We start from the raw sequence: 57,671 nt of genomic DNA, 5'->3' as shown, positions 1-57,671 counted from the left end.
GGCGTGAAGTGGCGCGCGACGACACCACCGAGTCCATTATGGCCGCGTTCCGGCAGGGGTCGCTCAAGACGTTCGATCCCGTGCTGCTGCAGCGTTTTCCTCGCAACGCCATGGGCAACTGGGTGGTGCTGCAGCCGCAAACAACTGGCTTGGATGGGGAAAACGTCGTGTCGATCTACCCTGCCCCCCTGGGCTCAGTCACGATCTATGGAGAGCAAGGTTTCACCCAGACCTATGCCATGGGCGATTTCAACGCTTCGCTCCACGGGCACGGCCGGCTGGCGTTTCGTCTGGCGCCCGGCCAGGCCCCATCGGCACCGATCCTGCTGAAGCTCGAACCCGGCAGCAGCATGGCCGCTCCCGCGCGCTTCGCCGTGCAGGGCATGGATGAATTCCTGCTGGAGGACTCCACCTGGCTCAGTTTTGCCACGGCGAGTTTCGCCGTGATGGCGACCATGGCGCTGATGGCCTTGTGTTTCGCCATCATGCTGCGCGACGTGACCTTCGCCTGGTACACCGGCTACATGCTTTGCTACGTGGTGGTGCAAGGCGTGCAGACCGGCTTCCTGTTGCATCCGCTCGGACTGAGCTGGCTGGTCGGGTCGGAAGTGCTGGTGGGCGCGTCAGCGGTGGCACTGTCGGTATCGTTTGCAGCGCTGTTCGTCAGCCGGTTCTGCGACGTCCAGCGTTATGCGCCGGCTCTGCGGGTACCGGTGATCGCACTGGGCTTTGCGATGCCGCTGATCGTGGTGCTGCGCTGTACCGACATCGATGCGCTGGTGGTGATGGCGCAGACGCTGGTGAATCCGGTGCTGATTCTCGGCGCCTTGCTGCTGCTGGTCACCGCCCTGTTGGCTGGTGTACGAGGCTCGCGCCAGGCCTGGTTCTTCCTGGCCGGCTGGACTCCCTTGCTCGTGCTCACCGCCATGACCAGCGCCCAGGCCACCGGCGCCCTGCCGAACCTGGACTGGCTGAATGACGCGAGCATCGGCATGGGCGCATTCGAAGCTATCGTGCTGTCGCTAGGTCTGGCCGATCGCGCACTCACCATGCGGCGCGACCGCGACAGCGTGCGCGTGCTGGCTGATCGCGACGCCCTCACCAATATCCTCAATCGCCGCGCCTGGACCGAGGCAGCCAACCGCCTGCTGACCGAAACCGCAGACACGGAGCGCCCCATTGCCCTGCTGTTTCTCGACCTGGACCACTTCAAGATGCTCAACGACCTGCAAGGCCACGCCGCCGGTGATCGCGCGCTGGTCGCCGTGGCCCAAATGTTGGGCCATGAACTGCGCCCCACCGATCTGCTTGGCCGCTACGGCGGCGAGGAGTTCGTCGCCATGCTGCACGATGTAAACCAGGAGCAAGCCCTGCAAGTGGCGACACGGCTACGCCGGCGCGTACACCGGCTGGAAATTCCGGTGATCTGTGAAGACCTGCGCCTGAGCGTGAGCATCGGCCTGGCAATGCGCAGCATGGGCGATACCCTGGACACGTTGGTCGAGCGCGCGGATCAGGCGATGTATTACGTGAAGCTGCATGGACGCAACCAGGTGCATGCCTATGAGCGGCGAACGGAGATGTATGGCACGCAGCGGTCGAAGACGCATTCCACGCTAGATCCCCCTGAAGCGTAGGTTGGGGTGCAAACCCCAACCTCTAGATGGATGGACATGGCAGGGTTGGAGTTTGCACCCCAACCTGCGTCATGCGCGGGCAGCCAGCTTCTTCGCCGCCGCCACCACTTCCGCATCGCCCGGCAAGACCAGGAATGCCGCGCCGGCCAATGGCGTATAAGTATCCGCCCCCACTACGCGTTCCAGTGGCGTGCTGCCAAAGCCGGCTTCCACCACCGCGGTGATGATGCCCTCGCCTACGCCCGCGCTCTTACGCCCTTCATCCAGCACGAGGATGTGTTTGGCGCTTTTCGCCTGGGCGGCAATGAAGGCATCGTTGAGCGGGGCCAGCCAACGCAGGTCGACAACGCGCACTTTCCAGCCCAGTTCCTGCTCGATGCCGCGCGCCGCGCGCAAAGCCATCGGCACGCCGTTGCCGAAGGTGAAGACCACCAGGTCATTGGCGTCCGCCTGGTAGACGCGGCCTTCGCCCAGCGGCATCGCTTCGCCTGGCGCAGGATAGGCGAACTGCCACTTGCCATCGCCCGCCTCGTAAAGGTCCTTGGTCATGTACAGCGCGATCGGCTCCAGGTACGCGCAGACCCGACCATCCACTTTCGCCAGCGCCATCATCGTGCGCAGCATGGTGGCCGCGTCATCGCCGCGACTCGGGCAACCAACGACCAGACCCGGAATATCGCGCAATGCCGCGATCGAATTGTCGTTGTGGAAATGACCGCCGAAACCGCGCTGGTAACCCAGCGACGCGACGCGCATCAGCAGCGGATTGCGGTACTGGTTATTGGAGAAGAACTGCAGCGACGCCGCTTCGCCACGGATCTGATCGCAGGCGTTATGGAAGTACGCCAGGTACTGGATTTCCGGAATCGGCAGCATACCCATGTTGGCATAGCCCTGGGCCAGACCGAGGATGACCGTTTCATCCAGCAGCGTGTTGAACACGCGATTGCCCTTGAACGTTTTATGCAAGCCCTTGGTGACGGTGTAGACACCACCCTTCTGCGCGACATCCTCGCCGAACAACAGCGATTCGGGGTACTTCGCCATCAGCTCGTGCAAGGCCTGGTTGATCTGGATCGCCAGGTGGCGCGGCGGCTGCTTTTCAGGCAGTTTGTCTTCGCCGCCGAACACGGCCACGCGCTTGTCCTGGTAATCGGCACGTTCGGCTTCGGCCTGCACTGCGTGCGGTGTATAGGGCGCCAGCGGCGCCATCACTTCGTCCAGGGTTTGCAGCCGGGGGCGGCGATCGGCGTCTTCCGCCGCGGCAAAGCAGCGTTTGCGGGTGGTTTCGTTCAAGGCCAGCAATTCGTCCTTGCCGTACAGGCCCGATTCCAGCGCAATGGCAGCGGAACGCAGCAACGGATCGGACGCTTCCACCGTCACCAGCTCTTCGATGCTGCGCCACTCGATTTCGAAATCGGTGCCGGCGTGGCCCATGATGCGTGTGGTCTTCAGATGCAGGAAGGTGGGGCGGCGCGTGCCGCGGCAATGATCCACTGCGCGCTGCACTTGCTCGTAACCGCTCGCCAGATCCAGGCCGTCGGCGAAGAAATAATCCAGGTCGGAGCGATGCTGGAAGTTGTTCGCCACCCAGCCGCTGGGCGTCTTCACCGAAATGCCAATGCCGTTGTCTTCGCAGACGAACAGCACCGGGGCGGGCAGCTTCTGATAGGCGGTCCATGCCGCAGCATTGAAAGCCGTCTGCGCAGTGGCGTGATTGCTGGAGGCGTCGCCGAACGAACAGATGGCGATCGAGTCAGCGGGAATCGGCAGCGTATGACCGATGCGTCGCGCCTGCTCGATGGCGATTGCCGTACCCAGCGCCTTGGGCAGATGCGAAGCGATGGTCGAAGTTTGCGGCAACACCCATAGCGGTTTGCTGCCCCATACCTTGTGGCGGCCGCCGGAAGCAGGATCTTCCTGGCTGGCGGCGAACGACAGCGCCGAATCCATCACCGGATCCATGCCCGGCAGCTTGCGGAAGCGTTCCGCCATGAAGCCGCCGGAGCGATAGTGCAGGAACGCCGGATCGGTATGCCGCGTGAGCCGCGCCACCATCGCATTGCCTTCGTGGCCGGAACTGCCAATGGTGTAGAACACTTTGTTCTGCACGCGCAGCACGCGCGCCATCAAGTCGAGATGACGCGAGATCAGCTGCGACTCCAGCAATTGGCGAAAGCCATGCGCGTCGAGCGCGCTGCCCGGCAACACAGGTTCGTGGTCGCGTGGCCGAGCGCGGACTTCGCCCTGCCAGAGCTGCACGAACTCGGTGAAGTTCTGGTCGACGATCTCGGCGCGGTTGAAACCCTTGTGGCGGGCGGCGATGGGTGTGGATGACATAGGGCGAAGGTTCTCTGCTTTTGATCAGTGGGCGCGACGATGCTTATACGGCGCGCAGCAGCTCGGCGCGCGCCCGGTCTTTGGGACGGCCGAAACTTTTCAATAGACGAATCTGTTCGACACGCGACGGAATCGGCACGGCGATACCGGCGACGTCCACGTGCACGATTTCGTTCACTTGGACCGGCAGCCAGTCGCCGGCCTGGTTCAATTCAAGGCCGCCCATCACTTCGAGCGGCAGGCCGGGAAAACGGAAGCGCGCAAAATGGGAGCGGAAGCGATCGGCGCCTGCGGGCGTATACGAGCCATCCAATCGCGACGACCACAAGGCAGTCAGTTGCTGCGCATCGGCGGCGCTGGTCAGCAGATCGAGGTCAGCCACCTCTACCGCAGCGCCGGCCAGCGCGCAGGCCGCGCTGCCAATCACCACCCACGGGTCTCGGCAATGCGACCGCAGCAGCGGCACGCTCGTTGCAATTGCTTCCCGCAATGCCTGGCCGGGATGCATCATCGGCGGTTCGACCATTCTTCCCGCGTCTGTCCCCAGATTTCGGCGACGACGTCCTGATAGGGCTCAGGCAGATTCGAATGGCGCAGGAAGCGGGAGCCCAGGCGCTTGGCCAGCGCGATCGACGGATGGTTGTCCGAATTGATCGAGTGGATGACCTCCGTCCAGCCCAGCTGTGCGAAGGCCCAATCGATGGCGGCCGCCGCGCCTTCGTAGGCATAGCCTTTGCCCCAGGCCTCGCGCGCCAGGCCCCAGCCCACCTCGGTGCCGGGCCAGCCTTCCGGATGCCAGGGACCGAGGCGGCCGATCCAGCGGCCGGTGGACTTTTCGACGACCGAGAACATCGAGAAACCCTGCACCATCCAGGCGCCCGCCAGCGAGAGAAAACCGCGCCACGCCACGGCACGCGGCTGCACGCCGCCGATGAAGTGGGCCGCCTCGGGGTCCGCCATGTTGGCGGCGTAGGCTTCGAAGTCCTCGCGCATCGGCGGACGCAGGATCAGGCGTTCGGTTTCGATGATGCGAATGTCGTGGCTGGACACGGTGGGCTTCCCGAAAGCTTTGCGCGAGGTCGTTTTTTGCCGTCATTTCCGCGGACGCGGAAGCGCTTTTCAACAGCGGATGCTGGTCAATCCATCTTCGCTTTTACATCAAATACATCAAAACAAGATGGGTTCCCGCTTAGGCGGGAATGACGTCCGGCTGTTTGTCAGAACGCGTTGATACCGGTCAGCTCGCGTCCCACCACCAGCTGGTGCACGGTCTCGGTGCCCTCATAGGTGATCACGGATTCCAGGTTCAACGCATGACGGATGGCCGAATGTTCCACCGTGATGCCGGCGCCGCCGAGCATGTCGCGGCAGTCGCGCGCGATGTCGAGCGCCATGCGCACGTTGTTCCACTTCGCCAGCGAAACCTGCGTGGGCTCCATCTTGCCGGCGTCTTTCAGGCGGCCCAGTTGCAGCGACAACAGCTGCGCGCTGGTGATGCGGCGGGCCATATCGGCCAGCTTCAGCTGGATCGCCTGGTTGGCAGCCAGCGGACGGCCGAACAGCACGCGCTCTTGCGTGTAGTCGATCACTTCCTTCAAGCATGCCTGCGCGGCGCCGATCGGGCCCCAGGTGATGCCGTAGCGCGCTTGCGTGAGGCAGCCAAGCGGACCTTTCAGGCCTTTCACGTTCGGCAGGCGCTGCGCATCGGGTACGCGTACGTTGTCCAAGAACAAGGCCGAGGTGACGGAGGCGCGCAAGCTCATCTTCTTGTGCACTTCCTGCGCGGTGAAACCCTTGCTGTCGGTGGGCACGATGAAGCCCTGGATGCCATCGTCGGTCTGCGCCCACACGATCGCGATGTGCGCCAGGTTGCCGTTGGTGATCCACATCTTGGCGCCGTTGATGATCCAATCGCCGCCGTCCTTCCTGGCGTTGGTCTTCATGTTGGCCGGATCAGAGCCGCCGTGCGGCTCGGTCAGGCCGAAGCAGCCGATGATTTCGCCCGCCGCCATTTTCGGCAGGTACTGCATCTTCTGCTCTTCGTTGCCATAGGCATAGATGGGATACATGCACAGCGAGCTTTGCACCGAAGCGAAACTGCGCAGGCCGGAATCGCCGCGCTCGAGTTCCTGGCAGATCAGGCCGTAGCTGACGCCGTTCATGCCGGCACAGCCGTATTTTTCCGGGAGGGTGGCGCCCAGCAGGCCGAGGCTGGCGATTTCCGGAATCAGCTCGCCCGGAAAACGCCCCTGGTCGAAACAGTCGCCGATGATGGGCAGCACTCGTTCGTCAACGAAACGACCTACGGTGTCCTGCACCATGCGCTCCTCGTCGCTGAGCAGGGAACGGACGTCATACAGGTCGAGCGGATTCAAGCGGGCGGCCATAGAGATTCCGGGAAACGGTCGGGGAAGCCCTATAGTGTAGCGGGGGGCCTTGACGGTGGTCATGCCGGGGTGCAACAGCGGTCGTCAGCCTGGCGCAAAGGGCGCCCTGGCCGCATGGGAGCCCCTTCGGGCCCGCACATTGTCATTCCCGACCTGCAAGGTATCCTGCCCGAGCTATCCCGCCCCCTCGCTCGAACCATCAAAAACGGCCTCTTCGCATGGGCTTGAAAGCCGCTGCCCCCTCGGAACCCGCATGATCAAAGGCATCCTTCTCGGTTTCGCCAGCTTCGCGGCCTATGCGATCAGCGATGCCTTCGTGAAGGCCTTGCATGGTTCGATACCGCCCTACGAGTCGGTGTTCTTTGGCGCCGTGTTCGGCCTCTGGGCGCTGCCATTCATGATGAAAAAGGGTGACCGCTGGCGCGACGTGGTGACGGCGCAGCGCCCCTCCCTGTGGTGGGTGCGCGCGGTGGCCGGCGCCGTCGGCAACATCGCCTCGGTCACGGCCTTCACCCTGCTGCCGATGGCCGAGGTGTTCACGATGATCTTCCTGATGCCGATCTTCGTGACCCTCCTGTCGGTGATTTTTCTGAAGGAGCACGTCGGCTGGCGCCGCTGGTCGGCGGTGGTGGTCGGCTTTGCCGGTGTCCTGGTGGTCTTGCGTCCGGGGTTTCGCGCCTTGGGCGTGGGCGACATCGCCGGCCTGGTATGCGGGCTGTTCGCCGCGGCATCGGTGGTGGCGCTGCGCATGGCCGGGCCGCACGAGAAGCGCATCAGTCTTTATGGTGCCGGCGTGATCGGTCCGCTGATCGTCGGCTGCGTACTGATGCTGCCCCATTTCCGCTGGCCCGTCCTGCACGAATGGAGCCTGCTCGCAGGCTATGGCCTGCTTGCCGCGTTGGCCGGCGTACTGCTGACGTATGCCACCTTGATCGCTCCGGCCAATCGCGTGGCGCCTACGCAATACAGCCAGATGCTATGGGCCATCGGATTCGGCTATTGGCTGTTCGGCGACCAACTCGACTGGCCGATGCTGCTCGGCATCGTGATGATTTTGGGGGCGGGCCTGTTCACCCTGGTACGCGAAGAGAAAGTCACGCTTTGGTGGCGGCGGCAGAAGATCGTGATCGGCGAGTAGGCTGGGATGACAATCCCAGCATCAGGACATCGTATGACAAGCTGGGATTGCCATCCCAGCCTGCGAATCAGGGTCTAAGTCCTGCCTAAGGCATCGCAGCTATCTTGCCGTCAAGCATTGCCGGGCACGTGTTGGCAACATCAAATAGCACCCTAGGGAACTCGTAAAAAGCCCCCTGAAGGCAGGTTCATGCCCATGGATTGATTCACGGGTTGGAAACGGGAGGCCACCAGACTGTGTCAACCATGCAAGCGACGAGCCGTTAAGGAACAATCCGACCGTCGCGTTGACGGACCTCTGCCGCCCAAGCCGCTGGCGGCCTGCATTTCAAATCTAAAGGGCTCTTGCTTTGGTCAGGAGCCGGTATCTGGAGAGGGTTATGAGTGCGGATACTCCGCGAACAGCCGGGCACTCGCGCAGCAAGCGTGGCTTGTGGATCAGCGTGGTGGTCGCCCTAGCGGTCATCGCCCTGGTGCTGTTCCACCTGTTCAATCGCCCACCGCAGAAGACCGGCGTTCCATCGCAGGTGGTAAGCGTCGCCACCTCCAGGCTGGGCGACATGCCGCAGATCATCCATTCGCTAGGTACGGTTACGCCGCTGGCCACGGTCACCGTCTTGCCGCAGTTGAGCGGCTACCTCACCGAGGTCGCCTTTGAGGAAGGGCAGGAAGTGAAAAAGGGGCAGTTCCTGGCCCAGATCGATCCGCGCCAGTACCAGATCAGCAAGCAGCAGGCCGAAGCGCAGCTGGCCAAGGACCAGGCTACGCTCGACCAGGCCCGCACCGACCTGGGCCGCTACACGCAGCTCTACCAGAAGAAGTCGATCGCCGAGCAGACGTACATGGACCAGAAGTTCCTGGTCCAGCAATACGCAGCGGCCGTGAAGTCGGACCAGGCCAGCATTGCGCAATTCGACCTCGATCTTCAGTACTGCCATATCACGGCGCCGGTCGACGGCAGGCTCGGCCTGCGCCTGGTCGATCCGGGCAATTACATCACCCCCTCCAGCACCAGCGGGATCGTGGTGATCACCACGATGAAGCCCACCACCGTGCAGTTCACGGTTCCGCAGAATTCGCTCGGCCGGGTGCTGGAGCGCTTCAACTCCGGCGCAAAGCTGGCGGTGACCGTGTTCAACAGCGACAACACCCGGCAGCTCGCCGTCGGTTCGCTGTATGCCATCAGCAATCAAATGGCCACCAGCACGGGTACCGTCACGCTGCGCGCAAGCTTTCCCAACGACAATGAAGCGCTGTATCCGAACGAATTCGTCAACGCGCAATTGCTGGTGGATACGCTGCATGACGCCGTACTGGTGCCGGCTCCCGCCGTACAAACCGGCGCACCCGGCGATTACGTATTCCTGGTCAATGGCGACGACACGGTGTCGGTGCACAAGGTGACGCTAGGCCCTAGCGATGGCAAGTACACCGCGATCCTCGCCGGCCTTTCCGCCGGCCAGACCGTGGTGACAGACGGCACCGACCGCTTGAGCGACGGCGCGAAGATCCGCGTTGCGCAGGCGCGTCCCGCCGGATCGGGCAGTGCGAGCGCACCCGCTTCGCCATCTTCCTCCGGCCCCTTGCACGGGGGCGGCAAAAGGAGGCACAACTCCGGCGCGGATGCCGGCTCCACCTCCTCCGCGTCGTAATCGACAGGCTTTGATCGGATGAATATCTCCCGCCTGTTCGTACTCAGGCCCGTGGCGACGTCGCTGCTGATGATCGCTTTGGTGCTGGTGGGCCTGGTAGCGATGCGCTTCCTGCCGGTGTCGTCGCTGCCCAGCGTCGACTACCCGACCATCCAGATACAGACCTTCTATCCGGGCGCAAGCCCGTCCGTGATGGCCACCACTGTGACCGCGCCGCTGGAAGTGCAGCTGGGCCAGATTCCAGGCCTGCAGCAGATGACGTCCAGCAGCTCCGCCGGCGCATCGGTGATCACTTTGCAGTTCAACCTTTCGCTCAACCTCGACGTGGCCGAGCAGAACGTGCAGGAAGCGCTCAACGCGGCCAACAGCCTGCTGCCAAGCGGGCTGCCTGCGCCACCGACGTATGCCAAGGTGAACCCCGCAGACCAACCGATACTCACGTTGGCGGTGACGTCCAAGTCGATGTCGCTGACGCAATTGCAGGACGTGGCGAACAACCGCCTGGGCACCAAGATTTCCGAAGTTTCAGGCGTAGGCCTGGTCACGCCTTCCGGCGGCAACGTGCCTGCCGTGCGCGTGGAGGCCGATCCGCAGAAGCTCGCCTCCTATGGCCTCAATATCGACGATCTGCGCTCGCTGCTGGCCAACGTCAACGTGAGCCAGCCCAAGGGCAACTTCGACGGCCCTGAGCTGGACTACACGATCAACGGCAATGACCAGATCCAGGATCCGAAGGATTACCTGGACACGGTCGTCTCCTATCAGAACGGCGCACCGGTCTATCTGCGCGACGTCGCGCGCGTCACCCAATCGGCGCAGAACAGCGAACTGGGGGCCTGGTACAACAACACACCGGCCATCGTACTGAACGTGCAACGCCAGCCGGGCGCGAACGTGATCGCCACGGTCGACCAGATCAAGCGGATCCTGCCCGAGCTCGAGTCCACCCTGCCGGCCGGCATGCACGTGTCGATCGTCAACGACAGCACCGGCGAGATCCGCGCTTCCGTGGCCGATGCAGCCTTCGAGCTGGTGCTGGCGGTGATCCTGGTGGTGCTGGTGATCTTCGTGTTCTTGCGCAACCTCCCCGCCACCATCATTCCCAGCATTTCCGTACCGGTATCGCTGATCGCCACGCTGGCGATGATGTACGAGCTCAATTACTCCATCGACAACCTGTCGCTGATGGCGCTGATCATCGCCACCGGCTTCGTGGTGGACGACTCGATCGTGATGATCGAGAACATCGTCCGCTATCTGGAGGAAGGCGAAACGCCGTTGAATGCGGCCTTGATCGGCGCCGGGCAGATCGGCTTCACCATTCTGTCGCTCACCGTGTCGCTGATTGCCGTGCTGATTCCCCTGCTTTTCATGGGCGGCGTGATCGGCCGCCTGTTCAGCGAATTCGCCGTCACGCTCGCGGTGACCATCGTGATCTCCGGCGTGGTATCGCTCACCCTCGTACCCATGCTGTGTGCACGCATCCTGCGCGCCCAGGCCGAGCGCCATCCGAGCCGCTTCGAACGGATCAGCGAAGGGCTTTTCAACAAATTGCTGCATGCGTACGAACGCGGCCTGCGCTTCGTGATGAGCCACCAGACCGCGACGTTGGCCACTTTCCTGGTGACGCTCGTCGTCACCGTAGTGCTGTACGTGGCGATCTCCAAAGGCCTGTTCCCGGTGCAGGACGTAGGTGTATTGCAAGGCATCAGCGTCGCCGACAATTCAGTGTCCTACAACAGCATGGTGGATCGCCAGACACAATTGGCCGATGCCATCCTGAAGGACAAGGACGTTTCCAGCCTCACCTCGTACGTGGGTATCGACGGCACCAACACCACGCTCAACAATGGCCGCTTCCTGATCAACCTGAAGCCGCGTGACGACCGCTCCGATACCGCCGCTCAAATCGCGCGGCGCATCCAGGACGAAGCGGCGCAAGTGCCCGGCATCAAGCTGTATCTGCAGCCGGAGCAGGATCTGACCCTCGATACCACTGTATCGCCGAACCAATACCAGTTCGTGCTGCGCGGACCGAGCCAGCAGGCGTTCCAGCAGTACGTGCCGGCACTGCTCTCGCGTATGAAGCAGCTCAGCTCGATCACCGACGTCACCAGCAACCTGAACAATGAAGGCCTCAGCGTCAACGTCAACGTGAACCGCCAGCTGGCGGCTCGTTTCGGCATCACGGCGGCCACCATCGACAATGCGCTGTACGACGCGCTGGGCCAGCGCATCGTGTCGACCATCTTCAACCAGTCGAACCAGTACCGCGTGATCCTGGTCGCCAAGCCGGAGAATCTGCCGACGCTGGACTCCCTGGGCGATCTGTATCTGCCCAGCCAGACCGCCAGCAGCGGCCAGGTGCCGCTGAAGGCGATCGCGAAGATCGAGGTCGCCAAGTCGCCGCTGGTGGTCAGTCACCTGGCGCAATTCCCGGCGGTGAGCATTTCGTTCAACTTGGCCGACGGAACCTCGTTGAGCAAGGCGGTGCAGGAGATCAGCCAGGCCGAACAGGCGGTCAAGCTGCCACCGTCGATCACGTCTTCGTTCCAGGGCGCGGCGCAGGCGTTCCAGGATTCGCTGTCCAGTGAGGTCTATCTGCTGATCGCTGCGCTGGTGGCGGTCTACATCGTGCTCGGTGTGCTGTATGAGAGCTTCATTCACCCGGTGACGATCCTCTCGACTTTGCCATCGGCCGGTATCGGAGCGTTGCTGGCGTTGATGCTTGCCGGCGCCGACCTGGACATCATCGGCATCATCGGCATCGTGCTGCTGATCGGCATCGTGAAGAAGAATGCGATCATGATCGTGGACTTCGCGCTCGAAGCCGAACGCGATCATGGCAAGCCGCCGGCGGAAGCGATCTTCGAAGCATCGCTGTTGCGTTTCCGCCCGATCCTGATGACTACGCTGGCGGCGATGCTTGGCGCGCTGCCGATGCTGGTCGGCACCGGCACCGGTTCGGAGCTGCGCCGGCCATTGGGTTTGGCCATCATCGGCGGCCTGACGCTCAGCCAGTTGCTGACGCTGTTCACCACGCCGGTGATCTATTTGTTCTTCGACCGGTTGGCACAGCGGTTCCATCGCAAGCCGTCGCTGGCGGCTGGGGATAGAACGCCATGAGCATGAGCGTGCGGTTTGCTCTGCTCCCTCCCCTACGTGCAGCAGGGGAGGGTTGGGGTGGGGTGAAGCCCACAAGCTCGCGGCAGGTTCAAAGATCTCGGCAAGCTCGAACAACCCCACCCCAGCCCTCCCCTGCGTACCGGAGAGGGAGTCAGTTCATGGCTGCGAGTGATCGCTCATGAACATCTCCGCCCTGTTCATCCGCCGCCCCGTCGCCACCACCCTGCTGGCGATCGCCATCCTGCTCTCCGGCGGGCTGGCGTATTTCCGCCTGCCGGTGGCCCCGCTGCCGAACGTCACCTACCCGGTGATCGTCGTGCAGGCCAGCATGGCCGGCGCCAGCCCGGAGATCATGGCCGCCACCGTGGCGGAGCCGTTGGAAAAACGCCTGGGCGCGATTGCCGACGTCACCCAAATGACCTCGACCAGCGACGTCGGCTCCGCAAACATAGTGGTGCAATTCGGCCTCAACCGCGACATCAACGGCGCTGCCCGCGACGTGCAGGCAGCCATCCAGGCCTCGCGCGCGGACCTGCCTTCCACGCTTCGCAACAACCCCACCTATCGTGAATACAACCCGGCCGACTCACCGATCATGGTGCTGGCGCTCACCTCCGATACGCTCACGCGCGCGCAGCTCTACGATTCGGCCAACTCGGTGATCCAGCAGCAACTTTCGCAGATCGACGGCGTGGGACAGATCACCCTGGGCGGCAGTGCCCTGCCCTCGGTGCGCGTGGAACTGGAGCCGGATAGGCTCAACAGCTACGGCATCGGCCTGGAGGACGTGCGCGCCGCGATCAGCGCCGCCAACGCGAATAGCGCCAAGGGCCACATCGATCAGAACGGCCTGCGCTACGAAGTCACCTCCAACGACCAGATCAACAAGGCTGCGCCCTACCGCGACCTGATCATCGCCTACCGCAACGGCTCGCCGGTGCAGTTGCGCGACGTTGCCGACGTGCAGGATTCGGCCGAAAACATCCGCAACATGGGCTTGTACAACGGCAAGCCGGCGGTACTGGTGATCGTGTTCCCGTTGCCGGGCAGCAATATCGTCAACACCGTGGCACAAATCCACAAAGTGCTGCCGTCGATCGAAGCGGCCTTGCCGAGCAGCATCAGGATCGGCGTCGCGATCGATCGCTCGGTATCGGTCAACGCGGCGGTCGGAGACACCGAGCGCTCGCTGTTTGTCGCCGTGCTGCTGGTGATCGGCGTGGTCTTCGTGTTCCTGCAGTCGCCACGCGCGATCCTGATTCCGTCGGTGGCGCTGCCGCTTTCGATCATCGGCACGTTCGGGCCGATGTATCTGATGGGCTACAGCATCGACAACCTCTCCCTGATGGCGCTCACCATCGGCACCGGTTTCGTCGTGGACGATGCGGTAGTGGTGCTGGAAAACATCGTGCGCCACGTGGAGGCGGGCATGGATGTGCGCGAGGCGGCGTTGAAGGGCAGCAGCGAAGTCGGCTTCACGGTGATCTCGATGAGCCTGTCGCTGATCGCGGTGTTCACGCCGATCCTACTCATGCCCGGCATCATCGGCCTGTTGTTCCACGAATTTGCGGTAACCCTGTCGACCGCCATCCTGTTGTCGATGGTGATATCGCTCACGGTTACGCCCGCCATGGCCGCTTATCTGCTCAAGCCCGGCGCCGCAATGCATTCGAGGGCGAGCTGGGCAGTGTGGTATGAGCGGCAATTCGAGCGCTTCAAGCACGCCTACTCGCGTTCGCTCAGCGCCGTACTCGATCGTGCCCCCCTGGTCGGCCTGACCCTGATCGGCCTGCTGGTGCTCAACGTCCTCCTGTTCAAGCTGTTGCCGTCCACGTTCTTTCCCGAGCAGGACAACGGCATCCTGATGGGCCAGCTCATCGCCGACCAGAGCATTTCCTTTCAAGCGATGGAAAGGAAACTGGCGCAAATGCAGGCGATCGTGCAGCAAGACCCCGCCGTCGCTTCGGTGGCGGGCTTTACCGGCGGCCGCGCACTGAACACCGCCAGCTTGTTCGTGGAGTTGAAGCCCCTGGCCGAACGCAAGCTTTCGGCACCGCAGGTGGTGGAGCGCCTGCGTCCGAAGCTCAACGCCATTTCCGGCGGCAAGCTGTTCCTGCAGGCGGCGCAGGACTTGCGCATCGGCGGCAGGCAATCCGCTTCCGAATACCAGTACACCCTGACCGGCGACGACCCCGAAGCGCTGTACCGATGGATTCCCAAGCTGGTTACCGAACTTGGCAACCACCGCGGCCAGTTGCTGGACGTGAATTCCGACCTGCAGCAACACGGCCTGCAGATCTACGTCAACTTCGACCGCTCCAGCATGTCGCGCTACGGCTTCGCGCCCAACCAGATCGACAGCGTTCTTTACGACGCGTTCGGCCAACGCACCGTCTCGACCGTCTACAACGAACTGAACCAGTACTACGTGGTGATGGAGGTCGCGCCGAAATACTGGCAGTACCCGCAAATGCTCGATCGCATGTATTTCAGCAAGGCGGCAGGCAATGCCAGCGGCACCCAGCAGACACAGATGCCGTCGAGCACGGTCAAGGGCGTACTGAACTATCTGGCCGTCAACACGGCATCGAGAGCGAACTCGTCGACCAGTTCGCTCAATGCGGACGCGCGAGCCAATCAGCTGACCAATGCCATTTCCAACTCCAAGGGCGGCAGTTCCAGCGGCAGCGCGGACAGTACCGCCGCCGAAACCATGGTGCCGTTTCCGACCATGCTGGGCTACGTTAGCAACCACACCCCCACGGAAGTTGCCCACCAGGGCGGATTAGCGGCCGGCACCATTTCATTCAACCTGCCGCCAGGAGGCTCCCTGGGCAATGCCCTGTCGGCGATCCAGCAGGCCATGGGGGACTTGGGGCTGCCGGCATCCATCCACGGCGCCACCGCCGGCGCGGCACAGGTGTATTCGCAATCGATGTCGACCATGCCGCTGCTGATTCTTGCCGCGCTCGGCACGGTGTACATCGTGCTCGGCATGCTCTATGAGAACACCGTGCATCCCATCACCATTCTTTCCACCCTGCCTTCGGCAGGCATCGGCGCCACGCTGGCCCTGCTCATCTTCGGCACGCCGTTCTCGGTGATTGCGATGATCGGCATCATCCTGCTGATCGGCATCGTCAAGAAGAACGCGATCATGATGATCGACGTGGCGATCCATCTGCAGCGCGACGAAGGCTACGATCCGGTAAAGGCCATCCATGACGCTGCGGTCATGCGTCTACGCCCGATCATGATGACTACCGCAGCGGCCGTGCTCGGCGCGGTGCCGCTGGCCGTCGGAATCGGCCAGGGCGCGTCGCTGCGCCAGCCACTTGGCATTACCGTCATGGGCGGCCTGATTCTCAGCCAGGTGTTCACTCTGTACACGACACCGGTGATCTATCTCTACCTTGATCGTCTGCGTGCAAGGCTGGCCCTGTGGTCGGCCACGCTGCCGTGGAACCGATCGGATGCGAGTACGTGACTATGAAGACTTTGCATACGGCTCTGGCCGCCTCGGTGGCGCTGCTGCTCGGCGGCTGCATGGTGGGTCCGGACTACCATCGACCGCAGTTGTCCGTGCCCACGAAGTACAAGGAGCTGCCCGGCTGGATGGCCGCTTCGCCCGATGCAGATGCCGCCCCCAAAGGGGATTGGTGGACCGTGTTCAACGACCCTGAGCTCAATCAATGGGAGCCGATGGTATCGGTGTCCAACCAGACTGTGCAGAAGGCATATGCCAACTACCAGGAGGCGCTTGCCAGCGTGCAGGTGGCGCGCGCCGCCCTGTTTCCAACTCTCGGCATCACCGGTTCGGCGGCCAAACAGCGCAGCTCGGGCAGCAGTACGTTCGGTACAACCTCTTCGCGGCGTGCAATCGGCACCTCCGGCTCGCTGGAAGGCAATGCAAGCTGGGTACCTGACCTGTGGGGCAAGGTGCGACGCCAGGTCGAGGAGAACAAGGCCACTGCCCAGGCCAGCCAGGCCACGCTCGCCGATACCAGCTTGTCCGAGCAGATCCTCCTGGCCAACGCCGTGATCGAACTGCGCATCTCCGACGCCGATATCAATCTGCTGCGCAAAACGGTGGACGCCTATACCGAATCCTTGCGCGTAGTGGAAAACCAGGGGGCCGCCGGCACCGCGCGGCCTTCCGACGTAATTACCGCACGCACGCAACTGGAGAGCGCCAGATCCAATCTGATCGCACTGGGCGTGGCCCGCGCGCAATATGCGCACGCGATTACCGTGCTGCTCGGCAAGAACCCGGAAGAGCTGGACATCCCGCCCAGCACGAGCCTGCCGGCGCTACCAACCGTTCCGGTCGTGGTGCCTTCGGCACTGCTGCAGCGCCGCCCCGATATCGCCGTGGCCGAGCGCCAGGTGGCCGCGCAGAACGCGGCAATCGGGGTGGCCGTGGCCGCGTACTATCCCGATCTGAGCTTGTCCGCTGCCGATGGCTTTTCGCAGGCGCCGCTGGCCGGCCTGCTGCACGTCGCCAACCACGTGTGGTCGCTAGGCGCCGGCGTAAGCGAAACCGTGCTCGACTTCGGCGCTCGCCACGGTCAGGTCGCAGCGGCCAGGGCCACCTATGAAGCGGCGATAGCCAACTATCGCGGCACCGTGCTGAATGCGCTCGAGGACGTGGAGAACGACCTTTCCGACCTGCGCATCCTCGCCCAGCAGGCCCAGGTGCAGGATGCGCTGGTACGCGATGCCTCGCAAGGCGCACAGATCGCTCTCGACGAATACCAGGCCGGCACGTCCGATTACACCACCGTCGCCGCCGCCCAGGCCTCACAGCTGAGCGCGCAGCAGAGTTCGCTGAGCATCCTGCAGCAACGGCTGCTCGATACGGTATCGTTGATCGGTGACATGGGCGGCGGCTGGTCGGCCGATCAGCTCAATGCCGCGCAAAAATCGACCATCCACCGCTGATCCTGCACCCGCATGCCTATCGATACCGCCGCTGAGCATCTTGAACTTTCCCCCGTCGTCGCCGGCCTCTGGCGCATCACCGAATGGCAACTGGGCGTGCCGCAGCGCGTGCGCTGGATCGAGGAAGCGCTGGAACTGGGCATCACCTCCTTCGACCATGCGGACATCTACGGCGACTATCGCGCCGAAGCGCTGTTTGGCGAGGCCTTGCAAGCCTCACCCGAGCTGCGTGGCCGCATGCAGCTGGTGACGAAATGCGGCATTCGCTTTCGTTCGACCCAAAAGCCGTACCGCATCACCCATTACGACACCAGCGCGGCCTATGTCCGGGCGCAGGTCGAGCAATCGCTGCGCAACCTGCATGCAGAGAGGCTGGATCTGGTGCTGATTCACCGCCCCGATTACCTGATGGATGCCGCCGCGCTGGCGGAATCCTTCGCCACGCTCACACGCGAAGGAAAAGTGGCGCACTGGGGCGTATCCAATCACAGCACCAGCCAATTCGCGCTACTCAACCAACAATACCCACTGCTCACCAACCAATTGGAACTCTCGCCACTCCAGATGGGGTCGCTCGACGACGGCACACTCGACCAGGTACAGCAGCTTGGCTTGCGGCCGATGATCTGGTCGCCGCTGGCTGGCGGGCGCTTGTTTACCGGAGAAGACGAGCAGGCACTGCGTGTGCGGACGGAGATGTCCGCGATCGCTGCACGTCACGGCATTTCGTTGACGACGCTTGCCTTTGCCTGGGTACTACGGCATCCGTCGCGGCCGTACCCGATTACCGGGACGAGGCGTATCGAAGGCCTGCGTGACGCCGTGGCGGCGCTGGATGTGCAGTTGGACGCCGAGGACTGGTATGCGATCTGGACGGCGAGCAAGGGACATTCCGTGCCTTGAACTGCGTAGGCTGGGATGACAATCCCAGCGTCGCATGGGATGCATGCATGGCAATGCTGGGTTTTGCAACCCAGCCTACGGGTTGCTGACCCCATGCGGCACATGCCCGGTCGCTACATGTTTGCGCGCCGATTCGACATTGGCCGGCGAATCGTCGAAGAAGATGTCGGCACCAAACGCGTCCAGAAACGGCCCTTTGTCGCGACCGCCGAGAAACAGCGCCTCATCGATACGCACGCCCCAGCGGCGCAGCGTGAGAATGACCCGCTTGTGCGCCGGCGCCGAACGCGCCGTGACGAGCGCGGTTCGAATCGGCGAATTCTCGGCCGGAAAAGCCGCCTGCAAGCGATGCACCGCAGTAAGAAAGCCACGGAACGGGCCGACCGACAGCGGCTGCTCAGCCAGCTTGGTTTCATTGCGGTGGAACGCTTCCAATCCCTCCTCACGCGAGACGCGCTCACCCTCGTCACCGAAGATTACCGCATCGCCATCAAACGCGATGCGTAATTGTTCGCTGGCGCGTGGTGGCGCAGTGGAGGGCAGAATCGTTGCGGCAGCCACGCCCGCTTTCAGCGCTCGGGCAACATCCTCGGCATTGGCGGACAGAAAGAGATCCGCCTTGAAGGGCGCGATGTAATCGGAGGTCGGTGCGCCGCTGGTGAACGCTGCACGGCTGATTTCCAGCTCATAGTGCTGGATCGAATTGAAAATGCGCAGCCCCGTATCACCCGAATTGCGCGATAGCAGAATCACTTCCACCGGCGGCACGTCACCGGCCAGCTTGTTGAGGCCCAACAGTTTCTGCACCAGCGGGAACGCCACGCCTGGCTGCAGGATTTCCTCCTCGTGTTCGATCTGGAAGTTGCGATAGGCGTCCAGCCCTTCCTGCTCGAACAGGGCATGGCTATCGCCCAGGTCGAACAGCGCCCGCGATGAAATCGCGACGACGAGTTTGTTGTCACTGGCGGCGGTTGGGTCGTGGACGATTTTGCTGGAGCGGCTCATGGCTGCCAATCTAGCGCAAAACACGCGCTCCGGGACCGTCCTTTCCGGCTAGCGCCGCATCGGTGGCGTGGATCACGTGGCGACATTTTCGTCTATCTCGCCATAATGCACCGCCAGCCAGACGGTGGTCGTATCGCAGTCAGTCCATTCGACGCGGTGACGGCAATGGGCTGGGATATCTACAAAGTCTCCCGGGCGCAACACACGCTCAGCTTGCTCATGCTCGAAAGACAAGCCCGCGGAGCCTTGCAACAACACCACCCATTCGCCATGCGGCTCGCAATACCAAAAGCCTGGCGGACTGGCTTGACCGCTGGAAATGATCCGTTCGATCCGCAGCTTCGGCCGGCGCAGAAGCTCTTCAAAAATTTCGTGTTCCGCTTTGTTCGCGGCGGAAGGGTACTGCGTGAACAGATTCGTAAGCATGAGCCGCTCGACTTCCATTTCCATGCACGGGGCGCATTCAGTCCTGCGCGAACTGCTCGTCCAGTATACGCTGTTCGAGGTTGTGCTCCGGATCGAACAGCAAGCGCACGCCTTGCTCACGCGCCTGGCGAACCTCCACCGAGCGCACGTTGCGCACCTCGAGAAAATCCGCCGTGGCGCTTACCGGACGCTTGCCCGGATCAAGCACACGCAGGCTCACCAACGTGCGATGCGGCAGGATCGCTCCGCGCCAGCGGCGTGGGCGGAACGGACTGATCGGAGTAAGCGCCAGCACGTTGGCATCCAATGGAAGAATCGGTCCGTGGGCGGAAAGATTGTAGGCGGTGGAACCGGCCGGCGTGGATACCAGGATGCCGTCGCAAACCAGGTTCTGCAACTTCACGATGCCGTTTAGCTTCACTTCGACATGCGCAGCCTGGTTGGTTTGCCGCAGCAACGACACTTCGTTGAAGGCAAGCGCCTGGCGGGTTTGACCGTCGCTGTCGACCGCCTCCATCTCCAACGGAAAGAGTTCGGCGGCATGCGCGCGTGCAATGCGATCGGGCAGCTCTTCCAGATGATGCTTGTTCATCAGGAAGCCCACGCGACCCAGCTTCATGCCATAGACCGGCAGCGCGATGGCTCGATGGGCGTGCAGGGTGCGCAGCATGAAGCCATCACCGCCGAGCGCGACGATCACTTCAGCTTCGGCAGCCGGCACGTCGCCATAACGCTCCACGAGTTTGCGACGCGCTTGCTGGGCAACGCTGGTTTCGCTGGCGACAAACGCGAGACGCATGGCGGAAGGTCCGTCTGTGGGTGCGGTGGCGACCGAGCTTACGACACGGCGAGAGGCGAAACCATGCCCTGCTTGCAGGAGATCCGCGTAGGCTGGGATGACAATCGCAGGCTAGGTTGCCAAACCCAGCATTGCCACGCATGCACCTGCGCGATGCAGGGATTGTCATCCCAGCCCACGGGCGCCCTCCCCCGCGTAAAGAGGAGGGCGCTGGTTACAGCGATTGAAAACTACACCGGCACCTGCGCCAACTGCGCCAGGCGGCGCACCGCCACCGATGCGATCGGATAATCCGCATTCTGTGTGAGGATCTCCGCCAACATGCTGCGGGTGTGCTTGAGCGCAGGATCGTCACGCTCGAGCCAAGCCTGCACCAGCGACACGCTGCCGTTGCCGCCCTTGAACGCAAGCACCTGGGTAGCCAGTGCGCGATGCTGATGGTTGAGTTCGTCCAGCAGCGAACCGCGCGCCTGCGCATGCCAATGGCCATCCACCGGCAGGGCTTCGATCTGGCCGCGCAGCCATTCCAGGTCCAGCGCCTGGCCCAGTTCGTAGAACACGTTGGCAACCTGGGACAGGGGCTGGCCGGTCTGTTGCGACACTTCCACCATGTCGAGCATGGCGCGCAGCTCCGGCAGCTTGGCCAAGCGCAGCGAGAGATCGTTGGGCAGTCCCAGGCCCTCCCATTTCTCCTGGCTGGTGCCGAAGTCGGCCTTGCCGGCCGGGGTCAAGGTGTCGGGCAAGGTCGCGCTGAGTTCGGCTGCCGCAGCCTGGTAACGTTGCACGTTCGCGGCAATCTCCAGGCTGCCGCCCGGACGATTGAGCAGCCAGCGGGTGAGATGGCGCAGCTGAGCCCAGACCTGCATGGTCGCGTCGACCTGGGTGCTCTCGGCCACCTTGCTGTCCTGCGCTTCGATCTGGGCCCACAGCTCGCGCGCCCCCAGGATTTCGCGCGCGGCCGTGTACGCCTTGGCGACTGCCGCCGGCCCCTGCCCGGTATCCTCCTGCATGCGCATCATGAAGGTTGCGCCCATGCGGTTGAGGGTGGAATTGGTCACCGCGGTGGCGATGATCTCTCGCTTCAGGCGGTGGCGCTGCATGTGCGCGGCATATTTATCGTGCAGCGGTTTCGGGAAGTAGCGCACCAGTTCCTTGGACAGGTACGGATCTTCCGGCACGTCCGACTCCAGCAATTGCTGGTACAGACGGATCTTGTCGTACGACAGCAGCACCGACAGTTCCGGACGGGTGAGACCCTGTCCGCGCGCCTTGCGATCGGCCAGCTCCGATTCGCTCGGCAGGTTCTCCACCTGGCGGTCGAGCAGGCCCTCGCTTTCCAGCGTGCGGATGAAATGCGCCATCGAACCGATACGCTTCACCGACTGGTGTTCCATCAGCGTGATCGCCTCGTTCTGGCGATAGTTGTCCCACAACACCAGCTGGCCCACTTCGTCGGTCATCGAGGCCAGCAGGCGGTTGCGGTCTTCGAGCGTGATCTCGCTGCGCTGCACTGCGTCGCCCAGCAGGATCTTGATGTTCACTTCGTGGTCGGAGGTGTCCACGCCGGCGGAGTTGTCGATGAAGTCGGTATTGAGCAGCACGCCATGCTGGGCGGCTTCGATGCGGCCCTTCTGCGTGAAGCCCAGATTGCCGCCCTCGCCCACCATTTTGCAGCGCAGGTCCGCCCCGTTGATGCGCAGGGCATTGTTGGCGCGATCGCCCACGTCGCCGTGCGTTTCACTGCTTGCCTTTACATAGGTGCCAATACCGCCATTCCACAGCAGATCCACCTGTGCCTTGAGAATGGCGCTCATCAGATCATTGGGGGCAAGGTGCTCCACGCCGGCCTTGATGCCCAGCACCGCGCGCACTTCCGGTGAAATCGGGATCGACTTCACGCTGCGCGGCCACACGCCGCCACCGTTGGAGATCAGCGACTTGTCGTAGTCGTCCCAGCTCGAACGCGGCAGCTTGAACATGCGTTCGCGCTCGGCGAACGACTTGGCCGTATCCGGATTCGGATCCAGGAAGATGTGGCGATGATCGAAGGCCGCCAGCAGGCGGATATGGCGAGACAGCAGCATGCCGTTGCCGAACACGTCGCCCGACATGTCGCCGATGCCCACGCAGGTGAAATCCTCGCTCTGGCAATCGCGCCCCATGGCGCGGAAGTGGCGCTTCACCGATTCCCATGCGCCCTTGGCGGTGATGCCCATGCCCTTATGGTCGTAGCCGTTGGAGCCGCCGGAAGCGAACGCATCGCCCAGCCAGAAGCCGTGCTCGATGGAAATGGCATTGGCGATGTCGGAGAACGTCGCCGTGCCCTTGTCGGCTGCCACCACCAGGTAGGGATCGTCATCGTCGTGGCGCACCACGTCATGCGGCCGCACGACCTTGCCTTCCACCAGGTTGTCGGTGATGTCGAGCAAGCCGTTGATGAACAGGCGATAGCAGGCAATGCCCTCGGCCAGCTGCGCATCACGGTCGCCCCCGACCGGCGGATGCTTCACGAAGAAGCCGCCCTTCGAACCCACCGGCACGATCACGGTGTTCTTCACCATCTGCGCCTTCACCAGACCCAGCACTTCGGTGCGGAAGTCTTCGCGGCGGTCGGACCAGCGCAGGCCGCCGCGCGCGACCGGCCCGAAGCGCAGGTGGATGCCTTCCACGCGCGGCGAATACACGAAGATCTCGCGATACGGCACCGGCTTGGGCGCGTCCGGCACCTGCTTGGAGTCGAACTTGAAGCTGATGTAATGGCGATGCGCGCCATCCCACAGCTGGTAGAAGCTGGTGCGCAGCGTGGCCCGGATCGTATTCATGAAGCTCAGCACGATGCGCTCGTCGTCCAGGCTGGCTACGTCGTCGAGCAGCGCCTTCAATGCCTGCCACAGCACATGCACCTGCTGATCGCGCTTGTGCGCCAGCGCCTCGACGATGCCGTCGATCAGCTCCGGCTTGGCCTTCTGGGTATCGGCGCAGATCAGCGCCTGCATCTCGCGGCGCAGGTCGGCCTGCGCTTTTTCCAGCTCGGCGGCGGCGAGCGATTCGCGGCGCGGATCGAATTTGGCGTTGAACAGCTCGATCAGCAGGCCGGCGATGGCCGGATAGCGGATCAGCGTCTCCTCCATGTAGCTCTGCGAGAAGGCAATGCCCACCTGCTGCAGATACTTGCAGTAGCCGCGCAGCATCGCCACCTGGCGCCAGTCGGCCTGCGCCAGCAGCACGAGGTTGTTGAAACCGTCGCTCTCCGCCGCGCCACGCCACAGCGCTTCGAAACCGCGTTCGAAACGATCGCGCAGATGCGCCAGGTCGAATGCCAACGGCGCCTTCGCCTTCAGCTCGAAATCGTGAATGGTGAGCGTGCGGCCGTCGCTTTCCAGCGTGTAGACATGCTCGGCGAGCATGCGCACACCCATGTTCTCCAGCATCGGCAGGGCGTCGGACAGCGAGATCGGCGCGCCGACATGGATCACCTTGAAGCGCAGGCTTTGGTCGCGCGCATCTTCATACAGGTGAAGGTGGATCGAATCGTTGCTCTTGAGCGTGGTCAGCGCGATCACGTCCAAGGCAGCCTGTTCCGGCGCCACGTCTTCGATGTAGCCGGCCGGCAGCAGCTTGCCGAAACGATTGAACAGCGCCACGCCCTGCGCTTCGCCGATCTTGCCGATCAGGCTGTCGCGCAGGCCGTCGTACCAGTTGCGCACGATGTGCTGCAGGCGCGTTTCCAGCTCCTGCAGATTGAACTTCAGGTGGTCGCCCGGATGCGGACGCACCGTGACGTGCAGGCGGGCCAGCGCGGATTCGCCCATCAGCACGCTGGAGTCCAGGCTCTCGCCGTGGAACACCTCGCGCAGCATGGCCTCGATGCGCTCGCGCACGGTGGTATTGAAGCGTTCGCGGGGCACGAACACCAGGCAGGTGAAGAAGCGGCCATAGCGGTCGCGACGCACGAACAGCCGCGTGCGGGCGCGCTGCTGCAGCTCCAGGATGCCCATGGCGGTGGCGAACAGCTCGTCCTCGGTGCTCTGGAACAGCTCTTCCGGCGGCAGCGTTTCCAGGATATGGCGCAGCGCCTTGCCGGAGTACGCATCGCGCTTGAGACCCGAGCGCGCCATCACCGCTTCCACGCGCTGGCGCACCAGCGGCACTTCCTGCGGACGCATCATGTAGGCATTGGAGGTGAACAGGCCGAGGAAGCGCTGCTCGGAAATCGGCGTGCCGTTGGCGTCGAACTTCAGCACGCCCACGTAATCCATGTTGCCGGCACGATGCACGTGCGAGCGCGCATTGGTCTTGGTGAGGATGATGGCGTCGTAGGACCCGGATTGCGGCAGGTCGTGCGCTGCCAGCGAGCGCAGCGAACGCGGCGCCACCGAGCGCTCGGCCTTGTGCAGTAGCCCTAAGCCCGATGCCTCGATGGGACGCAGCACCTCGTCACCATCGGCCTGGGCCACTTCGTATTCTCGGTAGCCCAGGAAGGTGAAGTTGTCCTCGGCCAGCCAACGCAGGAACTCGCTGGCCTCGTTGACCGAAGCGGTGTCCAGCGGCAGTCGGCGGTTGGGCAGGTCGGCCGCGATGGACTGCGCCTTCGCACGCATTGCGTCCCAGTCGCGCACGGCTGCGCGGACGTCTTCGAGCGCGTCTTCGATCCGCGTCTTCAGCTGTGCCTGGATGGCTTCGTCGAGGATGCTGTCCACTTCGAAGTGCATCACCGACTCCGGCGTGCCCTGCTCGTCGCCGATACGCTGCAACTGGCCGCCCGCATCGCGGCTCACCCGCACCACCGGGTGCAGCACGAGGTGCAAGGTGGAGTACCCGGCAAGAATCATGCTTACCGTGTCCACCAGGAACGGCATGTCGTCGGTGATGATTTCCACCTTGCTGCGCGCCGAATTGGCGGCGCTGACTACACGCACGACAGCGCGCTGGGAGGTGCGCTGCTGCAGGAACTCGAGCAGGCCCGCGACCATTTCGGCCCATCCGGCAGGTGTGTGCAGGTCGATGTCGGTGCTGACGATGCGCGCGAAAAAGGCGCTGATAAAAAATTGCGCCTCATCAAGGCGCTTGGTCGGATAACCGTTTTTCTTCAACTCTTCGAGCACGACAGACACAAGGGGGATGTCGTTGGCCGCACGGATCGCATTCATGGCTTCTACTTAAGAAGTGGAGATGATGGGTTGTGGAGCAGGAAAGCCTTAAAAGGATACGCTTCGCCCTGCGTTGAATCCATCGGCAGCGCAGCAATGCGCGTCATGCGCGATTAACGATGTGCCGCGCTCCGATCGATGTGCGTTGCACAGATCAACCGTCATTACCGCGCAAGCGTCGACGTTGCCCTACACGAAGCCGATCCATGCATCCGGCCAGGGAAGCCAAGGCTAACGATGGATGCCGCGCCCCCTGAGCCAAACGAGTCCAACCGCTCGTCCCGCACAGTCCATCCTCGCTGGCCTGAGGGCACCAGGCGCATCATTCCTGGTACGCCCGCCCTTTGCCGGGCGCGCTTTGCTCACAGACTGAGGAAACCCGCCTGTGCCGGGAGTCACTGCCCAAACGCTGGATTCATACCGTGGATAAATTGTAAACTGGTCGGTATAGTCTAGTTCACGTCCTTGCCTTATAGGGGACGAAAGACACAGGTAAATCCGGCCCTGATCCGTTAAATGTAGGATTTTTCCGTTAACTCAGCCGGGTCCCGGCCCGCCGCGCCCCTCCTACCCCGATTACGCAAGTCATGGAGTTCTCATGAAGTCGACGCCAATGCGCACACCTGTGCTGTGCCTGAGCCTGCTGGCACTAGCCGCTTGCAGCGGCAAGGAACAGGGTCCGCCCAAGATGCCGCCGCCGACGGTGGGGGTGGTCGAAGCCCAACCGCAGACCGTGCCGCTGAACAAAGAGCTGGTCGGGCGCCTGTCCGCCTACCGCAGCGCCGATGTGCGCGCCCGCGTATCGGGGGTACTGCTGAAGCGTGTCTACACCGAAGGTACGGACGTGAAGCAGGGCCAACTGCTGTTCCAGATCGACCCGGTCACGTACAAGGCCAACCTCGCCAACGCCGAGGCGGCGCTGGCGTCGGCCCAGGCCACCTATGCCAATGCGCATGTGCTCGCCAACCGCGACCGCCAACTGGTCCCGCAGGGTTATGTCGCGCGTCAGCAGTTGGATACCGCCGAGGCCGATGAGCGTTCTGCGCTAGCCGCGGTGAAACAGGCCCAAGCCGGCGTGGAGACCGCGCGCGTCAATCTGAGTTACACCAACGTCACCTCCCCCATCGACGGCCGCGCCGGCGAGCAGCAGGTGACCGAGGGCGCGATCGTCGGCAACAGCACGGCGGATGCCGGCGCCAATGCCACCTTGCTGACCACGGTCGACCAGCTCGACCCGCTGTATGTGAACTTCACCCTGAGTGCGGCCGACCTCGACAAGCTGCGCCATGCGCAGGCCAGCGGCAACGTGCAACTGGCTGCACAGGACAAGACCACCGTGCAGATCACCCTGCCCAGCGGCGCCAAGTATGAGCAACAAGGTACGCTCAACTTCTCCGATACCTCGGTAAACCCGACCACCGGCGCCATCAACCTGCGTGCCGTGGTGCCGAACGCCGAACGCCGCTTGCTGCCGGGCATGTACGTCACTCTCACCGTCCACGTGGGTGAACTGAACAAGGTGTTCCTGGTGCCGCAAGCCGGGATCCAGCGCGACCCCGCAGGAGCTTATGCCCTGGTAGTCGGCAAGGACGGCAACGTCGCGCAGAAGCGGGTGACAGCCGACACCATGCACGGCCACGACTGGATCGTCGCCAGCGGTCTCGAAGCGGGCGACCAGGTGATCGTCTCCGGCGTCCAGGCCGCCAAGCCCGGAGCGCCGGCCAAGGCGACCCCATGGCAGCCTGATCAGACGCCGGCCGGCCAAGGCCCAGCCGCCGCTGGCCATCAGTAAGGAGAGCACTGATGCCGAGTTTCTTTATCGACCGCCCCATCTTTGCGTGGGTGGTCGCCATTCTGATCTCCCTGGTCGGCACCATCTCGGTGCTGGGCATGGGTGTTGAGTCCTACCCCAATATCGCGCCGCCGCAGGTCACGGTGACGGCCACCTTCCCGGGCGCCAGCGCCCAGACCATGGAAGACACGGTCACCAAGGTGATCGAGCAGCAGCTCACCGGCGTCGACAACCTGCTGTATTTCAGCTCGGCCTCCAACTCGAACGGTACGGCCTCGATCACGCTCAGCTTCGCCACCGGCACCAACCCCGACATTGCGCAGGTGCAGGTGCAGAACAAAGTGTCGCTCGCACAGCCCCAGCTGCCGGCCGCGGTGGTGCAGCAGGGCGTGGTGGTCGCCAAGGCCAACCCGGACTTCCTGATGTTCGTAGGCCTGATCTCCAACAATCCGGAGGTCGACAGCAACCGCCTCAGTGACATCGTCGGCTCGCAGGTGATCAACCAGGTCGGGCGCATTCCCGGCGTAGGCAGCACCTTCCAGGTGGGTTCCGAGTACGGCATGCGCGTATGGCTGAACCCTGACAAGATGCAGGGCTACGGCCTTTCCTTCAGCCAGGTGCGCGACGCGATCACCGCCCAGAACGTGCAGTTCGCGGCCGGTTCGCTCGGCGCCGATCCGGCCACCAACGGCCAAGCCTTCACCGCCACGGTGTCCGCCGAAGGCCTGTTCTCCACACCCGAGGAGTTCGGCAACATCATCCTGCGCGCCAACTCCGACGGCACCGTAGTGCGCATGAAGGACGTCGCGCGCATCGAGTTCGGCCCGCAAACCTACGGCTTCACCTCCACCTGGACCGGACAGCCGGTCGGTGGCTTCGGCGTCCAGCTGCTGCCGGGTGCCAACGCGCTGAACGTGGCCGAGGCCGTACGCGCCAAGATGGATGAACTGTCCAAGGACTTCCCGCAGGGCGTCACCTGGTTCGCTCCGTACGACAGTACGCCGTTCGTGCGTGTTTCGATCAACGAAGTGGTGCACACGCTGGTGGAGGCGATCATCCTCGTCTTCTTCGTGATGCTGATCTTCCTGCAGAACTTCCGCGCCACCGTCATTCCCACCCTGGTGATTCCGGTCGCCCTGCTCGGTACCTTCATCGGCCTGGCGCCGATGGGCTTCACCATCAACCAGCTGACCCTGTTCGGCATGGTGCTGGCCATCGGCATCGTGGTCGACGACGCGATCGTGGTGATCGAAAACGTCGAGCGCATCATGTCCGAGGAAAACCTGCCGCCGAAGGAGGCCACGCGTAAAGCGATGAGCCAGATCACCGGCGCGGTGGTGGCCATCACGGTGGTGCTGGCGGCAGTGTTCGTGCCGTCCGCCCTGCAACCGGGTGCCACCGGCGTGATCTACAAGCAGTTTGCTTTGACCATCGCAGTGTCGATGGGCTTCTCCGCCTTCCTCGCGCTGTCGTTTACGCCGGCTTTGTGCGCAACCATCCTCAAGCCCACGCATGAGGAAAGGAAAAACTTCCTCTATCGCTGGTTCAACCAGACTTTCGACTGGGTCACGCACACCTATCAAGGTCACATCAGCAGCGCGATCCGCCATGCACCGCGCTGGATGATCGTGTTCGCGCTGATCGCCACCCTGGCTGGCTTCCTCTACACCAAGCTGCCCACCGGCTTCGTGCCCAACGAAGATCAGGGCTTCGCGCTGGCCATCGTCAGCCTGCCGCCCGGCGCCAGCATCGAACGCACGCAAGGCGTGATGAAGGAAATCCGCGACACCTTGCACAAGAGCCCGCTGAACGACAGCTTCGTAGGCATGTACCAGATCGCGGGCTTCAGCTTCGTCGGTCGCGCCGAGAACGCCGGCATGGTGTTCATCAAGCTCAAGGATTGGAGCGAGCGAAAGATCACGGCGGATGATTTCATCCGCCAGGCCAATGGCGTGCTGTTCGGCATCCGCGATGCGCAGATCTTCGTGGTGAACCTGCCGACCATCCGCGGCCTCAGCCAGTTCGGCGGCCTGGACATGTACCTGCAGGCACGCAACGGGCAGCCCCGCGGCGAGCTGATGCAAGCGATGGGCATGCTGCTGGGCAAAGCATCGAAAAGCCCCGTGCTGTTCGGCACCCGCCCGAACGTGCTGCCGCCTGCGCCGCAGTACAACCTCAACGTCGATCGCGTGCAGGCATCGGCGCTAGGCCTGTCTGTGAGTGACGTGTACACCGCGATCCAGCTGACGCTCGCGCCGGTGTACATCAACAACTTCATCTTCGAGGATCGCGTCAAGCGTGTGATGGTGCAGGCCGAAGCGCCGTACCGCATGGATACGGAGGCGCTCGGCCACGTCTATACGCCCAGCACGCTGGGCGGCGCCACCTCCACCACGAGTACGTCAGCCGCCTCGTCGACCGGCAACAACAACTCGCCCTACGGCCCGTACAACATGATCCCGCTGTCCAGCGTGGTGCGGTCCACCTGGAGCATGGCTGCGCCCTCGCTCACCCGCTACAACGGTTATCCGGCGATTGAAATCGTGGGCGATGCCAACAAGGGCTACTCCACCGGCCAGGCCATGGGAACCCTGCAGGACTTCGTCAACAACGACCTGCCGCATGGCTTCGGCGCCGACTGGACCGGCCAGTCGTACCAGGAAGTGCTGGCCGGCAACTCGGCCACGCTGTTGATGATCCTGTCGATCTTCATCGTGTTCCTGTGCTTGTCGGCCTTGTATGAAAGCTGGTCGATTCCGGTGGCTGTGCTGCTGGTGGTGCCGCTGGGCCTGTTGGGCATGGTGGTCGCCTCCATGCTGCGCGGCTTCCCGAACGACATGTACTTCAAGATCGGCATGGTGACGGTGGTCGGCCTGGCTGCGAAGAACGCGATCCTGATCGTGGAATTCGCGGTGGAGCAGCAGGCCGAAGGCCAGACACTGTTCAACGCGGTGGTGACCGCGGCCCGCCAGCGACTTCGTCCGATCCTGATGACCTCAATGGCCTTCATCCTCGGCGTGCTGCCGCTGGTGACATCCTCCGGCGCCGGCGCCAACTCCCGCCATGAAATCGGTACCGGCGTGATCGGCGGCATGCTGTTCGCCACCTTCCTCGGCCTACTGCTGATTCCGGTGTTCTACGTCAGCGTGCGCCGCATGCTCGGCGACAAGATGGACGAGACCACGCGCAAGCTGGCCCGGCATGAGCACCCGCAGCCGTCCGATTCGGATCCGCGCGACGGACACTGAGCCGAACGCTGAAGCCCTAACGAAAAGCCCCGGCATGGCCGGGGCTTTTTTTGTATTCCCGTTCTCTTCGTGCCCCACCTTACCGCCATTCCCGCGCAGGCAGGAATGACGATCGGCTGTCTACGTGGTCAGCGCAGACCGGTTTCCGCGCGCGCGATCACCATGCGCTGGATCTCGCTGGTACCCTCGTAGATCTCGGTGATCTTCGCGTCGCGGAAGTAACGCTCCAACGGCATCTCCTTCGAATAGCCCATGCCGCCGTGGATCTGCACCGCCTGGTGCGCGATCCACATTGCCGCTTCCGAAGCCACCAGCTTGGCGACCGAAGCCTCGGTGCCGAAGCGCCCGCCGTTCTTCTCCGCCTCGCCCTTCGCCCACGCGGCGCGCAGCGTCAGCAGCGTGGCTGCGTCGAGCTTGCACTTCATGTCCGCGATCTTCGCCTGCGTCATCTGGAATGTGCCGATCGGCTGGCCGAACGCCTTGCGGTCGCGCGACCACTGCAGGGTGGCTTCATACGCTGCGCGCGCGATACCCACGGCCTGCGAAGCAATGCCGATACGGCCGGCGTCAAGCACGCCCATCGCGATCGAAAAGCCCTTGCCTTCCTCACCCAGCAGGTCTTCCTTCGGACACACGTAGTCGTTGAATTCTATTTCGCAGGTCGCCGAGGCGCGGATGCCGAGCTTGGGCTCGCTCTTGCCGGCATGGAAGCCGGGCCGCTGCGTGTCAATGACGAAGGCCGACACACCCTTAGCGCCGATGCCCGGCGTGGTGATCGCGAACAGCACGATGTAGCGCGCCACCGGGCCGGAGGTGATCCAGCTCTTCTTGCCGTTGATCACCCAGTCGCCATCGGCGTTCTTCGATGCACGCGTGTGCATGGCCGAGGCATCCGAACCCGATTGCGGTTCGGTCAACGCGTAGGCACCGATCGCATCGCCCTGCGCGATTGCGCGCACGTATTTCTGCTTCTGCTCCTCCGTGCCGTGCTTGAGGATGCCGTTGCAGAACAGCGAGTTGTTCACCGACATGACGGTGGAGGTAGCCGCATCGGCGGCGGCGATCTCGATCATCGCCAGCACATATCCGATCGGATCCAGCCCCGCGCCGCCATATTCATGCGGCACCTCGATGCCCATCAGGCCCAGCTGCCCCATCTCGCGGATGTTGTCCAGCGGAAACTCGCCCTTGGCATCGAGTTCGGCCGCCACCGGTACGATGCGCTTTTGCGCGAAATCACGGGCAATGGCCTGGATGGAAAGCTGGTCTTCGGTGAAACGGAAATCCATGAGCGGCTCCGGGGAAAAGAGGTGGGGAAAGCCGCTTATTTTAGCTGTTTGGGATTTCGGCCCTTGTTGCAGGGCAGCAGAACTTGGCCGTTATGCTTTCGACATGATGAGCCGTCTTAGTCGAAAAACACGCGTACCACGCTTGAGAAGTTTGAGGTCCATGCGAAGAGAATCGGCAAGAAGAAGGTCCTTGAGAGCAGAACTTGTCATGGCCAGGCGGGACTCCACTCGCCCCTTATCAGCGCCAGCCATATCAAGATCGGAGCAAGCTTTGCCCCTGCTTTTCTCGGCTCGGGTCACATGAACTGTCCTTTTGACGACTCCGTTATATCGGCCTCCCAGCTCTCTTTTTAGGCTCTCAATGCTGGGATTTCATCCCAGCCTACCCGGTACCGAGGCTTCCCCCCGGCTGCCCTTGACGCCCCATCATCCTAGGCCTACTCTTACACATCTTTCTATCGCGATATAAGGATGCACGATGGATCTGGCCACCGCCTCCAGCGTGTTGCGCCTGCTGGCGGATCCCACTCGCGTGCGGCTGCTGGCCCTGCTTGAGCGGGAGGAATTGACCGTGGCCGAGCTGGCCGCGGTACTGCACCTGGCGCAGCCACGTGTGTCCACGCATCTGGCCAAGCTCAAGGAAGCCGAACTGGTGCGCGACCGCCGCGCGGGCGTATCGGCCTACTACCGTGCCAACAGCGAAGGCGACGAGCGCCAGCACGCCCTGATCCGCTCGTTGCGCGAAAGCATCGACGACGCCCTGTTGCGCGAAGACGCTGCACGTTTGATTGCCGTCCTGGCCCAGCGCGCCAACGAACAGGGCTGGGCCGACACCGTGGCCGGCGACATGGAGCGCCATTACTCCCCGGGCCGCACCTGGGAGACCCTCACCCGCGCGCTGCTGCAACTGCTGGAAACCGGCGATGTGCTGGATATCGCTTCCGGCGATGGCGTGACCGCCGAACTGCTCGCGCCGCACGCGCGCTCCATCGTCTGCGTGGATGCCAGCGAACGCGTGGTGGAAGCCGCCGCAAAACGATTGGCGCCCTTCGGCAATGTCCAAGTACGCGAGGGTGACATGCACGCCTTGCCGCTGCCGGACGATCGCTACGACCTCGTGCTGATGCTGCATGCGCTTACCTATTCCGAACAGCCGGCCAAGGCCGTAGCTGAAGCTGCACGTGTGTTGCGCCCTGGAGGAAGGCTGCTGGCCGCCACCCTGGGCAAGCATGACCACCGCGCCGTGGTGGAGCCGTTCGATCACCGCAATCTGGGCTTCACCGAAAGCGACCTCAACAAGCTGGTCACGCAGGCCAAGCTCGAAGTGCTCAGCTGCGACCGCTTGAGCCGGGAGCGCAAGGCGCCGCATTTCGAAGTCATCAGCTTGCTCGCCCGCAAGCCGTAAGGAGTTCCCCATGAGCAGCTCTCTTCCCTGGCTTCACCCCGAACGCGTCGCGACACTCGAAGCCGCATTGCGCCAACGCATCCTGATCCTGGACGGCGGCATGGGCACCATGCTGCAGGGCCATCGGCTGGATGAAGCAGGCTTTCGCGGCACGCGCTTTGCGCATGGCCACGACAGCCAGCACGCGCATGCACACGATCATCCAGGCGCTTGCGATCTGAAAGGCAACAACGACCTGCTCACGCTTACCAAGCCGGAAATCATCCGCGGCGTACACGAGGCGTATCTCGAAGCCGGCGCCGACCTGGTCGAAACCAATAGCTTCAACTCCACGCGCATCAGCCAGGCCGATTATCACCTGGAACATCTCGCCTACGAGCTGAACCGCGAGGGCGCCAAGCTCGCCAGCGCGGCCTGTGCTGCACACACCGCGCAAAACCCGGCCAAGCCACGCTTTGCGATCGGCGTACTCGGCCCCACCAGCCGCACGGCATCGCTGTCACCCGACGTCAACGATCCGGGCTTCCGCAACGTCAGCTTCGAGGAGCTGGTCGACAACTACAACGAGGCCGCCAGCGGCCTGCTCGATGGCGGCGCTGACCTGATCATGGTGGAAACCATCTTCGATACGCTCAATGCCAAGGCCGCGCTGTTTGCGCTGAGCGAATTGTTCCGCGCACGCGGCAGCCGCGTGCCGGTCATGATCTCCGGCACCATCACCGACCGCTCCGGCCGCACGCTTTCCGGCCAGACAGCCGAAGCGTTCTATTATTCGGTCAAGCACATCCGCCCGCTTTCCGTCGGCCTGAACTGCGCACTGGGCGCAGCCGACCTGCGCCCGCACGTGCAGACGCTGGCTCACGTTTCGGATTGCTATGTCAGCACGCATCCGAACGCCGGCTTGCCCAATGCGTTCGGCGAATATGACGAAACCCCGGCGCAGATGGCCGCGGTGATCGGCGGGTTCGCCCGCGATGGCCTGCTCAACATGGTGGGCGGCTGTTGCGGAACGACGCCGGCGCACATCAGGGCGATTGCCGAAGCGGTGCGCCATTGTGCGCCGCGTTCGCTCGCCGCGGAGAAGCAAAAGGCAGCGTAAGCAGTAGTCGGATGCTTCGCGGGTCTGCATGGCCGTCATTCCCGCAAAACCCTCTCCCTCATCTTTGGCCCTTGCCCCACAGGGTCCGGGAATAAGACACGCATCATCGATGAACACTAATCGCTACACCCGCCTTTCCGGCCTTGAACCGCTGGTCATCACGCCGGACCTGCTGTTCGTCAACATCGGCGAACGCACCAACGTCACCGGCTCGGCGCAGTTCAAGAAGCTCATCAAGGAGGAGCGCTACGAAGAAGCCGTGGAAGTCGCGCGCCAGCAGGTCGCCAGCGGTGCGCAGATCATCGACGTGAACATGGACGAAGGCCTGATCGATTCGGAAGCCGCGATGACGCGCTTCGTCAACCTGATCGCCGCCGAACCGGACATTGCGCGGGTGCCGGTGATGGTCGATTCCTCCAAGTGGAGCGTGATCGAGGCCGGCCTGCGCTGCCTGCAGGGCAAGGGCGTGGTCAACTCCATCTCGATGAAGGAAGGCGAGGAGCTGTTTCTGGAGCACGCGCGCAAGGTATTGGAGTACGGCGCCGCGGTAGTGGTCATGGCTTTCGACGAACAAGGCCAGGCCGATACCTGCGAGCGCAAGGTGGAGATCTGTTCGCGCGCCTATCAACTGCTCACCGAAAAGCTGGACTTCCCGCCCGAAGACATCATCTTCGACCCCAATATCTTCGCCATCGCCACCGGCATAGAGGAACACAACAACTACGCGGTGGACTTCATCGAGGCCACGCGCGAGCTGAAACAGCGCTTTCCGGCCAGCCATATATCCGGCGGCGTATCCAACGTCTCGTTCTCGTTCCGCGGCAACAATACAGTGCGTGAGGCGATCCACTCCGTATTCCTGTTCCACGCCATCAAGGCCGGGATGGACATGGGCATCGTCAACGCCGGTGCGTTGATGATCTATGACGACGTGCCGGAAGAATTGCGCGAACGCGTGGAAGACGTGGTGCTCAACCGCCGCGCCGACGCCACCGAACGCCTGCTTGAAATCGCCGACCGCTACAAGGCGAAGAAAGGCGAAGCGGTGACGGAAAACCTCGGCTGGCGCGAAAAGCCGGTGCACGAGCGGCTCGCGCATGCGCTGGTGCATGGCATCGACCAGTTCGTCGACGAAGACACTGAACAAGCGCGCCAGCAGGCCACCCGTCCGCTCGAGGTGATCGAAGGCCCGCTGATGGCCGGCATGAACATCGTCGGCGACCTGTTCGGCGCCGGCAAGATGTTCCTTCCGCAGGTGGTCAAGTCCGCGCGCGTAATGAAAAAAGCGGTGGCTTATCTGCTGCCATACATCGAGGCGGAAAAGCTGCGCAGCGGCGATGCCGCCAAGAACAACGGCGTCATCGTGATGGCCACCGTGAAAGGTGACGTGCACGACATCGGCAAGAACATCGTTGGCGTGGTGCTCCGCTGCAACAACTTCGAAGTGATCGACCTGGGCGTGATGGTGCCGGCGCAAAAGATCCTGGACAGTGCCCGCGAGCACAAGGCCGACCTGATTGGCCTGTCCGGCCTGATCACGCCCTCGCTGGAAGAAATGAGCCACGTCGCACGCGAGATGCAGCGGCAGGAATTCCATATTCCGCTGCTGATTGGCGGTGCCACTACCTCGCGCGCACACACGGCGCTGAAGATCGAACCGCACTACCAATCGCCCACCGTGTGGGTCAAGGACGCGTCCCGTGCCGTGGGCGTGGCGCAATCGTTGGTGAGCAGGGAGCTGGTCGACAACTTCATGGCGAAGATCCGCGCCGAATACGCGGACATCCGCGAACGCCACAAGCAGCGCGGCGCCGCGAAAACACTGGTCTCGCTGGAGCATGCCCGCAAGCAGCGATTCACCTGCGACTGGCAAAACTACACGCCGCCGCAGCCGCGCAAACCCGGCATCACCAGCTTCGACAACTACGACCTCGCCGAACTTCGCGCGTACATCGACTGGACGCCGTTCTTCCAGGCCTGGGAACTCGCCGGACGCTATCCTGCCATCCTCGCCGACGAAGTGGTCGGCAAGCAGGCCCGCGAGCTATTGGCCGATGCGCAGGCTATGCTGGACAGGATCATCGCCGAGCGCTGGCTCACCGCGCGGGCGGTGATCGGCTTCTGGCCGGCCTGCGGCATCGGCGATGATGTCCAAATCCAGCTTGCCGAAGACGGTGGCAGCAAACGCTTGCACCACCTGCGCCAGCAAGCCGAAAAACCGGCCGAGCGGCCTGACTTCTGCCTCGCCGATTTCGTGGCGCCCCGGGAAGCCGGTAAACAGGACTGGATCGGCGCCTTCGCCGTCACCGCAGGAATTGGCATCGAAGCCCATGTCGCGCGCTTCGAAGCAGACCATGACGACTATTCCGCCATCCTGCTAAAGGCTTTGGCCGACCGCCTGGCTGAAGCCTTCGCCGAACGCATGCACGAACGCGTGCGCCGCGAATTCTGGGGCTATGAGCCGGGCGAGTCGTTGGACAACGAAGCGCTGATCGAGGAGAAATACCGCGGCATCCGCCCCGCTCCCGGCTACCCCGCCTGCCCCGATCACACCGAAAAAACCGCGCTGTTCGAACTGCTCGACGCCACACGCAACGCCGGCATCCAATTGACCGACGGCTTCGCCATGTACCCGGCCGCCGCCGTTTCCGGGTGGTATTTCTCGCACCCGGACAGCCAGTACTTCGTGGTGGGTCGCATCACGCGCGAGCAGGTGGAAGACTACGCCAAGCGCAAGGGATGGACACGCGAGGAGGCCGAGCGATGGTTGGCTCCCAACCTCGATTACGACCCGGAATAACGCAAATTGGGGCGCAATGGTGGCGAACGACTACCCGCCTGGATAAACGCCGCCTTGATAGGGCGTCATTCCCGCGCACGCGGGAATGACGGCCATGAGGGGAGCAACTAACAAGGCAACCTACACCTTGCCGCCCACCTCATCCCGCCCGTGATGCCGCATGTGCGTCACCAGGTTGTACACCGAGACGAACACCGGGAAGAAGTTGGAAAGAATGCCCACCGAGTCGTTCTTGCCGAACACGAAGTAGCCTAGCAGCAGGGCGCTGCCCGACACCGACATCCACCAGAACGACAACGGCATCACCACGCGTTTGTATTTGCGTGTGTAGTAAAGCTGCACGAACCAGCGCCCCGTGAACATGAAGGTGCCCAGGTAGCCGACGATCTTCCAGGGCGTGATGTGGAAGTTCTGCAGGGCCTGCAGAATATGGGAGAGATCGAAATGCATGAGGCACAGCCGTCTTTGGCAAGGGGAACGAGGCATTTTAGCCGCCCCGCGGTTTGGACCCATGGAAAAACGCGCCACCTGCCGAAGAGTTGACGGCCAGCCCCGTGACCCGTATAGTTTCGCGTTCCCGGCGGGCGGTTAGCTCAGCGGTAGAGCACTGCCTTCACACGGCAGGTGTCACAAGTTCGATCCTTGTACCGCCCACCATCTGGATTCAATGAAAAAGGTCACCTCGTGGTGGCCTTTTTTGTTGCCGCCGGAGGCGCGGTGCGGTGCCCCACCTTTCCGACCGACGAACGGCAGCCAGGAACCTGCGCGCCATGCGTTTCATCCAAATGACATGTCGTTCCAGCATGCTTGGAACCACAAAGCCGGTCTCCTGCTCCCTCCCCAGGGTGTCGTTCCGGACGGACTTTCGTGAACCGCCGAATGGATGCGGCATACGCGCCTTTGCCCCCAACGAAGACGCCTTGGCATCACCCTCTTCATCCTGAGCAGCATGAGCATTCGCAACGCCACCATCGCTCGACGCGAGCGCAAGATCGGTTTGTCCGAACAGGAACGCCTCGCTCCGAATGCTCGACGGCGGCGCCGTGATGACAGGCCCTACCAGGATCGGAAACGGGAACATGGGCCGCTTTTACCGCAGGCAGGCCAGGGCGCCAGCTGGTCCAGCAACTGGGTGGAGTCGTGATTCGCTACGGATTTTTTTAACTGCTGACCCGCAAGAGTGTCTAGAGCGACCTCGGCGCAACGCGATTCCTGCGAATGCCGCGTCACTGCCGCGACTCGTAGCAGCGCTCCTCATAGTGATACGTCGGGTTGTTTTGCTGGTGGCTTTCCTGCACCTTCTTGCCCGCGTATCCCCCGGCCACCACGCCTCCGGCCGTGGTGAGCACCTTGCCCTTGCCGCCGCCGAACTGGTTGCCCAGCAAACCGCCTGCCGCCGCGCCAATCAGAGTTCCCGCGATCTGATGGCTATCTTTCGGACGGTCCTGCACCCTGACCTTGTGGCAGACCTGGTGAGGGGCGGCAGCGGGAGTGTTGCTGTTCTGGACTGAAGCGACACCAGCGCCCGACATCATCAGGCATCCGATCAAGGCGAGGCTTGCCGGCCTACGCATGCTCATGGCGACACCCTACTTCAGCGGAGTTTAGGCATTATCTTGCGGCAAAGCTGCGGAAGAAGTCGTGAGTTTGCCAATGCGCTCAGGTTGCGCGCGGTGCGCTGAAGTGGCGTCTGGTTCAGCGTGCCTGCGCAGGCGTAATTCACGCCATTGCACGTCGACGACGAACGGCTTGGTAGGGTGGTTCGTGCCGGCGCGCCGATGCTTCCTCCTCGGCCATGATCATGCGTGTTCGGTGATGGCCGCCAGCAGGGTCTTGCGATCAAAGGGCTTGGGTAGATATCTCATCCATGATTGCAATTCCTCCCACGGCGGCTCGCAATCGCCGGACATTACGATCATCGGGCATTTCAGCCCTTCATCGTGCATGGCCTTGCCCATTTCGATGCCGCTCATTCCCTGCTTCAGATTGAGATCGGTCACCACAACGCCAATGTCCGGTCTTACCGAAGCGACTTGCAGGGCTTGTTCGGAACTGTGCGCCGCCACCACTTCGTAACCGGCGTCCTCAAGCATGAAGGCTGTCACCTCAAGAACGTCCCGATTGTCATCCACGAGCAGAACAGTCTTCATGCCATCCCCACCCGATTTTAATAGGCCTTACCGGCGATGAGCCGAACGGTATTTGGCGACGCTGCAACGGACAATGAACAGGCCCCGGACAATGCAGACCATAGCGAAAACGGGGACAGGTTACGTGAAAACGAGGTCAAGACCCACGCGGTTATTCGTGAATAAAATGTGATCATTCACGCATGGGTGCGCCCTGCATGACTGGTTTGAGCTTGTCGTATTCCCCTCGCGGCTCAAGCATTGGCGCGCGAACTCAAGCGTACAAGCAGGATCTTGTTCACAGGCCCGCTTTGGAGTTCATGCCTGCAGACCCCGCCCAGGGGCGCGGCCACCGTGCCGTTGATGCCCTTCTTTACCGCTGCTCTAGCAGTTCGCCATGAACCTGCTCTGCGTGCGGATAACGCTTCAACGCATGCATGTCGGCACATCCTTCCTGCACCGATGCATAGGCGTTCTGTACCACCGTACGCGATGGCGCGGATAGGCGACCATCTGTCAAGGCGTGCTCATATTTCGCCTTGATGCGCTCCTCACAACGCTCCACTTCATCGATCAGCGCGCAGTAGCCATAGTCCATCGCATGGCGAAGATTTCCGAACAGGCGCAAAGGATGAATGGTCAGTATCCCCTCGCTCTGCGGATTGCCGCAGATGGCGGTACGCTGTTCTTGCAATTCCAGGGCAATCAGCTTGCGCTGGATCGAAAGATGCTCGAACAAGGCGCGGATTCTCGGATTGCCGATGTTGTCGGCCACTTTCCGGTAGTGCCTCGCACTGTCCATCGTGGCGCCGATAAGCCCACTGAGAATATTGACGTCGTAATCCGTATTCATGAGCCGCCTCCTCACACCATGAAGCTAATCTTGAATGCATGCCCGTACATACCGAGCGGAAACAAGGTAAAAATTTTCGGCTTGGCGAGATTGGGTGTCACAACGGCGGCAAAGGGTTGGCGCCAGCTTATTTTTTAGTCCGATTGACGGGGTCGGGATGGCGACAAAGCCCGTTCGACATCCTTACGCACAACGATGCCGCAATGGCAGTCCGCGTGCCGGTCCGGCGGGTTCAGATGCTCGCGCTCCCACGCTTCCGTAACTCGGCGCGATGACTGTGACATGTGCTCGACTCTCATCGCGAAGCCGCCTTTGCCCTCCCCGCGTTGCGCAGGGGAGGGAATCGATCACACGACCAAGCGATTCACCGGCAGGCGATCGAGCAGACCACCGGGTGAGTTTTATGTTCGCTTCCTGCTCAATGCGCAGCCGTCGAGGGCGATGCCGGCGGCATTGCGCTAGCGCTAGCGCCGGCGGCCGGTGCCGCGGCCGGCGGATTGGCGGCAGGCGCCGCCGCCGTGGAAGGATTCGCCGGAGCGTTGCCGCTCGGAGGATTGCTGGGATTGTTGCAGCCGCCGATGGCCAAACCGAAGCAAGCAACCGCCATACCAAGTATCGTGCGATTCATGATTTTTCTCCTGACGTGACATGGAAATGTGACGCGTCGTGCCAAATGGATTTGTAATCGTTCATCGCCGTACCCATCTCACAGACGATTACAAGCTTCACCTTGATCCCCTTGTATGCAATATTTCGTCGAGTATTTGTCAACGTCATGTTTGAAAAACCGAATACCCCCGACAATCCGGGCTTCCGGCCCCTGCAAGCCGGCCATTTCTGAACGCAGTCTGCGCGCGCTCCCTTCGGCCTCTTCCATCGGGCCGATGAGGTCCCTACTACCGAGCCCGGCCGTTTGGGGCTAAACAGCGCAGAGCGGCCAATTAGGATGTCCCCCCGCCGGTCTTGCGCAAAATCTCGGCGCAGAGAAAGTCGATCGTAGCCATGTGTTGCCGATCACGCCGGGGAAGGCATGCGTGATGCGACGCGGGCAGTTTCCTCGCAATGAAGCTCGGAACGCCATGACGGCCCAACATCCTGGTCACATCCACTTGTCCTGTTGTTGACATATTCCGTTGCAAGGTCCTTATGCACAGGACCACCAAGGCGGAGCAGACATGCGCCTTCGGGACTACCAACGCAAACTCGATTTCGCACAAACCAGCAAGCGCAGGCCGGATGCGGCCATTCCGGGGGAGAAGCCATGCGGTGTGCATGGCACAGCCTCGTTGCGCCCTTATCTGTATTGCCAATCGTTTCCTCGTCGCCCCCTGGAAGGAACGATCGATGATCGAACTTCGATACGACGCTCGAAATCCTGCATGGCGGGCCATGACCTTGTTTCGTCGACCACGGAGTACCGCTTATGACGACCACGCTGGATAAATCCTTAAGGCGCGAAGTAGAAGTAGCTGGGCAGCCCTACACGGTGGTGCTGGACGCCACGGGGCTGAAGATCACCCGTAAAGCCCACCGCAAGGGTATCGAGCTGAAGTGGACCGATCTGATCCATGGCAACACGGCAGCGGCTAACGCGTTGAATGCCTCACAGGAGGATGAGCGGGGCTAACGCCTTCATTGACTTGCCTTGGCTAGCAAAGGAGAGCAAGGGTGGGGTCGTGCAATCCCGCGATGACTGCAGCTTCTACTGCCTTGCCTCCAGCCGCATCCCGCGTGGCGTGAGCCAGCGTTCCACGCCCTCGAACAAGCCCTGCACCACTAACGCCATACACGCGGCGGGAATGGCGCCTTCCAGGATCAGGCCGGTGTCGTCCAGCCGGATACCGGTGACGATGGGCTGCCCATACCCGCCGGCACCAATGAGCGCACCCAGTGTGGCGGTACCAACATTGATCACTGCGGCAGTCTTGATGCCCGCAAGGATCGCACGCATGGCCATCGGCAGCTCCACGCGGCGCAGCCGCACGCCGCGGGGCAGGCCCAGTGCGGCAGCGGATTCGCGTAGATCCGGTGGAATACCGGTAAGCCCCGCATAGGTATTGCGCACGATCGGCAGCAGGCTGTACAGAAACAACGCGGCAATGGCCGGCCAGGTGCCGATGCCGAAAAACGGAATCATGAACACGAACATGGCCAGTGATGGGATGGTCTGCAGCACGCCGCTGAGCGCCATCACCAGGTGTCCGAGCCGTTTCGCGCGCGCCGCGAATACGCCCAACGGTATCGCGATCAGCACCGCGGCCGTAAGCGAGATCAGTACCAGGCGCAGGTGCTCCAAGGTCCGCAGCCACAAGCGCGTCCACCTGCCAACGCCGTCGCCATCCGGCTGCACGCCGAGAAAACCGGCAGCCACCACGGTTTCCTTTTCGCCGTGCAGCTTCACCATGGCGTTCATCTGCCGCATGGCGTCCGCACCAATGCGCCCGGTGAGTTTTTTCAAGCTGTCGACGAAGGCCGGTGAGCGCTGCTCCAGGTCGAGCCGGTACACATAGACAGCGTCATAGTGCGGGAAATAATGCCGATCGTCGTCTAGGGTACGCAGGTGATAGTACGGAATCTCCGCATCGGTACTGTAGAGGTCGATCGCATCCACCGCATCGCTGGCGAGTGCGTGATAGGAAAGCACATGATCCAGGCCGCGCACCTGCATCTGCGGCAAGCCATAACGCTGGCGCAAGCCCGGCCAGCCATCGCTGCGCGCCATGAATTCATTGGAAAAGCCGAAACGCAGTTGCGTGTGCGATACCAGGTCGGACAAGCGCTTGATACCCAATTGCGCAGCGCGATCGGCGCGCATGCCAATGGCATAGGTGTCGTTGAAGCCCAGCGAATCGGTGATGCCGATGCCGAGCGGCTTGAGCACAGCGCGCAGCTTGGGGATGTCCGCCTCCGGTGGAACATTCTTCAGCAGCTCGTGCGTAAGCGTGCCGGTGTATTCGGGATACGCATCGATATCGCCGTGCTGCAACGCGCTCCACAGAATGGCGGTGCCACCCAGCTCGCGCTGGTGCACTGTTTGCACGCCGGCCTGCCTGGCTGCCAGACGCGCCACTTCGCCAAGGATCACCGATTCGGTGAATTGCTTGGAACCCAGGCGCACAGGTGCCGCATGCGTCCACATGGGAAGCAGCAGCATGGCGGCCATTGCAAGCCACCGCCGCTTCATGGCGAGGCGCCCTGCAAGGTGCGCTGTGCCCCCACGAAGCGGGTCACAAAGGGATCGGCCGGTCGTTGGAGCAGATCATCCAGCCGCCCGTCCTGCACGACCTTGCCGTTACGCATCAGCACCAGGCGATCAGCGAACCACGCCGCCTCCGCGATATCATGCGTTACCACGATTACGGTCTTGCCGAGCTGATCGAAGATCGCCCTCAATTCGTCCTGCAATTCATGCCGGACGATCGGGTCGAGCGCACCCAGCGGCTCGTCCAGCAGCAAGGCGCCGGGATCGAGCATCAATCCCCGCATCAGGGCTACGCGCTGGCGCTGGCCGCCTGACAGCTCGGCGGGATAACGCTCCAGCGCACCCGGGGGCAGATGCGTCAACGCCGCCAGTTCCTCGGCGCGCTGGCGGATGCGCTCCCGGCTCCAGCCCAGGTGATGCGGCAACAGGGCCAGGTTGCCGAGCACGGTGAGATGCGGGAACAACCCGCCCTCCTGGATCACGTAGCCCACGCGCCTGCGCAATGCCAGCACCTGCGTCCGCTCCAGCGCTGCGCCATCCACTCTGATTTCGCCGAGATCCGGCCACTCCAGTCCCAGCAACACGCGCAGCAAGGTCGATTTGCCGGAACCGCTGCTGCCGATCAACGCGGTTTTACTCCCGGCGGGAAAACGCAGGCTGACCTCGCTCAGCGCGGCGATGTTGCCATAGCGTTTGCTGACGCCGCGTAGTTCGAACGCTTCGGATGCGGCGTTGCTGATGGATGGCATGCGGGGGCGGGGTGGCGGCGGAGGCTTGAATCTAGCGTATGCCCACCTCACCGTCATGCCGGCACTCGCACCGAGGAGCCTCCCTGAAAGGTGAATGTTGCATAGCAGCATGTATCCTTGTCGCCATGCCTTCCCACTCCGCCCTGCTCCACTATTGGCGCCGCCTGCGTGGCTCGGACCGCTTCGCCGAATGCCAGCGCGTGTTGCTCGCGCTGGGCGGTGTGATTGCGTATTGCCTATGGCGCAATCATGCCTCCGCCATGATCCCGGCCATGCTCGGCGTGATCGCCTGCGCGCTGGCTGAAACCGAGGAGCATTGGCGCAGCCGTTCCGGCACCCTGTTCACCACCCTGTTGTGCTTCACTGGCGCGGCCTTTGCGGTGGAATGGCTGCTGCCCCACCCGCTGCCGTTCGCCTTGGCGCTGGCCGTGATGAGCTTCGTGCTGGTCATGCTCGGTTCGATCAGCGCGCGCTACGCCACCATTGCCGGCGGCACGCTGATCCTGGCCGTCTACACGATGATCGGCACCGACCAGCCGCATCCGTCCACGAGTTTTTTTACCGAGTCCCTGCAACTGCTGGCCGGCGCCGCATGGTACGGCTTGCTGTCGCTGCTGTGGAGCGTGCTCTCGCCCCAACTCGCCGTACGGCATGCACTCGCCCGCGTATTCGATGCACTTGGCGACTACCTGCAAACCAAGGCTGCGCTGTTCACGCCAGTGCAGGGCGTCGATCGCGATGCGCTGCTGCTTGCGCTGGCAATGCGCAACGAGCAGGTGGTGGATGCACTCAACGATACGCGCATCGTGCTGATCGACCGCATTGGCATGCGCCGTCCGCGCGGCGCCACGGCGGCACGCCTGCAGCTGTACTTCAAAGCACAGGACATGCACGAGCGCGTCAGCTCCGCCCATTACCCCTATGCCGCCCTGGCCGAAGCGTTCTATCACAGCGACGTGCTGTTCCGCTGCGAACACGTCCTGCGCCTACAGGCACGCCAATGCCATGGACAAGCCGAGGCGTTGCGCCTGCGCACTTCGCCCCAGGCCACCGCCGACCCGCGTGTCGCGCAAAGCGATTTGCGCAGCGCCATCCGGGCTCTTCGTAACATCCCGCAACCGCCGTCCGAGCCGCTGTTGCGTTCCCTGGACGCATTGCTGCGGAACATCACCGCCATCCAGGTCCTGCTGGAAAACGAACACACGCCCATGATGCTTGACGGCGAAGAGGGTGCCTTGCAAAACCCGGGGCCGCAAACCTTGAGCGAAGCCTGGGAGCGCATCCACATCCAGCTCACCCCGCTCTCATCACGCTTCCGCCATGCGATCCGCCTGTCGCTGGCGCTGACGGCCGGCTTTGGCGTGCTGCGCCTGGTACATCCCCAGCACGGCTACTGGATCCTGCTGACCACCCTGCTGATCTGCCAGCCTAGCTATGGCGCCACGCTTGCACGCTTGCTGCAGCGCGTGTCCGGCACGATGGCCGGCGTGGTGATCGGCTGGGCCACGCTGCGTCTGCTGCCCGCACCGCCCTGGCAATGGCTGCTGATCGTGTTGTCCGGCGTGGCGTTTTTTGCAGCACGACTTCGGCGCTACACGATCGCCACTGCCTCGATCACGGTATTCGTGGTGCTGTGCTTCAACCAGGCGGGCAGCGGCTACGAAGTGATGTGGCCGCGCCTGCTCGACACCCTGATCGGCGCCGCCATTGCCGCCTTGTCGATCTACCTGGTGCTGCCGGATTGGCAAGGCCGCCAGCTCGACCAGGTGCTGTCCAACACCCTGCGCAATGATGCCCGCTACCTGCAGCAGATCATCGCGCAGTACGTGCACGGCAAGCGCGACGACCTGCCCTACCGGATCGCACGGCGCGAAGCCCACAATGCGGATGCCGCCCTCAGCGGCATGCTCGCCAACATGCTGCGTGAGCCGGGCCGGCAGCAACGCGGCAACGAAGACCTGCTGCGTTTCCTGACCATCGCGCATACGATGCTTGGACATATTTCCGCACTGGGCGCGCATCGCCAGGCGATCGGCTACGCCCAGGCCCGCGATACCGTGACCCTTGCCGGCAATCTCGTGGTCACGAAGCTGGAACACCTCGCAGATGCGCTGCTGACCAATGCGCCTGCCCTGGCGCCGGAGAGCGAGGCGGAGCAAAGCACGATGCCGCATGCGGAAGGGGGCAATGACGAGATTGCCCGGCTGGTGCTCGGACAGCTGGCGTTGATCCTGGCGCAGCGGGATCGGTTGGCGAGTGTATTGAGGGATATTCGCAACGGGTGACCCTGGGAAGCGTCATCCCGCTCCATGCGATCGTCATGGTCCCCGAATACCCGATCCATGGCGTCCCATGCACCAATCCCCACCGCAGCCCTGACAAAACCGTAATAGACGTATCCCGCCAACCGGTGGATAGTTACACTTACCTGAAGAGCACCACTTACAACTCCGAGGCGCCCAGCCTGCGGTTCCTTCATCCGGAACATGGCTTGGCGTCCGTGATCCCCCAAGGGACCACCAGGGTGGACGCGGAAACGCGTTCGCCTCCCGGCTTGGAAAGGAGCAAAGATTCATGTCCCCGCTGGCTGACCGTTACGGCCGTCGGTTTCCGTACTTGCGGTTATCGGTCACACCCGCGTGCAATTTCCGTTGCACGTATTGCCTGCCGCACGGCTACCACGCCGATGCGAACGCCGCCGCAGCGCTTTCCTTGCCGGAAATCACTCGACTGCTGCAGGGCTTTACCCAGCTGGGCATGCACAAGCTGCGCCTCACCGGCGGCGAGCCGAGCGTACGCAAGGATCTTGCGGACATCCTGCGTACCGCCGCCGCGGTGCCGGGTATCACCAAGCTGGCCATGACCACCAACGGCACCCTGCTCAGCCAGCGCCTACATGAGTGGATGGCTGCCGGTCTCAACGCCATCAATGTCAGCGTGGACAGCCTGGACCGCGCGGTATTCGCACGCGTCACCGGCCACGACCGGCTGGACGACATCCTGCATGGCGTGGACATGGCGTTGGCGGCTGGGCTGCCTACGGTGAAGCTCAATGCGGTGCTGATGCGCGACGTCAACGACAAGCAACTGCCGTCGTGGCTGGAGTACCTGCGCGACCGGCCGGTAGGCGTGCGCTTTATCGAGTTGATGCAGACCGGCGACAACCTGCCGTTCTTCCGCGAACACCACGTTCGCGCGCAAGCCCTGGAAACGGAACTGATCACGCTCGGCTGGCAGGCGCTGCCGCGCGCCGCCGACGCCGGTCCGGCGCGCGAATATCGCCATCCGGACTATGCCGGCCGCATCGGCATCATTGCGCCCTATTCGAAGGATTTCTGCGCTGGCTGCAATCGCCTGCGCGTGACCGCCAGCGGTGACCTGCGCCTGTGCCTGTTCGGCGAATTCGGCATTCCGCTGCGCCCGCTGCTGCAGTCGGACGATCAGCTGGAAGACCTCGTGCGTGCCGTCGGCGGCCAGATCGGCCGCAAGGAGCAGGGCCATTTCCTGCACGAAGGCCGCACCGGCATCACTCCCCATCTCGCATCCACCGGAGGCTGATTCATGCAAGAGCGCGAGGAACGCGGCGTCCACTTCCAGATGGCGGACGTGCGCCGCAAGCGTATCACCGCGCGCCGCGCCGTGGCTGTCGGTGAATTGAGCGCCGGCGCCGCAGCATTCGCGCAAATCGTCGAGCGCCGCCTGCCCAAGGGCGATGCGCTGGTGATGGCGGAAATCGCCGGCCTGCAAGGCGCCAAAAGCGCCGCGCAACTGATGCCCCTGTGTCATCCGCTGCCGCTGGAGTACATCAACGTGCGCTGCGAACCGGTAACTGAGCGTTACGCCATTCGCGTGTATTGCGAAGTGGCGACGTTCGCGCGCACCGGCGTGGAAATGGAAGCCCTGGCAGGTGCCAGCGCTGCGTTGCTTACGCTCTACGATCTGACCAAGCCCGTGCAGCCTGCTCTTTGTATCGGTGGCGTGCGACTGCTGTTCAAGGAAGGCGGCAAGAAGGGCTTGTGGCTGCATCCGGAAGGCATGAGCGATGCGGAGCGCGAGCACTACATGCCGCGCGGCCTGAACAAGCTGGATGGCGTGCACGCTCAAGTGATCACGCTGAGCGATCGCGCCAGCCGCGGCGAATACGCCGATGCTTCGGGCCCGCTGCTGGTGGAACGCCTGCGCGAATTGGGTGCGGATGTCCGTGACGTGGAGCTGCATCCGGACGAACCCGAAGCGCTGGCAGTCCGCCTGCAGGAATTGGCCGGCAGCGGCGCGAAGCTGATTCTCTGCACGGGTGGCACGGGTCTTGGACCGCGCGACCGCACTCCCGAAGCTTTGGCGCTGGTGGCCGATCGTCATGTCGACGGCATCGGCGAACTGTTCCGCAGCGAAAGCAGCCAGCACACGCCCTTGGCATGGCTGAGCCGGGCGCATGCAGTGCTGCTCGGCAACACCCTGGTGATCGCCCTGCCCGGCAGCGCCAAGGCAGTGGCGCAGGGTATGGATATTCTGGCGCCGATCCTAGCGCATGCCCTTGCCATGGCCGCAGGCGGAGGGCATGCATGAGCCAGGAAGCGCTCGCCTATGAACACGCCTTGCGCATCGTGCTCGATGCCGGCACCAGGCTGGGCGCGGAAGATTGCCTGGTCAACGCATGCCTGGGACGCGTACTCGCCGTGCCCGTAACCAGCGCCGTCGACCTGCCGCCGTTCGACAACTCCGCCATGGATGGGTTTGCCTTGCGCGGCGATTCGATCGTTCCCGCCGGTACGGAACTGCAGGTCGAAGGCGAGCAGGCCGCGGGCGACGGCATGGCCCAGGCCCGAACCGGCGCGTGGGATATCATGACCGGCGCGCGCATCCCCGATGGCCTCGATCGCGTAATTGCGGTCGAACAGACCGAGCGCCTGGCGCCTTCACGCGTCCGCTTGCTGGCCGATGTAATTCCAGGTCAGAACGTACGCGCAGCGGGCTCCGATGTGGCGCGCGGTGAAAACCTGCTGGATGCGGGCACCGTTCTGCAAGCCCAGCATGTGATGCTGCTGGCGGCACTGGGCATCGCGAAGGTGTCGGTAGGCGTGCGGCCACGCGTGGCGGTCATCTGCACGGGACGCGAGTTGGTCGACGATCCCGACCAGGCGCTGGAGCCGGGGCAAATCCGCAATTCCAACGGCCCTTTCCTTGCCACACGCCTGCCACTGGCTGGCGCCGAAGTGGTGCACGTGGAAACCGTAGGTGACGATGCGGATGCCTTTGGGTCGGCGATGCGCCGTGCCCTGGATGCCGGCGCCAGGATCATCGTGACCAGCGGAGCCGTCTCCATGGGGCGCTACGATTTCGTGCCGCAAGCACTGGAATCGCTTGGCGCCCAAACGCTGTTTCACAAGGTGGCGATCCGGCCCGGCAAACCACTGCTGTTCGGGTGCTTGCCGGGCGGCGCGCTGCTGTTCGGTTTGCCGGGGAACCCAATCGCCGTCGCCGTTGGCCTGCGCTTCTTCGTGGAACCGGTGCTGCGCGAGATGTTGGGTTTGCCGCAGGAAACGCCACGCCGGGTGCGGCTGAGCAAACCCTACAGCAAGAAGCCCCGCCTGCGTTTTCACCTCAAGAGCCGCCTGCATTGTGATGCGCTAGGCCGGCTGACGGTGGAAGTGCTCGACGGCCAGGAGTCTTACCGTATCCGCCCGCTGGCCGATGCCAACGCATGGGCGGTCGTGCCCGCCGATGTCGATGCATTGCCCGCCGGCGCGCTGGTCGATGTCTACGGCAGCGGCCATCTGGAAGGGTTCCTGCCTTGCGAGAGTGCCCTATGAAGGTCCGCATCAATTTGTTCGGCGCCTTGCGCGATGCCGATGCCAGCGGCTACATCGAACTGGAAGTCCCCGAACCGTGCACCATCGGCGAGCTGCGCGAGTTGCTGCGCGATCATTTGCGCACGTATGCGCCGCATATCAGCGTAGGGCTGGTGCAGCGATCGGCCTTTGCAAGCAACGACGAAATCCTGCACAACCATCGCCTGCTGCCGGAGCATGGACAGATTGCGATCCTGCCGCCGGTGAGTGGAGGTTGATGTGAGCGGCACTTGCCCTATTTGCCGTCATTCCCGCGAACGCGGGAATGACGGCAAATAGGGCAAGCGAAACACACCTGCATTTCGAGCACTGAAGAACATGTCAGATCTATACACCGCCGTCGTCGACATTCGCGAAACACCGCTGGACCCGGCAGCCGCACTCGCTTTTGTTTCCGATCCGCGCTTCGGCGGCATCAACATGTTCATCGGCAAGGTGCGCGAGCACAATCTCGGCCGCATCGTTACCGGCATCAGCTACGACCTGTTCGTACCGTTGGCGCTGCGTACCTTCGAGGAAATTTGCGAGCGGGCGCGCAAGGAAATCGACGTGCCGATGAAACTGTACATCGCGCATGCCAAGGGTAGCCTGCGCCTCGGCGAAATCGCCGTCATTGTCGCCGCCGGCACCCCCCACCGCGACGAAGCCTTCCGCGCCAGCCGCCTGGCGATCGAAGCCGTCAAGCACGAGGCACCGATCTGGAAACAGGAGCACTACGTGGACGGCGACAGTGCCTGGAGCGAAGGCTGCTCCCTGTGCGAGGAACACCGCGAAACCGAACGTGCAGCCGCTCATGGCAGAACAGCGCATGCCCACGGGCACGAGCATTGAACGCTTGCCCTTGATCGGCGTGGTGCTGGCCGGCGGCCTTTCCACGCGCATGGGGCGCGACAAGGCCTTGCTGCACTGGCAAGGCCGGCCCTTGCTGGAACACCAGATGGCCGTGCTGCATGCTGCCGGAGTATGCGAGGTGAAAGTCAGCGGCGATCGTCCTGACTACCACGGCGTAGTCGATCCCGTCCCGCAAGCTGGTCCGATCGGCGGCATCGCTGGTATCGCTGCCGCCTGCGATGACGCTGAGCTGTTGATTGTGCCGGTAGATATGCCCCGATTACAGCCTGCGCTGCTGCAGCGCCTGCGTGAGGCCGCATCCGCTGTCGGCTGCGTGCGCTTTGCGGGCCACGTTTTGCCGATGCGTCTGCGCCTGGACGCTCGCTGCCGCGATGTACTCAACACGCTAGTGGCATCCAGCGACAGGCGGGCTCGCTCCCTGCGCTCGTTGCAGGAACGCATCGGCGTCCATGAGATCGTGCTGTCTGGCGATGAGGCCACCCAGCTGATCGACTGCAATACGGAAGAAACCTGGCGGGAGGCGAGCACATGAGAGTCCAACTGGAAGGCCAGAGCCTGCGGCTGCGGATCGATGAAGACGAACTGGCGCGCTTGCTGGATGGCGGCTCGGCCGACAATCGCACCAGCTTGCCCGATGGGCATGTGCAAATGCAGCAGCTAAGCCTGTCGTCACGCATCGACTGGCGGCGGCAGAACAGGGTATGGCATATCAGCTTGCCGGAGACCGATGTGCGTGCGCTTAGCGAACGGCTTCCGACCCGTGATGGCTTGCAATACTCGCTTTCCACGCCGAGTGGCGAGACCTTGCAGTTAGTGTTTGATGTGGATGTACGGGATAGTGCGCGCAAGCGCTTGCGCAAGCCTTCGACTGGAGATGCTGCATGAATGCCTGGTATTGCCATGTGAACGCAAAGTTCCGTCATTGGCTTGCGTTACTACTGTGCGGCTTGGTATGCGCGACTGCCTTGGCGCAAACTTCACCCGTAATCCGCATCGCCTACGCCGGCTCCATGGGCGTCGTGATGGACAATGCCGCCGGCCCGGCCTTCGCCAAATCGCACCACGCCGCGTACCAGGGCATCGGCCAAGGTTCCTATGCGCTGGCGCGCCTGCTCGCCGCGCATCAGTTGCAAGCGGATGTGTTCGTTACGATCACGCCAGGTCCGATGCAGGTGCTCAAGCAGGCGGGACTGATCACCGCTGCCGTCCCCGTCGCCAGTACGCAGATGGTCGTGATCTACAGCCCGCACAGCCGCTTTGCCGCCGACTTTGCCGCCGCGTCGCGTGGCGAAAAGAAATGGTACGCAGTGCTGAGCGAGCAAGGCCTGCGCCTGGGCCGCACAGACCCTACTATCGATCCGCAAGGCGCCAATGCACTGCTGAGCTTGCAGCTTGCCGCGGATTACTACCACCAGCCCAGTCTGCTGAAGAACGTGGCCGGCGCGCTGCAGAATCCCGCGCAGATCTTTACCGAGCCTTCGCTGATGTCGAGGCTCGAAGCCGGCCAGATCGATGCCACCATCGGCTATCTCAGCGCTGCCCAGTCGCATCATCTGCCCACCATCGCCTTGCCGGATGAAATCAACCTGGGCAACCCGGACATGCAGAAAACCTGGTATGACCGAGCCTCGATCGCTCTGGACAACGGCAAGATCCTGCAGGTGCAACCGCTGGTGTTCTATGCCGGAGTGCTGGCCAATGCGCAGCAAGCGGAATTGGGGCGTGATTTTGTGAGCTTTCTACTAAGTGCGGAAGGGCAAGCGTTGTTTCGCGAGCACGGTTACAGTGCGCCACGTGGGACCGGCTTGTGATTGAACACAGCGAACACTTGAGTAGGCTGGGATGGCAATCCCAGCATCGCGCGCATGGCATGCATGGCAGTGCTGGGTTTCACAACCCAGTCTACGATTGGCGCTGGCTATGATTCTCACCGCGTTCAGGCTCCGACTCCCCGCATTCGTCAGTCTGCTGACGTTACTGCTGCTTGCCGCCCCTTTCGCCGGCCTGGCATTCATGACGTCGTGGCGTAGCTTCGGCTTCACCGATGGCGACGGTAGCGCCATTACCGTATCGCTGGGCTACAGCGTGCTGGCCCTGATCCTGATCATCGCCCTGGGTACACCGTTGGCGTGGTGGTTGGCGCGCCACCGCATTCGCGGCGCATGGCTAATCGATACCCTGCTGCTGCTCGCGCTGCTCACGCCCCCCCTGGCACTAGGCCTGCTGCTTGCATCCATGTATGGCCCCTATGGTCCGGCCGGCAGCCTGCTGGAGCGCGCGGGCCTGGTGCTCACCAATTCCGGCCCCGCTTTTGTAATGGCACAGTTCTACAGCGCCCTCCCCTACTATGTGATCGCCGCCCGTGCCGCTTTCGAAGGCGTACCGCGCGAGCTGGAGCAAATCGCCCTTACGCTGGGCCATTCGCCATGGCGCAGCTTCGTGCATGTCAGTCTTCCACTGGCCAGGCTTGGCCTGGCCGCGGCGATCGCGCTTGCGTGGGTGCGCGCGCTGGGTGAATTCGGTGCAGTGCTGATCGTGGCTTATTACCCGCAAGGTATTCCGGTGAAGCTGTGGGTGAACCTGCAGAACATCGGCTTGAGCGCGGTCTATCCGCTGCTGTGGGTGTTCTTTCTGGTCGCCATGCCGTTGCCGCTGGTACTGGGCCTGGCCGCACGCCGCAGGCACCTTATCTGATGCGCATCGACTACCGGATCGAACACCCGGTCAGCTTGCATGCCGCCTTCGACGTCGAAGGCTTCACCGTGCTGCTGGGCGCAAGCGGCGAAGGCAAATCGCTGCTGTTGCAAGCGATCGCGGGATTGACGCCGGCACGAGGCGAACCGTTCGGCGGCATGGCGCCGCAACACCGTGCAGTGGGCTATCTGCCGCAAGGTTATGCGCTGTTTCCACACCTCAATGCCTGGCAGAACGTGGCGTTCGCGTTGCGCGGCGCGCAACGGCGCGCGCATGCGATGCAGTTGCTCGAACGCGTGCATATGGCGGAATTTGCCGAACGTCATCCAGCTGCCTTGTCCGGTGGGCAGCAGCAGCGCGTGGCGTTGGCGCGGGCCTTGGCGCGCAGGCCGCAGTTGCTGTTGCTGGATGAGCCCACTTCGGCGCTGGATCCGGTCACCCGCGATGACGTCGTGGCGGAATTGATCGGCGAGGTGCACGAATTCGGGATACCGGCGCTGGCGGTGAGCCACGATCCCCATCTGGCCGCCGTCGCGGACCGGCTGGTACTGATGCATGACCGGCGCATCATCCAGATCGGGCCGCCAGGCGTGGTTTATGCAAATCCGGTCAACGGTGCCGCAGCCCGATTACTGGGTCATCGGAATGTGCATCATGGGCGGATTGAAGGCGCGCGCCGCCTGCTGTGGCAAGGTGGTTCCATAGTCTTGCCCAGACATGACGGCGATGTGGCGGACGGAGACGTCGACTGGACCATCGATCCGGCAGCGATTCGCCTGGTGGACGCACGCGACGCCTTGCCGGATACCATCCCGGCATCGATTGAAGTGCGGCAGGTCATCGGACGCGTCGTGCAATTGGGCGTGCGTTGCGGCAAGGGGCGGTTATGGGTATCGGTACCCGTTGACCAGGCCATTCCCGAAGCCGTGGCGGTGCAATTGCCAACCGAAGCGATACGGTGGTGGAAGCGGAACGGGGATACCTAAGCGACACCCCCGGCATCTGCAACGAAAAGCGGCGATCTGCTGGCCGTGTGTGCTTGGCTGCCTATACGTCCTGTGCACATTCCCGCTAGTCATAATCCGCTGCCCCCGTATGTCCTTAAGTCAAAAGCCGGCTTCGTTCCCTTGTGCACCGGATGACGGGCTCGGCCAGTGGGGTTCCAGATTCTTCCAGCGCTTCATCAGGGGCCTGATTCGCCCTGTGCGAACAGGCACGACTACACATCGGATGCAGTAGTAAGGAGGAGCCGCGCATGTCTGGTAACAACAAATCATCTACCCGCAACCAGCGTGGTTGCACGCCAACACCGATCACGCTTCCGCCTACACTTCCCGCCTTCCCTTGCTGCTGCGACAGTGACCCGGTCGAGGGGCTGAAGCAGCTGTTCGTCGATTACTTTCAAGGCCGGGGCATGGCGGCGGGCCGTGATCCGGCCACGCGCCCGGTCTTTCTTCGCCTGCATGGCGCAGCGCACGGGCGCTTTATCGTCTCGAAGAACCTGCCGGACGAGCTGAAACTTGGCTTGTTCGCCGAGCCTCGCGAATACGAGGCATGGGTGCGCTTCTCGGCAGACGTGCAACCGGGCGTTCCTGATCTGAGGGGTACCACCGGCATCGGCATCAAGCTGTTCGGCGTGCAAGGACCCAAATTGCTCGAACCCGATCAAGATGCGCTGACCCACGATTTCATTTTGCAGAATCACGACGTGTTCTTTGTCGACACGGCCAAGGACATGTGCGAATTCACCTGCCATTCGCTGCATGGGAAGATCGAGGAATACCTGCAGGCGCATCCCGTGACCGAGCAGATCCTCGACGACATGGAAAAAGTGGTCGATTCCGTGTTGACCACGCCGTACTGGAGTGTGCTGCCGTCGAGCTTCGGCAATAAGCGCTTCGTCAAATACAAGCTGGAGCCGGTGGAAGAGCCGCCCGCCGACGAGCCGCCGGACTACGATGATCCGTTCTACCTGCGTGCCGACCTGCATGCACGCATGCGCAAGGGCCGCGCGCGCTTCCGCTTCATGCTGCAGTTCCAGACCAATGATCGCGACATGCCGCTGGATGCGGCCACCGTGCGCTGGAGCGAGCAGCTCAGTCCGCCGATCGAGGTTGGCATACTTGAATTGCCGCAACAGGATCTTGCTGCGCGCGGTCAATCGACCTACGGCGAAAACCTCGCCTACAACACCTGGCACGCCCTCAAGGAACATGCGCCCGTCGGCAGCATCGCAGAAGCCCGCAAGGTGGTGTACCGAGCTTCCGCGAACAATCGCCGCAACGTCAACGGCCTGCCGCTGGCCGAACCGGTCGAGGCACGGCCCGCGCAGTATGCCCCGGGCGTCGACTATCCAGCCGCGGCGGATGAGCGCATCGTACGGGCGGCCATCCATCCGGCCATCGGTATCGCACGCGTAGGCAACAGCGAACACGACTATTACATCGGTCCGGAGCTCAGCGATCCTCCGGCCATGCCGCCGGGCTTTTACCGCGATGCGACTGGCGCACTCAAGCGTGAAGCGGCGCAATTCAGGATCTACGGCTACAACGCGGCAGGCCAGGTCGTGAGAGAACTGACTGCGGATTGGGCCAAGCTGACATGGGGTGTGCATCTGGCAAACCGCAAGGCCCAGTGGTATCAGTGGCAGCTTGCCATGGACATTCCCGAAGCGGCCGACACCGTACTCCCTCTGCGCAACGCGAAGGTTTCCGCGCGGGAAACGCTGGCCATCGATGCAGGTATGCAGCACATCAGCGGGCTGAACGCGCCACCGGTAATCTGCGCCGGCCAGTTCACCGGCCTACCAGTGAAGATCGGCGAACTGCTGACCGACGCTGCCGGCAGGTTGCTGGTACTAGGCGGGCACGGCGTATCGGCCTCTCCCACCGGCACGCCGATTTACGACCCGGCCGATACGGATTCCTTCATCAACGCCGATGGCTGGTACGACGATACCTGTGATGGCATCGTGACCGCGAACGTGAACATCGAAGGCCGCGAGATTCCGGTCGAGTCGGCCTGGGTCGTCACGGCGCCACCGAACTACGGCCCGCAAGTGAAGTCGGTGCGCACGATGTATGACCTGCTCTACGATGTTTACGTCCAGGCAGGCTGGCTGCAGCCGCCGCAGCTCATTTCGTTCACCTACGACGTCTATCCGATCCTGTCCCGGCTGACCGACTTGCAATGGACCAATAAAGGTTTTGCCACCTCCTTCGGTCATGACGGCAGCTTCGATTTTGCCAACCCGGAACTGATCAGAAAGCTCTCCACGCCACCTGCCAGCGTCGATTACGATCCGCATGCCGAATTACGCCGACAGGTGTTCAACAGCTTCCGTCCACCGAATCCGCCCGATGGCAACCAACTGCCTTGGCCATGGCTGTACGGTGACGCGATGAAGGTACCGGCTAGCGAAAGTCCGCGCCAGAACGCATCCGTCAGCGCAACGCAATACGAGATACTCGGACGCTGGGCGCAGGGCGATTTCGTCGCCGACTGGGATCCAAGCCGGAACAAGCCGAGCAGCTTGAGCGAGATTCCACTTGCCGAACAACCAGCGATGCTCGATCGTGCAGCGCTGGATTTCTGCCTGGCCGACGCTTTCCATCCTGGCTGCGAAATGACCTGGCCGATGCGGCACCTGTCGCTCTACGACAAGCCCTTCCGCATCCGTGTCCGTCCCGCTGGCGTGCCCGAACCGGATTACGGACCTACGCTGGACCAGGCAACAGCCCTGTCTCTCCAAGGGCCACTGCACGCGCAAGGCCCTGGCGACATCAGCCGCTGGATGGGGTTGCCGTGGCAAGCCGATACGGCTTATTGCCGCTCGGGCTATGACACTTCCTACGACCCCTTCGTGCCGACCTTCTGGCCCGCACGCGTACCCAATCACGTGCTGAGCGAAGCCGACTACGCCATCGTCATAGATCGCAATCAGGGACTCCCCCGTCGCATGGAAGCTTTCAATCGCCGCACGAACTGGAACCAGCCGCTGAGTGGAAGCGTGGCCGCGCAGATGGAGCAGATGGTACGCATCTTCGGCTCCATGGGCCTGTTGGAGTCGCGTTATGACCCTGACGTCGAACCGATGTTTCCTGCCACGATGCAGGTGGCCACCTACGGTCCGGACGTGCCGCCCAGTGCAAGGATGCGCACGGCCAGCACAGAGCAAGTGCTGCCTGAGGCAGCCAACTTCGCCTCC

At 62.9% G+C, this 57,671-nt stretch carries 42 protein-coding genes, 1 tRNA gene and 1 riboswitch (2 of these 44 cut by a window edge); of the genes, 26 read left to right on the top strand and 17 right to left on the bottom strand.

The window, feature by feature from the left end:
• Nucleotides 1–1,637, top strand: the 3' portion of a protein-coding gene (locus EKH80_RS04955; RefSeq protein WP_230473432.1) for a sensor domain-containing diguanylate cyclase. It extends 64 nt beyond the left edge of the window; the window shows 1,637 of its 1,701 coding nt (coding positions 65–1,701); its start codon lies beyond the left edge, outside the window; it ends in the stop codon at nucleotides 1,635–1,637.
• Between the two features lie 69 nt (nucleotides 1,638–1,706).
• On the opposite strand, the gene EKH80_RS04950 is transcribed toward EKH80_RS04955, so the two are convergent.
• The 4 genes from EKH80_RS04950 to EKH80_RS04935 form a co-directional block, all read right to left on the bottom strand.
• Entirely contained in the window at nucleotides 1,707–3,977 is a 2,271-nt protein-coding gene (locus EKH80_RS04950) for a thiamine pyrophosphate-dependent enzyme (RefSeq protein WP_126683629.1), read from the bottom strand.
• A gap of 43 nt (nucleotides 3,978–4,020) precedes the next feature.
• A complete protein-coding gene (locus tag EKH80_RS04945; protein WP_230473431.1) occupies nucleotides 4,021–4,503 on the bottom strand; it encodes a nucleotidyltransferase family protein in 483 nt (160 codons plus the stop codon).
• Nucleotides 4,485–5,027 carry a GNAT family N-acetyltransferase gene (locus tag EKH80_RS04940; protein WP_126683628.1) on the bottom strand — a complete coding sequence of 181 codons (543 nt, stop codon included), beginning with the start codon at nucleotides 5,025–5,027 and terminating at the stop codon, nucleotides 4,485–4,487. The genes EKH80_RS04945 and EKH80_RS04940 overlap by 19 nt, the downstream gene beginning before the upstream one ends.
• 167 nt (nucleotides 5,028–5,194) lie before the next feature.
• The gene (locus EKH80_RS04935) at nucleotides 5,195–6,364 is read right to left on the bottom strand and encodes an acyl-CoA dehydrogenase family protein (RefSeq protein WP_126683627.1); all 1,170 of its coding nucleotides are present in this window, start codon (nucleotides 6,362–6,364) and stop codon (nucleotides 5,195–5,197) included.
• Between the two features lie 253 nt (nucleotides 6,365–6,617).
• Here EKH80_RS04935 and EKH80_RS04930 point away from each other — a divergent pair, with 253 nt between their 5' ends.
• The 6 genes from EKH80_RS04930 to EKH80_RS04905 all read left to right on the top strand — a co-directional run bounded on the left by EKH80_RS04930 (nucleotide 6,618) and on the right by EKH80_RS04905 (nucleotide 18,123).
• Nucleotides 6,618–7,502: a DMT family transporter gene (locus EKH80_RS04930; protein WP_126683626.1), complete on the top strand. Its 885-nt coding sequence runs from the start codon at nucleotides 6,618–6,620 to the stop codon at nucleotides 7,500–7,502.
• 379 nt (nucleotides 7,503–7,881) lie between these two features.
• Nucleotides 7,882–9,153 (top strand): efflux RND transporter periplasmic adaptor subunit, encoded by a 1,272-nt coding sequence (locus tag EKH80_RS04925; RefSeq protein WP_126683625.1) that lies wholly within the window; start codon nucleotides 7,882–7,884, stop codon nucleotides 9,151–9,153.
• A gap of 18 nt (nucleotides 9,154–9,171) precedes the next feature.
• Nucleotides 9,172–12,279: an efflux RND transporter permease subunit gene (locus tag EKH80_RS04920; protein ID WP_126683624.1), complete on the top strand. Its 3,108-nt coding sequence runs from the start codon at nucleotides 9,172–9,174 to the stop codon at nucleotides 12,277–12,279.
• A 178-nt stretch (nucleotides 12,280–12,457) separates the two neighbouring features.
• The gene (locus EKH80_RS04915) at nucleotides 12,458–15,766 is read left to right on the top strand and encodes an efflux RND transporter permease subunit (RefSeq protein ID WP_126683623.1); all 3,309 of its coding nucleotides are present in this window, start codon (nucleotides 12,458–12,460) and stop codon (nucleotides 15,764–15,766) included.
• A 2-nt stretch (nucleotides 15,767–15,768) separates the two neighbouring features.
• A complete protein-coding gene (locus EKH80_RS04910) occupies nucleotides 15,769–17,220 on the top strand; it encodes an efflux transporter outer membrane subunit (protein ID WP_126683856.1) in 1,452 nt (483 codons plus the stop codon).
• 12 nt (nucleotides 17,221–17,232) lie between these two features.
• On the top strand, nucleotides 17,233–18,123 hold the full coding sequence (locus EKH80_RS04905) for an aldo/keto reductase (protein ID WP_126683622.1): 891 nt from the start codon (nucleotides 17,233–17,235) through the stop codon (nucleotides 18,121–18,123).
• A gap of 75 nt (nucleotides 18,124–18,198) precedes the next feature.
• Here EKH80_RS04905 and EKH80_RS04900 read toward each other — a convergent pair whose 3' ends face one another.
• The 4 genes from EKH80_RS04900 to EKH80_RS04885 all read right to left on the bottom strand — a co-directional run bounded on the left by EKH80_RS04900 (nucleotide 18,199) and on the right by EKH80_RS04885 (nucleotide 25,503).
• Nucleotides 18,199–19,128 (bottom strand): 5'-nucleotidase, encoded by a 930-nt coding sequence (locus tag EKH80_RS04900; RefSeq protein ID WP_126683621.1) that lies wholly within the window; start codon nucleotides 19,126–19,128, stop codon nucleotides 18,199–18,201.
• A 72-nt stretch (nucleotides 19,129–19,200) separates the two neighbouring features.
• Nucleotides 19,201–19,578, bottom strand: a complete 378-nt coding sequence (locus EKH80_RS04895; RefSeq protein ID WP_230473430.1) for a cupin domain-containing protein — start codon at nucleotides 19,576–19,578, stop codon at nucleotides 19,201–19,203.
• Between the two features lie 13 nt (nucleotides 19,579–19,591).
• Nucleotides 19,592–20,353 carry an NAD kinase gene (locus tag EKH80_RS04890; protein ID WP_126683620.1) on the bottom strand — a complete coding sequence of 254 codons (762 nt, stop codon included), beginning with the start codon at nucleotides 20,351–20,353 and terminating at the stop codon, nucleotides 19,592–19,594.
• A gap of 230 nt (nucleotides 20,354–20,583) precedes the next feature.
• Nucleotides 20,584–25,503, bottom strand: a complete 4,920-nt coding sequence (locus tag EKH80_RS04885) for an NAD-glutamate dehydrogenase (RefSeq protein WP_126683619.1) — start codon at nucleotides 25,501–25,503, stop codon at nucleotides 20,584–20,586.
• A gap of 598 nt (nucleotides 25,504–26,101) precedes the next feature.
• On the opposite strand from EKH80_RS04885, the gene EKH80_RS04880 reads away from it, so the two are divergent.
• Nucleotides 26,102–27,295 (top strand): efflux RND transporter periplasmic adaptor subunit, encoded by a 1,194-nt coding sequence (locus EKH80_RS04880; protein WP_126683618.1) that lies wholly within the window; start codon nucleotides 26,102–26,104, stop codon nucleotides 27,293–27,295.
• An 11-nt stretch (nucleotides 27,296–27,306) separates the two neighbouring features.
• The gene (locus tag EKH80_RS04875; protein WP_126683617.1) at nucleotides 27,307–30,543 is read left to right on the top strand and encodes a multidrug efflux RND transporter permease subunit; all 3,237 of its coding nucleotides are present in this window, start codon (nucleotides 27,307–27,309) and stop codon (nucleotides 30,541–30,543) included.
• A gap of 128 nt (nucleotides 30,544–30,671) precedes the next feature.
• Here EKH80_RS04875 and EKH80_RS04870 read toward each other — a convergent pair whose 3' ends face one another.
• Nucleotides 30,672–31,832 (bottom strand): acyl-CoA dehydrogenase family protein, encoded by a 1,161-nt coding sequence (locus EKH80_RS04870; protein ID WP_126683616.1) that lies wholly within the window; start codon nucleotides 31,830–31,832, stop codon nucleotides 30,672–30,674.
• A 478-nt stretch (nucleotides 31,833–32,310) separates the two neighbouring features.
• Here EKH80_RS04870 and EKH80_RS04865 point away from each other — a divergent pair, with 478 nt between their 5' ends.
• The 3 genes from EKH80_RS04865 to metH are packed head-to-tail and all read left to right on the top strand — an operon-like array spanning nucleotide 32,311 to nucleotide 37,136.
• Nucleotides 32,311–33,237, top strand: a complete 927-nt coding sequence (locus EKH80_RS04865; RefSeq protein WP_126683615.1) for an ArsR/SmtB family transcription factor — start codon at nucleotides 32,311–32,313, stop codon at nucleotides 33,235–33,237.
• Between the two features lie 10 nt (nucleotides 33,238–33,247).
• On the top strand, nucleotides 33,248–34,336 hold the full coding sequence (locus EKH80_RS04860) for a homocysteine S-methyltransferase family protein (RefSeq protein WP_126683614.1): 1,089 nt from the start codon (nucleotides 33,248–33,250) through the stop codon (nucleotides 34,334–34,336).
• Nucleotides 34,337–34,364: 28 nt separating this feature from the next.
• Nucleotides 34,365–37,136, top strand: coding sequence for a methionine synthase (gene metH, locus EKH80_RS04855; RefSeq protein ID WP_126683613.1), 2,772 nt, complete (start codon nucleotides 34,365–34,367; stop codon nucleotides 37,134–37,136).
• Between the two features lie 120 nt (nucleotides 37,137–37,256).
• On the opposite strand, the gene EKH80_RS04850 is transcribed toward metH, so the two are convergent.
• Nucleotides 37,257–37,586: a lipid-A-disaccharide synthase N-terminal domain-containing protein gene (locus tag EKH80_RS04850; RefSeq protein ID WP_126683612.1), complete on the bottom strand. Its 330-nt coding sequence runs from the start codon at nucleotides 37,584–37,586 to the stop codon at nucleotides 37,257–37,259.
• A gap of 132 nt (nucleotides 37,587–37,718) precedes the next feature.
• Here EKH80_RS04850 and EKH80_RS04845 point away from each other — a divergent pair.
• Nucleotides 37,719–37,793 (top strand) — tRNA-Val (locus EKH80_RS04845).
• Nucleotides 37,794–37,800: 7 nt separating this feature from the next.
• Here the strand turns inward: EKH80_RS04845 and EKH80_RS04840 are convergent.
• The 5 genes from EKH80_RS04840 to EKH80_RS04820 form a co-directional block, all read right to left on the bottom strand.
• Nucleotides 37,801–38,217, bottom strand: coding sequence for a hypothetical protein (locus EKH80_RS04840; protein WP_126683611.1), 417 nt, complete (start codon nucleotides 38,215–38,217; stop codon nucleotides 37,801–37,803).
• 145 nt (nucleotides 38,218–38,362) lie between these two features.
• On the bottom strand, nucleotides 38,363–38,716 hold the full coding sequence (locus EKH80_RS04835; protein WP_230473428.1) for a glycine zipper 2TM domain-containing protein: 354 nt from the start codon (nucleotides 38,714–38,716) through the stop codon (nucleotides 38,363–38,365).
• Nucleotides 38,717–38,935: 219 nt separating this feature from the next.
• Nucleotides 38,936–39,286, bottom strand: a complete 351-nt coding sequence (locus tag EKH80_RS04830; protein ID WP_126683610.1) for a response regulator — start codon at nucleotides 39,284–39,286, stop codon at nucleotides 38,936–38,938.
• Between the two features lie 352 nt (nucleotides 39,287–39,638).
• Nucleotides 39,639–40,118: a PA2169 family four-helix-bundle protein gene (locus EKH80_RS04825; RefSeq protein WP_126683609.1), complete on the bottom strand. Its 480-nt coding sequence runs from the start codon at nucleotides 40,116–40,118 to the stop codon at nucleotides 39,639–39,641.
• Between the two features lie 418 nt (nucleotides 40,119–40,536).
• Nucleotides 40,537–40,746 (bottom strand): hypothetical protein, encoded by a 210-nt coding sequence (locus tag EKH80_RS04820; RefSeq protein ID WP_126683608.1) that lies wholly within the window; start codon nucleotides 40,744–40,746, stop codon nucleotides 40,537–40,539.
• A 795-nt stretch (nucleotides 40,747–41,541) separates the two neighbouring features.
• Between EKH80_RS04820 and EKH80_RS04815 the strand changes: the two genes are divergently transcribed.
• Nucleotides 41,542–41,745, top strand: a complete 204-nt coding sequence (locus tag EKH80_RS04815; RefSeq protein ID WP_126683607.1) for a hypothetical protein — start codon at nucleotides 41,542–41,544, stop codon at nucleotides 41,743–41,745.
• A 75-nt stretch (nucleotides 41,746–41,820) separates the two neighbouring features.
• On the opposite strand, the gene EKH80_RS04810 is transcribed toward EKH80_RS04815, so the two are convergent.
• A complete protein-coding gene (locus tag EKH80_RS04810) occupies nucleotides 41,821–43,302 on the bottom strand; it encodes an ABC transporter permease/substrate-binding protein (protein WP_126683606.1) in 1,482 nt (493 codons plus the stop codon).
• Nucleotides 43,299–44,069 carry an ATP-binding cassette domain-containing protein gene (locus EKH80_RS04805; RefSeq protein ID WP_126683605.1) on the bottom strand — a complete coding sequence of 257 codons (771 nt, stop codon included), beginning with the start codon at nucleotides 44,067–44,069 and terminating at the stop codon, nucleotides 43,299–43,301. Before EKH80_RS04805 ends, EKH80_RS04810 begins: the two co-directional genes overlap by 4 nt.
• 125 nt (nucleotides 44,070–44,194) lie before the next feature.
• Here EKH80_RS04805 and yccS point away from each other — a divergent pair, with 125 nt between their 5' ends.
• The 12 genes from yccS to EKH80_RS04745 form a co-directional block, all read left to right on the top strand.
• Nucleotides 44,195–46,354 (top strand): YccS family putative transporter, encoded by a 2,160-nt coding sequence (yccS, locus tag EKH80_RS04800; RefSeq protein WP_126683604.1) that lies wholly within the window; start codon nucleotides 44,195–44,197, stop codon nucleotides 46,352–46,354.
• A 151-nt stretch (nucleotides 46,355–46,505) separates the two neighbouring features.
• Nucleotides 46,506–46,648, top strand: a riboswitch (molybdenum cofactor riboswitch).
• Nucleotides 46,644–47,627 (top strand): GTP 3',8-cyclase MoaA, encoded by a 984-nt coding sequence (gene moaA, locus EKH80_RS04795; protein WP_126683603.1) that lies wholly within the window; start codon nucleotides 46,644–46,646, stop codon nucleotides 47,625–47,627. Its footprint overlaps the riboswitch before it by 5 nt.
• Before the next feature lie 3 nt (nucleotides 47,628–47,630).
• Entirely contained in the window at nucleotides 47,631–48,635 is a 1,005-nt protein-coding gene (gene moaCB, locus EKH80_RS04790) for a bifunctional molybdenum cofactor biosynthesis protein MoaC/MoaB (protein ID WP_230473427.1), read from the top strand.
• Nucleotides 48,632–49,879, top strand: a complete 1,248-nt coding sequence (locus EKH80_RS04785; protein ID WP_126683602.1) for a molybdopterin molybdotransferase MoeA — start codon at nucleotides 48,632–48,634, stop codon at nucleotides 49,877–49,879. Before moaCB ends, EKH80_RS04785 begins: the two co-directional genes overlap by 4 nt.
• Nucleotides 49,876–50,136 (top strand): MoaD/ThiS family protein, encoded by a 261-nt coding sequence (locus EKH80_RS04780; protein WP_158628748.1) that lies wholly within the window; start codon nucleotides 49,876–49,878, stop codon nucleotides 50,134–50,136. The genes EKH80_RS04785 and EKH80_RS04780 overlap by 4 nt, the downstream gene beginning before the upstream one ends.
• Nucleotides 50,137–50,236: 100 nt before the next feature.
• Nucleotides 50,237–50,749 (top strand): molybdenum cofactor biosynthesis protein MoaE, encoded by a 513-nt coding sequence (locus EKH80_RS04775; RefSeq protein WP_126683600.1) that lies wholly within the window; start codon nucleotides 50,237–50,239, stop codon nucleotides 50,747–50,749.
• Nucleotides 50,712–51,302 carry a molybdenum cofactor guanylyltransferase gene (gene mobA / locus EKH80_RS04770; protein ID WP_230473426.1) on the top strand — a complete coding sequence of 197 codons (591 nt, stop codon included), beginning with the start codon at nucleotides 50,712–50,714 and terminating at the stop codon, nucleotides 51,300–51,302. The genes EKH80_RS04775 and mobA overlap by 38 nt, the downstream gene beginning before the upstream one ends.
• The gene (locus tag EKH80_RS04765) at nucleotides 51,299–51,655 is read left to right on the top strand and encodes a hypothetical protein (RefSeq protein WP_126683599.1); all 357 of its coding nucleotides are present in this window, start codon (nucleotides 51,299–51,301) and stop codon (nucleotides 51,653–51,655) included. The genes mobA and EKH80_RS04765 overlap by 4 nt, the downstream gene beginning before the upstream one ends.
• A complete protein-coding gene (locus EKH80_RS04760) occupies nucleotides 51,652–52,581 on the top strand; it encodes an extracellular solute-binding protein (RefSeq protein WP_126683598.1) in 930 nt (309 codons plus the stop codon). The genes EKH80_RS04765 and EKH80_RS04760 overlap by 4 nt, the downstream gene beginning before the upstream one ends.
• A gap of 109 nt (nucleotides 52,582–52,690) precedes the next feature.
• Nucleotides 52,691–53,464 (top strand): ABC transporter permease subunit, encoded by a 774-nt coding sequence (locus EKH80_RS04755; protein WP_126683597.1) that lies wholly within the window; start codon nucleotides 52,691–52,693, stop codon nucleotides 53,462–53,464.
• On the top strand, nucleotides 53,464–54,450 hold the full coding sequence (locus EKH80_RS04750) for an ABC transporter ATP-binding protein (protein ID WP_126683596.1): 987 nt from the start codon (nucleotides 53,464–53,466) through the stop codon (nucleotides 54,448–54,450). The genes EKH80_RS04755 and EKH80_RS04750 overlap by 1 nt, the downstream gene beginning before the upstream one ends.
• 269 nt (nucleotides 54,451–54,719) lie before the next feature.
• A protein-coding gene (locus EKH80_RS04745) for a LodA/GoxA family CTQ-dependent oxidase (protein WP_230473425.1) crosses the window boundary here: on the top strand, nucleotides 54,720–57,671 show its 5' portion. It continues 213 nt past the right edge of the window; only the first 2,952 of its 3,165 coding nucleotides appear in the window; the start codon lies at nucleotides 54,720–54,722; its stop codon lies beyond the right edge, outside the window.

Source organism: Dyella choica (assembly GCF_003977665.1).
In the GTDB taxonomy this organism is placed as follows: Bacteria; Pseudomonadota; Gammaproteobacteria; order Xanthomonadales; family Rhodanobacteraceae; genus Dyella_B; species Dyella_B choica.
Note: the sequence above shows the minus strand (reverse complement) of the source record. Positions and strands in the feature narration are given on the sequence as shown.

What these genes read in the sequence shown, in the direction of transcription:
- EKH80_RS04810 (WP_126683606.1), bottom strand. Translation starts at nt 43,302, where the DNA reads ATGAAGCGGCGGTGGCTTGCAATGGCCGCCATGCTGCTGCTTCCCATG.
- EKH80_RS04885 (WP_126683619.1), bottom strand. Translation starts at nt 25,503, where the DNA reads ATGAATGCGATCCGTGCGGCCAACGACATCCCCCTTGTGTCTGTCGTG.
- EKH80_RS04775 (WP_126683600.1), top strand. Translation starts at nt 50,237, where the DNA reads ATGTCAGATCTATACACCGCCGTCGTCGACATTCGCGAAACACCGCTG.
- EKH80_RS04835 (WP_230473428.1), bottom strand. Translation starts at nt 38,716, where the DNA reads ATGAGCATGCGTAGGCCGGCAAGCCTCGCCTTGATCGGATGCCTGATG.
- EKH80_RS04860 (WP_126683614.1), top strand. Translation starts at nt 33,248, where the DNA reads ATGAGCAGCTCTCTTCCCTGGCTTCACCCCGAACGCGTCGCGACACTC.
- EKH80_RS04900 (WP_126683621.1), bottom strand. Translation starts at nt 19,128, where the DNA reads ATGAGCCGCTCCAGCAAAATCGTCCACGACCCAACCGCCGCCAGTGAC.
- EKH80_RS04930 (WP_126683626.1), top strand. Translation starts at nt 6,618, where the DNA reads ATGATCAAAGGCATCCTTCTCGGTTTCGCCAGCTTCGCGGCCTATGCG.
- EKH80_RS04765 (WP_126683599.1), top strand. Translation starts at nt 51,299, where the DNA reads ATGAGAGTCCAACTGGAAGGCCAGAGCCTGCGGCTGCGGATCGATGAA.
- EKH80_RS04915 (WP_126683623.1), top strand. Translation starts at nt 12,458, where the DNA reads ATGAACATCTCCGCCCTGTTCATCCGCCGCCCCGTCGCCACCACCCTG.
- EKH80_RS04750 (WP_126683596.1), top strand. Translation starts at nt 53,464, where the DNA reads ATGCGCATCGACTACCGGATCGAACACCCGGTCAGCTTGCATGCCGCC.
- EKH80_RS04920 (WP_126683624.1), top strand. Translation starts at nt 9,172, where the DNA reads ATGAATATCTCCCGCCTGTTCGTACTCAGGCCCGTGGCGACGTCGCTG.
- EKH80_RS04805 (WP_126683605.1), bottom strand. Translation starts at nt 44,069, where the DNA reads ATGCCATCCATCAGCAACGCCGCATCCGAAGCGTTCGAACTACGCGGC.
- EKH80_RS04925 (WP_126683625.1), top strand. Translation starts at nt 7,882, where the DNA reads ATGAGTGCGGATACTCCGCGAACAGCCGGGCACTCGCGCAGCAAGCGT.
- EKH80_RS04880 (WP_126683618.1), top strand. Translation starts at nt 26,102, where the DNA reads ATGAAGTCGACGCCAATGCGCACACCTGTGCTGTGCCTGAGCCTGCTG.
- EKH80_RS04815 (WP_126683607.1), top strand. Translation starts at nt 41,542, where the DNA reads ATGACGACCACGCTGGATAAATCCTTAAGGCGCGAAGTAGAAGTAGCT.
- EKH80_RS04935 (WP_126683627.1), bottom strand. Translation starts at nt 6,364, where the DNA reads ATGGCCGCCCGCTTGAATCCGCTCGACCTGTATGACGTCCGTTCCCTG.
- EKH80_RS04830 (WP_126683610.1), bottom strand. Translation starts at nt 39,286, where the DNA reads ATGAAGACTGTTCTGCTCGTGGATGACAATCGGGACGTTCTTGAGGTG.
- EKH80_RS04870 (WP_126683616.1), bottom strand. Translation starts at nt 31,832, where the DNA reads ATGGATTTCCGTTTCACCGAAGACCAGCTTTCCATCCAGGCCATTGCC.
- EKH80_RS04945 (WP_230473431.1), bottom strand. Translation starts at nt 4,503, where the DNA reads ATGGTCGAACCGCCGATGATGCATCCCGGCCAGGCATTGCGGGAAGCA.
- EKH80_RS04785 (WP_126683602.1), top strand. Translation starts at nt 48,632, where the DNA reads ATGAGCCAGGAAGCGCTCGCCTATGAACACGCCTTGCGCATCGTGCTC.
- EKH80_RS04780 (WP_158628748.1), top strand. Translation starts at nt 49,876, where the DNA reads ATGAAGGTCCGCATCAATTTGTTCGGCGCCTTGCGCGATGCCGATGCC.
- EKH80_RS04865 (WP_126683615.1), top strand. Translation starts at nt 32,311, where the DNA reads ATGGATCTGGCCACCGCCTCCAGCGTGTTGCGCCTGCTGGCGGATCCC.
- EKH80_RS04755 (WP_126683597.1), top strand. Translation starts at nt 52,691, where the DNA reads ATGATTCTCACCGCGTTCAGGCTCCGACTCCCCGCATTCGTCAGTCTG.
- EKH80_RS04910 (WP_126683856.1), top strand. Translation starts at nt 15,769, where the DNA reads ATGAAGACTTTGCATACGGCTCTGGCCGCCTCGGTGGCGCTGCTGCTC.
- EKH80_RS04950 (WP_126683629.1), bottom strand. Translation starts at nt 3,977, where the DNA reads ATGTCATCCACACCCATCGCCGCCCGCCACAAGGGTTTCAACCGCGCC.
- EKH80_RS04760 (WP_126683598.1), top strand. Translation starts at nt 51,652, where the DNA reads ATGAATGCCTGGTATTGCCATGTGAACGCAAAGTTCCGTCATTGGCTT.
- mobA (WP_230473426.1), top strand. Translation starts at nt 50,712, where the DNA reads ATGGCAGAACAGCGCATGCCCACGGGCACGAGCATTGAACGCTTGCCC.
- EKH80_RS04875 (WP_126683617.1), top strand. Translation starts at nt 27,307, where the DNA reads ATGCCGAGTTTCTTTATCGACCGCCCCATCTTTGCGTGGGTGGTCGCC.
- EKH80_RS04850 (WP_126683612.1), bottom strand. Translation starts at nt 37,586, where the DNA reads ATGCATTTCGATCTCTCCCATATTCTGCAGGCCCTGCAGAACTTCCAC.
- metH (WP_126683613.1), top strand. Translation starts at nt 34,365, where the DNA reads ATGGCCGTCATTCCCGCAAAACCCTCTCCCTCATCTTTGGCCCTTGCC.
- EKH80_RS04905 (WP_126683622.1), top strand. Translation starts at nt 17,233, where the DNA reads ATGCCTATCGATACCGCCGCTGAGCATCTTGAACTTTCCCCCGTCGTC.
- moaCB (WP_230473427.1), top strand. Translation starts at nt 47,631, where the DNA reads ATGCAAGAGCGCGAGGAACGCGGCGTCCACTTCCAGATGGCGGACGTG.
- EKH80_RS04895 (WP_230473430.1), bottom strand. Translation starts at nt 19,578, where the DNA reads ATGGAAATGGAAGTCGAGCGGCTCATGCTTACGAATCTGTTCACGCAG.
- moaA (WP_126683603.1), top strand. Translation starts at nt 46,644, where the DNA reads ATGTCCCCGCTGGCTGACCGTTACGGCCGTCGGTTTCCGTACTTGCGG.
- EKH80_RS04825 (WP_126683609.1), bottom strand. Translation starts at nt 40,118, where the DNA reads ATGAATACGGATTACGACGTCAATATTCTCAGTGGGCTTATCGGCGCC.
- EKH80_RS04890 (WP_126683620.1), bottom strand. Translation starts at nt 20,353, where the DNA reads ATGCGTCTCGCGTTTGTCGCCAGCGAAACCAGCGTTGCCCAGCAAGCG.
- EKH80_RS04840 (WP_126683611.1), bottom strand. Translation starts at nt 38,217, where the DNA reads ATGTTCCCGTTTCCGATCCTGGTAGGGCCTGTCATCACGGCGCCGCCG.
- EKH80_RS04820 (WP_126683608.1), bottom strand. Translation starts at nt 40,746, where the DNA reads ATGAATCGCACGATACTTGGTATGGCGGTTGCTTGCTTCGGTTTGGCC.
- yccS (WP_126683604.1), top strand. Translation starts at nt 44,195, where the DNA reads ATGCCTTCCCACTCCGCCCTGCTCCACTATTGGCGCCGCCTGCGTGGC.